The organism is Alcaligenes sp. EGD-AK7, assembly GCF_000465875.3.
GTDB classification, from domain to species: Bacteria; Pseudomonadota; Gammaproteobacteria; order Burkholderiales; family Burkholderiaceae_B; genus Alcaligenes; species Alcaligenes phenolicus.
This window is the reverse complement of the sequence record NZ_AVOG02000056.1, coordinates 229,080-270,145: the sequence shown is the minus strand read 5'-3', so window position 1 is coordinate 270,145 and position 41,066 is coordinate 229,080. Positions and strand designations below refer to the sequence as shown.

Below are 41,066 nucleotides of genomic sequence, written 5' to 3'. Positions count from 1 at the left end.
AAACGACGAAAACAGTCGTCGTCCCCGAGGTAATCATGTCCTGACCAATCCGAACGCTGATTCCTGTCCCACGACGAATCCCCCTTCTGCTTTTTGCTGCCGCAGTCAGGGTAATCGTGAGAATGGGCCAATGCCAATGGCATCACCGCCGTCAAAACGGCGGCCAAACTCATCAGCAAGGCGGATTGTTTAATGGACGTCATAAGAATCGGTACGTGCAGAAAAATAGAGGGATCAAACGATCACTCCCCCTTATATAGCAAGCTGCGGATGAACATAACATGAACAGCAGCTTCAGTTTAGATTCAGAGCCACCTGTCCATAATGGGCACCAGGCTGACAGGACAAACAAACCTTCCCACCTCAAAAGGAAGCTACCCAGGAATCTGACAGCACCACTTTTTGATTACATGAAGGAGCTATACATGAAACGCACTTCCCTCTTTTCTGCCCTGGTATTGAGCGCAAGTCTGTTGGGTGGCACCGCTGCCATTGCACAGGAAGCCACAAGCGCAGCCCAAACACAGAGCACGCAGCAACAAGCCCGTCAGGCCCGCGACCACAAACCGCTGACCGCTGATCAAGTCACCGATATCGGTCCCGCCTACCAGCGCCTGAAAGATGCCGGCTACACCAAAGTGGGCAGCCTGCATCAGCGAGGCGACAACATCATGGCCATGGTGGTCGATAAGGACGGCAAGGTTGTACGTGTCCGTTCCGAAGGTGCCAATGGCGAGTTCACGGTTGTAGAGCGCAAGAACGACGGTCAGCATCGTCGCGGCCACCGCTCCGGTCACGATCAACAACGTGACAGCGCCACGAAAGAGGCCACCAAGTCCTGATCATCACATCACTTTCCCCTAAGCAGTTGATGTTCGCAAGCAGTAGAAGTGACAACACGCAGTTGTTTTAGCAGTAGAAGTCGGTAGCAGGACGAAAAACGGCGCCCCCCCAGCGCCGTTTTTCTTTTCTACTGATTAGCCCGGATAGGGTCATCCCGCTCAAGGCGTTAGGATGGGAGTCTGTTTCACCTTTGGGAAAAGTGCCTCTCATGCTGTCTGCTGATTCGGTTTACTCACAAAGCTACTCGGAATTTCACTGGTCCATCCCCGAGCACTACAACATCGCTCACGACACCTGCGACAAATGGGCTGACGGGTCCGGGCGTCTGGCCCTGATCCAGCAATTGCCCGATGGTCAGATCAAACGCTACACCTTCGATCAGCTCAAAGCCTGGTCCGATTCTTTAGCGGCTGCCTGGCAAGCCCAGGGTATTCAGGCTGGCGACCGTATCGCCATCTTTCTGGCTCAAGGACTGGAAACGGCGCTGGCGCATTTGGCGACCTACAAGATTGGCGCCATTGCCATGCCCTTGTTCACCCTGTTTGGCACGGACGCGCTGCGCTACAGGCTGAATGATTCCGGCGCCAGCACCTTGATTACCGATCAACAAGGCCTGGAGACGGTGTTGCCCTTGCGCGAGCACCTGCCACAGCTCAAACATCTTTACCAAAGTGACAGCCAGCAGGATCAGGGCGATGCACTTTCCTTATGGCAAGCCATTGCCGCCCACCCCGAACCGGCACCGCGCACATTGAATACCCGCGCAGACGACCCTGCCGTGCTGATCTATACCTCCGGCACCACAGGTTCGGCCAAAGGTGCTCTACATGCCCACCGCGTGCTGCTGGGGCATCTGCCGGGCGTAGAGATGTCGCACAACTTCCTGCCCACAGGCGAAGGCCTGATGTGGACACCCGCCGACTGGGCCTGGATTGGCGGCCTGCTGGATGTGCTGCTACCCGCCTGGCATCACGGCATACCCGTGCTGGCCTACCGTTTCCCCAAATTCGATGCCGAGGCCACCTGGAAACTGATGTCCGAGCATGGTGTCACGCATACTTTCCTGCCCCCTACTGCCCTGAAAATGCTGCGTCGCAGCCAATGGTCACGCGAGCAATGGCCTTTGAAGCTGCAATCCATTGCCAGTGGCGGGGAGTCACTAGGCGCACAGTTGCTGGATTGGGCGAAGCAGGAACTGGGCATCACGATCAACGAGTTCTACGGACAAACCGAGTGCAATATGATCGTATCCTCTTGCTCGGCCTGGTTTCCAGGACAGGCGGGCAAGATCGGCAAGGCCGTGCCTGGTCACAAGGTCGCGATTGTGGATGACCAGGGGCAAATTCAGAAACCCGGTATCGAAGGCCATATTGCCGTGCAGTCCCCCGATCCGGTTATGTTCCTGGGTTACTGGCAACGGCCTGAAGCCACTCGCGAGAAATTTGTGGGTGACTGGCTGCTGACTGGCGACAAAGGCATGCAGGACGAGGATGGCTATATCCAGTTCGTAGGCCGCGATGATGATGTCATCACCAGCTCCGGCTACCGCATTGGGCCCGGCCCGATTGAGGATGGCCTGATGGGGCATCCCGCTGTCGCCATGGCGGCAGTGATCGGTGTCCCCGACCCCGAACGCACCGAAGTCGTGAAAGCTTTTGTGGTGCTGAAGGAGGATATCGAACCGTCCCAGGAACTGGTCAAGGAGATTCAGGAGCACATCAAACGCCGGGTGGCTGCACATGAGTACCCACGGCTGATTGAGTTTGTCGATGCCCTGCCCATGACAACCACCGGCAAAGTCATACGTCATGCTTTACGCAAATTGAGCCAGTAAAGGCACTAGCTGCAGGCGGCACCCGCACAACACAAGGCCGTCGCTACTCCCTTTACTGGAGCCAACACCGCATCGCCGCCCCAATGGACAAAAAAACACCCCAACCCTTGGACGTAAATCCAGCGATTGGGGTGGTTGCCACACAGGAACAACTGTCCCGATGTGGGGGTATGGCTTTATTCAAACTCCAGGCAAAGCGCCGCAAGGCCGCTCTGCCCGCATCCGTCTGATTAACCGAAACGACCCGTGATGTAGTCTTCGGTTTCCTTGCGAGCGGGCTTCACGAAGATCTGGTCAGTTTCACCAAATTCCATCAACTCGCCCAGATACATATAGGCAGTGTAATCCGAGCAACGAGCAGCTTGCTGCATGTTGTGGGTCACGATAACCACGGTGTAATCCGCTTTCAGTTCAGCAATCAGCTCTTCAATCTTGGCCGTGGAAATCGGGTCCAGTGCCGAGCAAGGCTCGTCCAGCAGCAGAACTTCGGGTTTGATCGCCACACCACGGGCAATACACAGACGCTGTTGCTGACCACCGGACAGGCCGTTACCGCTTTGGTGCAGCTTGTCTTTCACTTCGTTCCACAGCGCAGCTTTGGACAAGGCCCATTCCACACGCTCGTCCATTTCGCCTTTGCTCAGGCGCTCGAACAAACGCACGCCAAAGGCCACGTTGTCGTAAATGCTCATGGGAAATGGTGTCGGCTTCTGGAACACCATGCCCACTTTGGCGCGGATCAGGGAAATATCCTGCTTGGACGTCAGCAGGTTTTCATTGTCCAGCAGGATTTCACCTTCAGCGCGCTGGCCGGGGTACAGCTCGTACATGCGGTTCAGCGTGCGCAGCAAGGTGGATTTACCGCAACCGGATGGTCCGATAAAGGCCGTGACCTTCTTTTCCTTGATAGACATGTTCACATTGCGCAGGGCATGGAATTTGCCATAGAAGAAATTCAGGTTGCGGATTTCAATCTTGGTCGATTCGTCGGAGGTAATAATTTGACTCATAGCGTTGGCCGACTAGGGCGCTCCGTGAAAACGTTATTTTTGGCGGAAAAGGCTGCGAGCCAGGATATTGATACCCAAGACCAGCAAGGTAATCAGCACCGCACCTGCCCAGGCCAGACGGTTCCAGTCCTCAAAGGGGCTGGCAGCATATTGGAAAATCACCACCGGCAAGTTGGCCAGCGGTGCGTTCATGTTCAGGGACATGAACTGGTTGTTCAAGGCGGTGAACAACAAGGGAGCCGTTTCACCCGCAATACGAGCCACAGCCAGCAGAACGCCCGTCACAATACCGGGCAAGGCAGCACGGTAGGAGATGGACATCACAATCTTCCACTTGGGGCAGCCCAGAGCCGCCGCGGCTTCGCGCAGACCGTTGGGAACCAGCATCAACATATTGTCTGTGGAACGTACCACCACGGGGATCACCAAAATAGCCAAAGCCAAGGAACCGGCCCAACCCGAGTAGTGCCCCACCTGTGCCACGTATACGGCATAGATGAACAGACCAATAATGATGGACGGTGCCGACAACAGCACGTCGTTCAAAAAGCGGGTGGCCGGAGCCAGCCAGCCGCGCTGACCGTATTCGGCCAGATAGGTGCCGGCCAGAATGCCGATAGGTGTGCCTATCAGAGTACCGACGCCAGCCATCATGACACTGCCGACAATGGCGTTCAGCAAACCACCCTCACCACCAGGAGGCGGGGTGCTTTCAAACAACAGGGACCAGGCCATGGCACTGCTGCCCTTTTCAATCAGGGTCCAGATGATCCAGAACAGCCAGAACAGGCCGAAGATCAAGGCAGTAAAAGACACACCCAGCATCAGGCGGTTAAACACCTGCCTGCGTTTGTAAATCGGGTTGCTCAGACTAATTGCGGATTTTTTATCAAACATGGTAGGTGATCCTTAGCGCGACGTGCCTTCGTTCTTGGCCAGACGCAACAAGAGCAACTTGGAGATCGCCAATACAACCGTGGTGATCAGGAACAGGATCAGACCCAGCTCCAGCAAGGCGGATTTCTGCATGCCACCGGCTTCGTTAAACTCGTTGGCCAGTGCAGACGCAATCGAGTTCGAGGGCGAAAACAGCGAGCTTGGCAAGTTAAAGGAGTTACCAATCACAAAGGTGACAGCCATGGTTTCACCCAGCGCGCGTCCCAGACCCAACATGATCCCGCCAATCACCCCGTTCTTGGTGAAAGGCAGCACCACACGCCACATCACTTCCCAGGTCGTGCTACCCAGACCATAAGCGGACTCCTTGAGCATGGGAGGCACCAACTCGAACACGTCGCGCATCACGGCGGTAATGAAGGGGATCACCATAATGGACAGAATCAGACCGGCGGTAAAGACACCAATCCCGAAGGGGGGGCCCGCAAAGATCTGACCCAGCACTGGCACCCCGTCAAAAAAGGAGATCAGGCCAGGCTGTACATAGCGCTGGAACAGGGGCACAAAGACAAACAGGCCCCACATACCGTAAATAATGGAGGGAATCGCAGCCAGCATTTCAATGGCCGTACCCAGAGGGCGACGCAACCAGGCTGGCGAGAGCTCTGTCAGGAACATCGCAATGCCAAACGAGACCGGCACGGCAATACAGAGTGCGATGAAAGAAGTCAGCAAGGTACCGGCAATGGGCACCAATGCGCCATATTCGTTATTGACCGGATCCCAGTTATTCGTCCAGAGAAAAGAGAAACCGTATTCGGCAATGGATTCCCGGCTTCCATAGATCAGGGAAATAGAGATGGCAGCCAGCAATATGAACACGAGAAACGCAAACGAGCGTGTCATGTTCTTGAAAATGCCGTCCATAAAGGCGTTCTGATTTGATTTCATGTAGACAGATGAAGGGACAGGCCGGAATAGGACGAACGCACTGCAACCGATTCACAGATTCTGTAACAGCCAAGGCTGCTCCAGCCCAACAAACCGGATAACGCTACGCGCTGTGCGTTCAAGACAAAACCGTAATTTTTACATAATAAAGACGGCACCACCTAGAGGTGGGCCGTCTCGCAGGATCAATTTACAACTGACCTGTATTTGAACACGAATCTTACTTCCAGACCGCAGCGCCGTCTTTGGTCTTGATCTCCGATGCCCAGGCCGCCTTGATCTGGTCGGTTACGTCCTTAGGCAACGCAACGTAATCCAGCTCTTCAGCAGATTTGGCACCGTTCTCGAAGGCCCAGTTAAAGAAGTTCAGCACCTCTTTACCGTTCTCGGGCTTGTCCTGCACCTTGTGCATCAGGATGAAGGTAGCCGAAGTGATAGGCCAGGATTTTGCGCCAGGCTCTTCGGTCAGAATCACACCCATGCCAGGCGTACCGGCCCAGTCTGCATTGGCAGCGGCGGCTGCAAAGCTTTCCTGACCAGGCTGGACAAATTGGCCGTCCTTGTTCTGCAACTGGGTCCAGGACAGTTTGTTTTGCTTGGCGTAAGCGTATTCAACGTAGCCGATCGAGTTCTGCAGCTGGCGTACGTAAGCAGCCACGCCTTCGTTACCCTTACCACCTTGACCGGTAGGCCACTTCACAGCCTTGCCTTCACCAACCTGGGACTTCCAGTCCGGGGACACTTTGGACAGGTAGTTGGTCCAACCGAAAGTGGTGCCCGAACCGTCGGAGCGGTGAACCACCACGATGTCCTTGTTAGGCAAGGTCAAATCGGGATTCAGTTCCTTGATGGCTGCATCGTCCCACTTGGTGATCTTGGCCAGGTAGATGTCGCCCAGTACTTTACCGGACAGTTTCAGCTTGCCAGGCTCAATGCCTTCGACGTTGATCACAGGCACCACACCACCGATCACGGCGGGGAACTGCAACAGGTTTTCTTTTTCCAGTGTTTCGACCTTCATTGGGTCGTCCGAAGCACCGAAATCCACGGTCTTGGCAATAATCTGCTGCTGACCACCACCCGAACCAATCGACTGGTAGTTGACGCGGTTATTCGTTTGTTTGGCGTATTCAGCCGCCCATTTGGCATAGATTGGGTAAGGGAACGACGCACCAGCACCGGTTACGTCTGCAGCTGTGGCAGTAGCCGCAAAAGCGCTGAACGCCAGAGCAATACTTACCTTGTTGAATACACGTTTTAACATCGAGAAATCCTCTTGATGATAGTCAGATCACAGGCCCACCCTGTATGTGTCGTCATAGTAAACAGACTATATGACACGTTCATGACAGTCTGTATTTCACACACCGCCCAAGCGCTGCATCATGCTCAGATGCAGATTGAACGGGGCACCGCGACTGCGGATGCGGTTATAAGTGCCATCCGGATTGGCCTTCCAGGACAACTGGTTGTCACGCAAGGCATAAGTGAAGGCTTCGGCAATAACCCGCTTTTTCAGGCTGCGGTCCAGCACTGGCACACCCAGCTCCACGCGGCGGAAGAAGTTGCGGTCCATCCAGTCGGCCGAGGAAATAAAGACCTCTTCCTGACCGCCATTGTAGAAATAGAAAACACGCGAGTGCTCCAGAAAGCGTCCGATGATTGAACGCACCTGGATGTTCTCCGACAAACCCTTGACCCCCGGACGCAAGGCGCAAGCACCACGCACGATCAGGTCTACCCTGACTCCGGCCTGGCTGGCATCGTAAAGCGCCTGAATGATCTTGGGCTCCAGCAGGGAGTTCATCTTGGCCATGATGCGGGCTTTCTTGCCTGCCAGTGCGCGCTCGGTTTCCGCCTGGATGCGATCCATCATGCTGTCATGCAAGGTGAACGGCGACTGCAGCAAGCGCTTCAGGGGCCGCCAAGCACCCAGCCCGGTCAGCATGGAAAACACCTTGTCCATGTCCTCGCAAATTTCCTGATTAGCGGTAATCAGGCCAAAGTCCGTGTACAGGCGAGCAGTGCGCGGGTGATAGTTACCCGTACCCAAATGGCCATAACGCCGGATCGAACCCCCTTCACGACGCAGCACCAGGGCCATCTTGGCGTGGGTCTTGTGCCCCACCACCCCGTAACTGACGTGTGCTCCCACCTCTTCCAGCTTGGCGGCCCAATTGATATTGGTCTGCTCATCAAAACGAGCCATCAGCTCCACCACCACCGTTACCTCTTTGCCAGCACGCGCCGCCGACAGGAGGATATTCATCAACTCCGAATCTTCACCAGTACGGTAAATCGTCTGCTTGATACCGACGACGGCCGGGTCCGCCGCTGCGGCACGCAAGAAGCTCAAGACGGGCTGGAAGGACTGATACGGATGGTGCAGCAGTTGGTCTTTGCGGGAAATCGCCTCAAAAAACTGTGCGGGGGATTCAAATGAAGAATCAAACGGCGCCGGAATAGGCGCACGGTAATCCGGGAACAGAAGATCCGGACGGTCAGGCACATTACACAGCTGCATCAGGCGCGTCAGATTGACCGGGCCGCTGACGCGATAAGTATCTGGCACATCCAGCGAAAACTCGCTTTGCAAAAAGCGCTCCAGGCGCTCGGGCATGGAACGGTCAATTTCCAGGCGTACGGCCGCACCAAAGTTACGTTGCGACAGCTCGCCCTGCAAGGCGGCGCGCAAGTTGGTGACTTCTTCCTCGTCCACAAACAGATCACTGTTGCGGGTAACGCGCCACTGATAGCAGCCCTTTACGTCCATGCCGGGAAAAAGCTCGCCCACAAAAACGCTGATCAGGGAAGTCAGCAGCATATAGCCCTGGGGAATGCCGGCGATATCGTCTGGCACACGAATCACGCGTGGCAAGGCACGGGGTGCCTGCACAATGGCAATCGTGCCGGTGCGGGCGAAGGCATCTTCACCGCTCAACTCCACAATGTAGTTCAGGCTTTTGTTGTAGACGCGCGGAAAGGGATGCGCCGGGTCCAGACCAATAGGCGTGAGCAAAGGCATAACGTCACGCAAAAAGGTTTGATACGCCCACTCACGCTGAGCAGGTGTCCATAGCGCGGTCAGCAGCAACCCTATGCCTTCATCCATCAAGGTCGGCAAGACCTCGTCCATCAGCAAGTCGTTTTGTTTCTCGACCAACTGGTGAGCCGCAGCCTGCACCTTGTCAAACGCTTGTTGAGGCAAAAACCCGTCATCCCCCACTTGATGAGGATTTTGCAAGATCTGTTCTTTCAGACTGGAAATACGAATTTCAAAGAATTCATCCAGGTTAGAACTCACGATACAGATGTAGCGCAAGCGCTCCAGCAAAGGCGTGGTCGAATTTTCGGCCATGGCCAGCACTCGCTCATTGAACTTGAGCAAGGACAACTCACGGTTTAGCAAGGTTGAATCTGGAGAAGGCAGCATGGTGAGGTCGTTAAAAAGCCAAAGAAAATGGGATCGTGAGACTTTTACTACATGAATGTTACAGCTCTATGACCCGTAGCAATTCAAGTCTAAAACAGCTCTGCCTGGCAGGAGCGCAAATATCCCGTAGCCGTTCCCAAGATGCTTTCGTCTAACTTTTCTTAATTTTCCGGTTTATGTAACAAAACCCATGATTAATGTCCTTATAATCGCACAGTAATCATCCCGAGCGATGCCTCATGGAACAACTTCTTGCCGCTGTGGACCTGGGCTCCAACAGCTTTCGTTTATCCATTGGACGAGTGGTTCAGCACAACGGTCATGCCCAGATCTACACCATTGACCGCCTGAATGAATCCGTCCGACTCGCCGCTGGCATGGGTCCCGACAAATACATCAGTCCCGATGCCATTGAACGCGCCGTAGTCATTCTGAAACGCTTCAACGAACGTCTGGCCGGTTTTCACCCCAATCGCGTTCGCGCTGTAGCCACCAATACCTTTCGGGTGGCACGCAATTTAAGCGAGGTTCTGCCGGCTGCCGAGGCAGCCTTTGGCTTTCCTATCGAGGTCATCTCCGGCCACGAGGAAGCCCGCCTGATTTTCTCCGGAATCAGCAACGAGCTGCCCCCCTCCCCCAATCGCCGTCTGATGATCGACATCGGCGGCGGTTCGACCGAAGTCATTATTGGCAAGGGCCTCAAACCTCTGCTGCTGTCCTCGCTCTACATGGGCTGTGTCAGCTATACCGACAAATTCTTCTCCGATGGCGTGATCACCGAAGAGCGCATGAGCAATGCGATCCTGACGGCTCGTCGCGAACTGGAAGGAATTACGCGCCAATACCGCAAAACGGGCTGGCAGGAAGCGTATGGCTCCTCCGGAACCGCCAAGGGCCTGATCGCCATCCTGCAAGAGAACGGCATGTCCAAAAAGGGGATTACCCTGGAAGGCATGGAGTTGCTGCGCAAACGCCTGGTGCACGATGGCAAGGTGGACACACGCAATCTGAGCGGCATCAAACCACACCGCGCGCCCGTGCTGGCGGCAGGTCTGGCCATTATGATGGCCGCCTTCCAGGAGCTGAAGATTCGCCAGATGCTGCCTGGTGAAGGCGCACTGCGTGTGGGTGTGCTCTACGACATGCTGGGGCGCGAATCGGAACACGATCAGCGTGACCAGACCGTTCAGCAAATGATGAAGCGCTATCAGGTCGACACACGCCAGGCCCATCGTGTGCACGAGGCGGCGATGAAGTTCTTCGCACAACTGAAGCTGCCCGACACCCCTGAAGTGCAGGAACTGCAGCGTCAATTGGGCTGGGCTGCCGATCTTCATGAAGTGGGCCTGAGCATTGCACACGCGGATTACCACAAGCACACGGCCTACGTGCTGGAACATGCCGATATGCCCGGCTTTTCCAACGACGACCAAGCCTTGTTGAGCTTCCTGAGCCTGGGTCACCAGGGCAAGCTGGGTAAACTCAAGCGCTTTGAGTCCAATAACGCCTGGTGGCTGACATTGCTGAGCCTGCGTCTGGCCGTCATGCTGATGCGCCGTCGCGAGGACAGGGAAACCCTTCCGCTGAGCCTGCAAGCGCGTGGCAAGACCGTCATGATTCATCTGGATCACGAATGGATGGCCAGCCATCCCCTGTCCCAGGCCTCCTTGCTGGCTGAAGTACAGGCTTGGCAAAGCGATATCAATGATCTGAGCCTGGAGCTGGTCTGACGAGGCCTGCTGGACCTGTAGCGGCTAGGTGGTGGGCCAAGCCAAGCAGATAATCAGAACCTAAAAAACCCCCGAAAGTTGGATTGCCATCCAACTTTCGGGGGTTCTTTTTATTCGCAGGCCCTATTCAGGCCCGACTTGTTCAGGCCTGAGCAGTACGCAATCAGACCAGGCCAAAGTGACGTTTATAGCGCTCGTCCATGGCTTCCAGATCCAGCAGGACAGGAAAGTCTGCCGTATTGAAGTCCGGATCCCAGGCAGGCTCCCCACAAATCGTGGCCCCCAGCTTCAGGTAGCCTTTGATCAGCGGTGGAATGCGCGCTGGCAAATCGCTGTTCAGTCGTTCAACCGGATAGCGATTCAAGGGCTGCACATGCGGAATGTGCTTGTTGTCCTGCATGGATTTTTGGGCCACACGCCAGACTTCGGCGGCGGTGACGCCATCATCACGCAAACTGACACTGGCACAACCCAGAAGGTAACGGTAACCACCTACACGCGTCAGGGCAGCAATACCACCCCACAGCATCATGATGGCCGAGCCATTACGGTAGTCGGGATGGATGCAGGAGCGCCCAACCTCAACCAGGCTGGGGCGCAGCGCATCCAGGGCACTGATATCGAATTCGGACTCTGAATAATAGCCGCCCGCTTTATTGGCATTTTCAGGGGTCAGCAAGCGGTAGGTTCCTACAACCCGGTTTTCTTCGGGTTCGGTAACCATGAAATGCTCGCACCAGGGGTCGAAGCGGTCTATATCCAGACCATTGTGCTGGTCTGGAAAGACGGCGTTCATTTCCTGGGTGAAAACCTGAAAACGCAAGCGCTGAAGACATTCAAGCTCAGCCTGGGTACGAGCCAGGCGCAAGGCCAGGCCTCCAACGGTATGACCTGCCCAAGTATTCGCCCAATCCACTTCAGTACGTTCGCGCTCAAGATTTAGCATCGTGATGACTCCAAACACTTTCGTGCATCATGCACAAACAATGTTTCAGGTATTTGATAGCCACATTACTATTTCATTAAATCCACTGCAAGCAAGGTATCGATGCCTGCTTGAGCCAGATCGGCTTGTTCTGCTTCCACCATCAAGCGCAGCTTGGGTTCTGTACCTGATGCACGAATAAGCACTCGCCCACGGTCACCCAACATTTGCTCCACTTCACGGGTTGCCTGTTGCAAACCCGCATGGTTTTTCCAGTCCTGGCCCGCTTGCAATGGCACGTTAACCATAATTTGCGGGTACATCTTCAGGCCTTCCATCAGTTCTGGCAGGCTCTTGCCGCTATGGCACAGGGCGGTCAGCACTTGCAGGGCGGCAATAATACCATCGCCTGTGGTGTGCCAGTCCAGGCACAGTAGGTGACCGGAGCTTTCGCCACCGAACACCCAGCCGTTTTGCTGCATCAATTCCAGCACGTAGCGGTCGCCCACTTTGGCTCGAGCAAACTCCACGCCCAATTCCTGCATTTTCTTCTCGAAACCCAGGTTGGTCATCAGCGTGCCAACCACGCCTTTTACAGGCTGGGTCTGCAGATGATCAGCAACAATTAGATACAATAGTTCGTCGCCATTGTAGATGCGTCCCTGGGAATCGACCATTTGCAGACGGTCTGCGTCACCATCCAACGCAATACCCAAATCTGCGCCGTGCTTGCGTACTTCTTCGGCCAGCTTCTCGGGATAAGTCGCGCCCACTTCCTGATTGATGTTGAACCCATCAGGTTGAACACCCACGGCAACCACTTCGGCACCCAACTCGCGGAACACGTGCGGAGCGATGTTGTAAGCCGCGCCATGAGCGGCATCCACAACAATCTTGAGCCCGTTCAGGTTCAAGTCGTTCGGGAAGGCACTCTTGCAAAATTCAATATAACGGCCAGCCGAGTCAGCCAGACGACGGGCGCGGCCCAGGGACTCGGACTTCACCCAGTGCATGGGCTGGTCAATGGCTTGCTCGATTTTCAGCTCGATCTCGTCAGGCAGCTTGGTGCCCTGTGCGGAAAAGAACTTGATACCGTTGTCGTAATACGGGTTGTGCGAGGCAGAGATCACGATACCGGCCGTCAGGCGCAGCGTACGCGTCAAATAGGCCACAGCGGGCGTAGGCACAGGGCCAGCCAGCAATACATCGATCCCGGCGGCCGACAAACCGGCTTCCAGCGCCGATTCCAGCATGTAGCCAGAAATTCGGGTGTCCTTGCCAATCACCACGGTGGGGCGGCCTGTACCTTCATACTGGGCAGCCAGAACCTGCCCGGCAGCGTAACCCAGGCGCAAAGCGAACTCGGGGTTAATCGTTGGGCCACCTACTTCACCGCGGACACCATCGGTGCCGAAATACTTACGATCGCTCATTCAGAGACTCCACATTCAACCGCGTTCCACACATCCAGCGCTTCGCGCGTGGCGGCTACATCATGGACACGGACAATTTTTGCGCCCCGTGCCACGCAGGCAAGGGCTGCCGATAGACTACCAATCAAACGCTCACTGGCGGGTTTCCCCGTGACATGGCCAATCATGGATTTGCGCGACAAGCCGATCAACCAGGGGTAACCAGGCACTGCCGCCTGCTGCAAATCCCGTAGCAACTGATAATTATGTGCCGCTGTTTTACCGAAGCCAAAGCCGGGATCCAGCATGATACGCTCGGATTGAATGCCTGCGCTCACTATGGCGTCACATCGTTGTTGCAAAAAATGACGCACATCAACGACCACATCATCGTAGTGAACCTGCTCTTGCATGGTCCTGGGCTCACCTTGCATGTGCATGATGCACAGTCCGCAATTGGAGTCCTTGACGGCCTCGATGGCACCGGGCATGCGCAAGGCATAGATGTCATTGATCATGTCTGCACCGGCCGCCAGGCTGGCGCGCATGACCTCAGGCTTGAACGTATCCACCGACAAGGCCACACCGCTGTCGCGCAAGCCCTCGATCAGGGGAATGACACGCTCAAGCTCTTGTTCCAGGGAAACGGGTTCGGCACCGGGACGAGTCGACTCGCCACCAATATCCAGAATGTCTGCGCCTTCGGCGATTAATTGACGGGCGTGGTCCAGCGCCCGAGGCAAATCATTGTGTGCATTGCCGTCATAAAAGGAGTCTGGGGTGACATTCACAATCCCCATAACCAAAGGGCGCTCCAGCCCAAACTGGAAGCGCCCACAAGACCACTCAGGGTAATTCATGAAATAGGCATGGCCTATGTTGTAAGTTAAGCAACCGGCGTTGTCGCCGCGGCACCCTTGTCATCAGCTGGGCGAGGACCAGCGGCTGGTGGCGTGGAGCCATCGGAGGGTGTGTTGTCATTGCTGTTGGGCACGTGTGGAGCCCGTGGTGGCAAACCTTTCATGATGTCGTCGATCTGGTCGGCATCAATGGTTTCCCACTCCAGCAAGGCCTTGGCCATGGCATGCATCTTGTCCATATTGTCTTCGATCAGCTTGCGGGCAACCGCGTACTGCTCGTCGATAATCTTGCGGATTTCGAAGTCCACTTTCTGCATGGTGGCTTCGGACACATGCGTGGTTTTGGTGACGCTGCGACCCAGGAACACTTCGCCTTCGTTCTCGGCGTACACAACAGGCCCCAGGGAGTCTGTCATGCCGTAGCGAGTCACGATGTCACGCGCAATTTGCGTGGCACGTTCAAAGTCGTTCGATGCACCCGTGGTCATTTGATTCATGAACACTTCTTCAGCGATACGACCACCGAACAGCACGGCGATCATGTTCAACAGGCGCTCTTTGTCCATGCTGTAGCGATCGCCTTCCGGCAACTGCATGGTGACACCCAACGCACGACCACGAGGAATGATGGTGACTTTGTGAACCGGGTCCGTCTTGGGCAGCATGCAAGCTACCAAGGCGTGACCGGCTTCGTGGTAAGCGGTGTTGCGACGCTCTTCCTCGGGCATGATCATGGTGCGACGTTCTGCACCCATGATGATCTTGTCCTTGGCGCGCTCGAAGTCCTGCATATCCACGGTGCGACCATTACGGCGCGCAGCGAACAAAGCGGCTTCGTTGACCAGGTTGGCCAGATCAGCACCGGAGAAACCGGGAGTACCACGAGCCAGCACCACAGCGTCCACGTTGGGAGCCAAAGGCACTTTGCGCATGTGCACTTTCAGAATCTGCTCACGACCACGGATGTCAGGCAGGCCAACAACCACTTGACGGTCAAAACGGCCAGGACGCAGCAAAGCGGGGTCCAGTACGTCAGGACGGTTGGTTGCAGCAATGACCAGTACGCCTTGGCCGGTTTCAAAACCGTCCATCTCGACCAGCAACTGGTTCAGTGTCTGTTCACGTTCGTCGTTACCACCGCCAAGGCCTGCGCCACGCTGGCGGCCCACGGCGTCGATTTCGTCGATAAAGATGATGCAAGGCGATTGCTTCTTGGCGGTCTCGAACATGTCGCGAACGCGGGAAGCACCCACACCCACAAACATTTCGACGAAGTCGGAACCGGAAATGCTGAAGAAAGGCACTTTGGCTTCGCCAGCAATGGCACGAGCCAACAGGGTCTTACCTGTACCCGGCGAGCCAACCATCAGGATACCGCGTGGAATGCGGCCACCCAGACGCTGGAAGCGGCTTGGGTCGCGCAGAAAGTCCACCAGTTCCTGTACGTCTTCCTTGGCTTCGTCGCAACCGGCCACGTCCGCAAAGGTAACAGGGTTGGAGTTCTCGTCCAGCAAACGTGCACGGGATTTACCGAAGCTGAATGCCCCGCCCTTGCCGCCACCTTGCATCTGACGCATGAAGAACACCCACACGCCAATCAGGAGCAACATGGGGAACCAGGAGATGAACAGGCTGGTCAGGAAGGAAGGCTCTTCACGGGCTTTACCCGATACCTGCACACCGGATTTCACCAGTTCAGGCACCATCCACAGGTCACCGGGGGACGTCAGCGAGTAGCTGCGGCCAGAATCCGGCGTGACATGCAGGGTATCGCCCTGAATATCCACCTTGCTGATGCGGCCGGAGCGGGCATCATTCATGAATTGTGTGTAAGTGACGCCATCAGTGGCTGGTGGCCGGCCGTCAAACTGCTTGAAAACAGTAAACAGCACCAGCGCAATAACCATCCAGATCGCGACTTTGGAAAACGAGTTGTTCAAAGCCAATCTCCTGCGATTGCGATAACTTGCTCCATATGCTTACACATACCTGAACAAGCGCCATACATAGTTCATTCTACCCGATTCAAAGCCCGGCAAGTCATAAATTACCTGCGCTTCAAGCCACGGGCAACGAGAAAGGTTTCGGAGGATTTATCACGCGAAGCCTTGGGTTTACGCTCGACGACTCTGACAAAATTCTGCTTGAAAGACTCCACGATCTGGGAAAACCCGCTGCCGTGGAAGGCTTTGACGATCAGTACCCCTTCATCGGTCAGATGCTGCAGGGCAAATTCCTGTGCCAGCTCGCATAAATGCTGGATGCGGGCGGAATCGGCCGATGCCACACCAGACAAGTTGGGGGCCATATCCGAAATCACAAGGTCTACCGCCGCACCTTTTAAGGAATCTTGCAATTGCTCCAGTACAGAGTCCTCGCGAAAGTCGCCTTGCATGAACTCTACCCCGGCAATTGGTTCCATTTCCAATATATCCAGTGCGATAATGCGACCATTTAGCACACCGCCAGGGCCGACCATGCGTTCCCGTATCAATTGCGACCAGCTGCCCGGCGTAGACCCCAGGTCCACCACCACCTTGCCCTGAACCTGAATCTTCTCCAGATCCAATATTTCACTGAGCTTGAAGGCCGCACGCGCGCGATACCCTTTTTGTTGCGCCAATTTGACGTAGGGGTCATTTATATGCTGCTGAACCCACTCTTTAGAGAATTTTTTCTTGGCCATTCCCGTACAATCTCTTTATGCCAAAACTCAACCTTACACCTCATGAGCGCAGCGAACTTCGTGCTGCTGCTCACGCTCTGCGCCCAGTTGTCCTGATTGGAGACAATGGCCTGACCGACGCCGTGATCAAGGAAATCACCGTCCACCTGCAGGCTCACCAGCTCATCAAGATCCGTGTGGCCGGTGATGACCGTCAGGCTCGTCTGACCATGTTAGAACAAATCTGCGATGCGCTCGATGCTGCCCCTATTCATCATCTGGGCAAAATCCTGACCATCTACAGACCCAATATCGAACGCCCCCCTGTTTTGGGAGCGCCTGTTGAAAAACCTACCCGTGCGGTGCGCAAGCCTTCGGAGCCTTACACGCCCAAAAAGCTGGCCGCTTCCGGTGTTCAGCGTACGCGCAAGACGGAACGTGCTCGCCGTGCTGAAATGCAAGCTGAACGCAGCAGCACCCAAGCGAAAAAAGCCTCGGCCGCACCACGCAGCGTTCAAAAGTTCTCGGCAGTCAAACCTGCTGCCGCGCCCCGTAGCAATACCAACCGTCCTGGCAGTGCCATGTCCTTGCGGGCAGGTGCTCGTCGCGGACTGGGCGGTTCGGGCAAACGCTAAACTGCCGTAAATTATAAGGCCCCCGCACAATGTGCAGGGGCCTTTCTTTTGCGTGCTCGAATCAACAGCAGGGCAAGCCTGCTGTCAGAAGCAAGGTCAAACGTAACTGATCGACAGGATTTCGTATTCACGAATACCGGCGGGCGCCTTGACCTCGACCACATCACCTTCGCTCTTGCCGATCAGGGCACGAGCCACAGGGCTGGAGATGGAGATCTTGTTGGCACGGATATCGGCCTCGACGTCACCCACAATCTGGTAAGTCACGGTGTTGCCGGACTCCAGGTCCTCGATTTCAACCGTAGCACCAAATACGATGCGGCCATCCGCCTGCAGCGCGGCCGGTTCGATAATCTGGGCATTGGACAAAGTGCCTTCCAATTCGGCAATCCGACCCTCGATAAAGCCTTGGCGCTCGCGCGCGGCATCATACTCGGCGTTCTCGGACAAATCGCCTTGTGCTCGCGCTTCGGCGATGGCGTTAATTACATCCGGGCGTTCCACCGTCTTGAGGCGGTGTAATTCGACTTGCAAACGTTGTGCGCCCTGCGCAGTCAATGGGATCGCAGACATAGTATTCCTGCTCAACAAGTAAAAGACGCTCCGTAGCAGGAGCGCCTGGAAGATAGGGGGATAACGATGATGGGGCAAACAATCAAACAGGTTGAATCGGCCGACTTGAAAGTCCTGCTGACCCTACAGCGTACATTCAAACACACTGCTCAAGCCAAACCTGCCGGCTGCCCCAATATGGCTTTTCCGACACAGAGAAATTCTGCGGCAGAAAAAAACCCCGCGAAGAACCGGGGTGTGAGATCTATTGTCGGCAAACTGCCTGAAAATAGCAAGCCCCTGAAACCCCTGTGTAAAAAAACAGAAGCTCAAGGGCCACGGGTTTAGAGCAGGCTATGTCAAGACTGGCGACAGGCTGAGGGCCAAACTAGTCAGAGCCAGGCCAGTCTTGATCCGCCTTGGGCCGACTACACCATACTCTGGCGACGGCCTCGCAACAAAGCGTGCAGCAAAATGGCACCAAAGGTGGCGCAGCCAATGCCGTCCAGACGAATCACGCCAAACTGCAAGGAGAAGTTACCAGCCCCCAGAATCAGGGTGACGGCTGCCACCAGCAAATTGCGGTTATCGCTGAAATCCACCTGGTTCACCACCCAGATACGGGCGCCGGCAATAGCGATCAAACCAAACACCACGATGGACATGCCACCGAGCACAGGGCCAGGAATCGACTGGATCACGGCACCGAACTTGGGCGAAAAGCCCAGGAAAATCGCGATCACGGCAGCAAAGGCAAACACCAGCGTCGAGTAGATACGGGTAGCGGCCATCACGCCGATATTCTCAGCGTAAGTCGTCACACCAGTGCCGCCTACGGAGCCGGACAGCATGGTCGCCACGCCATCACCCACGAAAGCACGCCCCAGATAACCGTCCAGATCCTGACCGGTCATGGCGCTAACCGCCTTGATGTGACCCAGATTCTCGGCCACCAGAATAATGGCCACCGGCACAATCACGGTCATGGCATGAGCCTGGAACACAGGCGCAGAAAAGCTGGGCAGACCCAGCCAGGCGGCTTCAGCAACCGGCGCAAAGTTGATTGGGGTGCCGTAGCCCATCACATTGGTGAAAACCCAGTACAACACGCAAGCCAGAGCCAAACCCACCAGAATCAGCAAGCGTTGAGCCACCCCACGGGTGTAGACCGCAATACCACCCACGCACAATACGGTCATCAAGGCCATCATGGAATCGAAGGTGCCGCTACCCATCGCGCCCTTGGCCGCAATAGGAGCCAGGTTCAGGCCAATCACCGCCACAATCGAGCCGGTAACAACCGGAGGCATCCAATGGTTGATCAAACGCGCTGCCCCACCCTGGGTACGGGCATTGAACACCCAGACCAGAACACCGATCAGCGTATAGACCAGACCACAGATAATAATGGCCCCCAAGGCCACGCCAATATTGGGATTCGGGCCGCTGCCGGCATAGCCGGTAACCGCAATCACACCGCCAATAAATGCAAAACTGGAACCCAGGTAGCTGGGAACCCGGCCACCGACAAACACAAAGAAAATCAGCGTACCAATACCGGACATCAAGATGGCCAGATTGGGATCAAAGCCCATCAACAAGGGAGCCAGAATGGTGGAGCCGAACATGGCCACCACGTGCTGCGCACCCATGGCAATGTTTTGCGGCGTGGCCAGACATTCGTCGGGCTGCACAACCGCACCGGGTTCGCTGCCGGACACTCGGCGCCAACGCGGGAAGTAAGACTGAGACATAAAGGGTTCCAGAAAAGGAATAAAGAAATACAGCGCAATTGGTCAGACGGTCGCGCAGTGCTCCCTGAGGCACTGGCTGATTCGTTGAGGCATGATTTTAAACGTGAAAGACTCAACAAGGCACCTGAAAATAAGGCAGTACGCGGTAAACCCCAACATGGATCCAGCCAATACAGGTTTCAAACTGCCTTTTGGCGTCGATGCTCGCGCTATATGCGGTATATACCCCCTCTATCTGCCTGTGCTTGACTGGCCCATTACAATAGACAATCAGCCTGCCTTTGGCAGTCCGATTCCCTAGCAGAGTGATTACGCCAGCATGAGTACGTCTATTTGTCTGATCCGCCATGGTGAAACCGCCTGGAACGCCGTACGCCGTTTACAGGGCTGGCAGGATATAGAGCTGAACGAGACCGGCCGCGAACAGGCCCGTGCCCTGCAAAGTTACCTGAGCTCCCCGGCGTTTCACATGCCTGTGGATGCCGTCATCAGCAGCGATCTGCAACGCGCCTCAGAAACAGCGGCAATTGCCTGTCAGCATTGGGATATTGAAATCCAGCAAGTCCAGGGACTGCGCGAACGCGGCTTTGGCAAGCTGGAAGGCCAGGCCTGGGATGCGGCAGGCCGCCATGGGCCGGATCAGCCCGACGATACCGTCGATATCGATTACGCCGTAGAGGGCGGCGAATCACTGCGTCAGTTTCAAACACGGGTTCTGAGCTGCTTTGAGGCGCTGGCGCAGGACAATACGGGCAAGAACTTGCTGGTCTTTGCCCATGGTGGTGTCATTGATATGGTTTGGCGCAAGCTGAACCAGCAGGCGCTGAATGCCAAGCGCACTCATGCCATTTTGAATACCAGTTTGAATTTCTTCAGTATCGATAAAGACTTGAACTGGACCTGTACGCAGTGGGGGCAGTTGCCACATCTGAATACGGCACTGGACGAGCAAGTCTAAGCCATACATAGCCATGATCAGGCAGGTACCCGCAGATCGGATTAGCTGTAGCGTTCGGTAAACCAGCCTGAGACTTGTGCGGAGTCCTGTCCGCCTGACTCACCTCATCAGTTCCTGACAGTGTCTCCAGCGCCACACCCGCAACCTTCATCCTTGCGATAGCGACGGCCCTATACCAGGAAGAGCCACAGGCACTATTGCGGTTGCGGTTGCGGTTGCGGTTGCGGTTGCGGTTGCGGTTGCGGCCATAAGCATAGCCCCCCTTCCAACCACGATGAGGCCAACAAGGGCCTCAAAAATCAGCGACAGGGGCAATGATCAGCTTTTTTTGTTCAGTCGTGGCTTGCGCGGCGCCTGACGAGCCAGACGGTCATACAGCCAATTAGGGAAAAGACGCATCAGGCGCGAGACAACTCCCATCTGCCACGGAATGACTCGATAGGACACGCCCTGCTCGATAGTCTTGCGAGCTTTGCGGGCAAAGTCCTCAGCAGGCATCAGAAACGGCATGGAGTAAGGATTCTGCGCCGTCATGGCCGTGCGAATATAACCGGGCGTAATGGTGACAACAGAAACACCGTATAGCGACAGCTCCAGCCGCAAGCTTTCGCAGTAGGCAATGACAGCCGCCTTGGAGCTGCTATAAGCCCCCGCACCGGGCAAACCACGAATACCCGCCACGCTGGCAATACCCACCAAGGCTCCCTTCCCCGCCGCTTTCATGGTGCCGATAAAAGGCTCGAAGGTCGCCACCATGGCCAGAAGGTTTGTATCCACAATGGCTTTGAAGACGGCAAAATCCTCGGTTTCTTCCGTCAAGGTGCCAGCGCTGATCCCCGCACTGGCAATGACCACATCAATTTTTTGCCCTGTGAACTGCAAAAAGTCCTGGGCCGCTTGATGCAAGGCGTCTCTGTCACGTACATCCGCCACATAGATACGGTGCACACCGGGCAAGCTCTCAGCCAGCGCCTGGAGTTCTTCCTGACGCCGGCCCAGCAAACCCAGGCAAGCACCTTGAGCGGCGTACTCCTGGGCCAGCGCTTTGCCCAGACCGCTGCTGGCACCCGTGATAAAGACGGTTTGCATCTTTGCCTGCTTTTTACAGGAAGATCAGGGCAGCAATGCCCAGCACCAGCAACCACTTAAGGATGTAGTACAGGGTTTCGTTCTTTTTCTTGATCGCCTTGCCGAAACGACGCACTGCATAAACCGTACCGAAAATACGGTTGATACCACCGGTGCGGTCGCCTTCCTGGTTAGGAGCGGCAGCGGCGCGCAGCAAGAAACCACCCACTGCGTGATTGATCGCCTGTGCCCAACGGTAACGCATGGGGCGCTCTACGTCCGCAAACAAGATAATGCGGTTCTGATCCGTTTTGTTCTCGGCGTAGTGAATAAAGGTTTCATCAAACACCACGGCCTCGCCATCACGCCAGTGATAACGCTGGCCGTCCACTTCGATATAGCAATCCGGACTATTAGGCGTCATCAGCCCCATGTGAAAGCGCAGCGAACCCGCATAAGGGTCGCGGTGACGCGGTAAACGGGCACCGGGTGGCAAAGAGGTGAACATGGCCGCCTTGATCGAAGGAATGTCCTTGAGCAGATTGGTCGTCACCGGGCACAGTTCGCGTGCTGACGGATGATCCGCGTCATACCACTTCAGGTAAAAACGCGTCCAGCCGGTTTTAAAGAAGGAGTTGAAACCCGCATCGTTGTACTTGTCCGAGGCCTTGATATGGCCTTCGCCAAATAGCTGCTCGGCCTCGGCACGGATTTCATCGCAGTGCTCCAGCAGCTTGTTCAGCTCGGGAAAGTGTTTCAAATCCAGATACGGCTCGTTCGGTACTGCCGAAAAGCCGTACATAAAGACGTTCAAAGGAGCCGTGAAGGTGGAATGATCCAGCAACTGGCGAGAAAACCGGTGCCTGACTCTACCCCTGAAGTGCACAACAATCGTGCACACGATGAACAAGGCAAGAATGAACCATTTCACGACATGATCTCCAAAGAAGAAAACTTCTGCACTGTGCAGGCAGTGGCCTGCGTGCTGCCCCAATACGACGGCTTGGTCTTGTCTGATGCAAGAACAAAAAAAGGCGCACCACTAAGGTGCGCCTTTCCAGCCGGGTAAGACTTAGTGTTTCGCGAGCAGAGCGTGCAGCTCTTGAAGCGCGTAAACTTTCAAGCCCTCACCTTGGCTCAGATACTGCAAGCCTTGAACCGCCGCCACAGCACCGGCAATGGTGGTGTAGTAGGCCAGGTTGGCAGCCAGCGCATGTGTACGGATTGTACGCGAATCAACGATGGCGTTGCGACGCTCTTCAACCGTATTGATGACCAAGGAAACTTCACCATTCTTGATCATGTCCACAATGTGCGGACGGCCTTCGGTAACCTTGTTCACCACTTGAACAGCCAGACCAGCCTGTTCGATGGCGCTGGCGGTACCGCGAGTAGCCACAACCTTGAAGCCCAGCGAAATCAGGCCACGAGCCACTTCAACCGCTTGTGGTTTATCCTGAGCACGCACGCTGATGAAGGCCTGGCCGCCCTTGGGCAGGTTCACACTGGCAGCCATCTGCGACTTCACGAAGGCTTCGGCAAACGAGGTGCCCACACCCATGACTTCGCCGGTGGACTTCATTTCAGGTCCCAGAATGGTATCCACACCAGGGAACTTCACGAAGGGGAACACGGCTTCTTTCACGCTGTAGTAAGACGGCGTGACTTCTTCAGTAATGCCTTGCTGGGACAGAGTCTGACCAGCCATGGCGCGAGCGGCGATCTTGGCCAGCTGCAAACCGGTAGCCTTGGACACGAACGGCACGGTACGCGAAGCACGTGGGTTCACTTCCAGCACGTACACATCGCCATCCTGAATGGCGAACTGCACGTTCATCAAGCCCTTCACGTTCAAGGCCTTGGCCATAAGTGCGGTCTGGCGCTTGATTTCAGCCACGGTTTCGTCGCTGAGCGAGTAAGGAGGCAAGCTGCAAGCGGAGTCACCGGAGTGAACACCAGCTTGTTCAATGTGTTGCATCACACCGCCCACAAACACGCGCTCGCCATCGGCCAGGCAGTCCACGTCCACTTCGGTGGCGTTATTCAGGAAGTGATCCAGCAGCACGGGCGAGTCATTGCTGACCTTGACCGCTTCGCGCATATAGCGCTCCAGGTCTTGCTGCTCGTGCACAATTTCCATGGCGCGGCCACCCAGCACATAGCTTGGGCGCACCACCAGGGGGTATCCAATTTCAGCAGCCAGAGCAATGGCTTCGCCTTCGGTACGAGCTGTACGGTTTGGCGGCTGACGCAGACCCAGCTTGGTCAGCAGCTTCTGGAAGCGCTCACGGTCTTCAGCCACGTCAATGGATTCAGGGCTGGTACCGATGATAGGTACACCGTTGGCTTCCAGAGCACGTGCCAATTTCAGCGGAGTCTGGCCACCGTACTGAACGATGGTGCCCACGGGTTTTTCGATATGAACGATTTCCAGCACGTCTTCCAGAGTCAGAGGCTCGAAGTACAGACGGTCGGAGGTGTCGTAGTCGGTAGAAACGGTTTCGGGGTTGCAGTTGACCATGATGGTTTCGTAACCATCTTCGCGCAATGCCAAAGCAGCGTGCACGCAGCAGTAGTCAAACTCGATACCCTGACCAATACGGTTAGGACCACCACCCAGAACAATGATCTTCTTCTTGTCCGTAGGATGGGATTCGCACTCTTCCTCGTAGGTCGAGTACATATAGGCCGTATCGGTGGAGAATTCGGCCGCGCAGGTGTCCACACGCTTGTAGACAGGACGCACGTTCAACTGGTGACGCAGTTTGCGCACTTCCGATTCCACGGTGTCCAGCAGGAAGGCCAGACGGCGGTCGGAGAAACCACGACGTTTCAGACCGAACAAGGTGTCGCGGTCCAGATCGGCCAGCGTCTTTTGCTCCAGAGCCAGTTCAATGTCCACGATCTCTTTGATCTGGGCCAGGAACCAGGGGTCGATCTTGGTCAGGTTGTGAACTTCGTCCAGGGTCAGGCCTTGAGCGAAAGCATCGCCCACGTACCAGATACGCTCTGGGCCGGGTTCGCCCAGCTCGACCTGCAGTTTTTCGCGGTCGGTGGTTTTCTGGTTCAGACCATCCACACCCACTTCCAGGCCACGCAGGGCTTTCTGGAAGGATTCCTGGAAAGTGCGGCCAATAGCCATCACTTCACCTACGGACTTCATCTGGGTGGTCAGGCGCGAGTCGGCCTGAGGGAATTTTTCGAAAGCGAAACGTGGCACCTTGGTAACCACGTAGTCGATGGTGGGCTCGAACGAAGCGGGAGTCGCACCGCCGGTAATTTCGTTCAGCAGCTCGTCCAGGGTGTAACCCACGGCCAGGCGCGCAGCGATCTTGGCAATAGGGAAGCCCGTGGCTTTGGAAGCCAGAGCCGAGGAACGGGACACGCGCGGGTTCATTTCGATAACGATCATGCGGCCGTTATCGGGGTTCACCGCGAACTGTACGTTCGAACCACCGGTATCCACACCGATTTCGCGCAATACGGCGATCGATGCATTACGCATGATCTGGTATTCGCGGTCGGTCAGGGTTTGGGCAGGAGCCACGGTGATGGAGTCACCGGTGTGCACACCCATGGGGTCCAGGTTTTCAATGGAGCACACAATAATGCAGTTGTCGGCGCGGTCACGCACGACTTCCATTTCAAACTCTTTCCAGCCCAGCAGGGATTCTTCAATCAGCAGTTCGTTGGTTGGCGATGCTTCCAGACCACGACGGCAGATGGTTTCGAATTCTTCAGGGTTGTAGGCAATACCGCCGCCCGTACCGCCCAGCGTGAAGCTGGGGCGAATCACGACGGGGAAACCGGCGGTGCCGATTTCTTCAGCGATACGCTTTTGAACCGCCCAGGCTTCGTCCATGCTGTGAGCCACGCCGGACTTGGCGGACTCCAGACCGATGGAGGTCATGGCGTCCTTGAATTTCAGGCGGTCTTCGGCTTTTTCGATAGCAGCGGCGTTGGCACCGATCAGCTCGACACCGAATTTTTCCAGCACGCCATGCTTGGCCAGATCCAGGGCGCAGTTCAGCGCGGTTTGGCCGCCCATGGTGGGCAAGAGCGCATCGGGACGCTCTTTTTCAATGATTTTCTCGACAGCTTGCCAGGTGATGGGCTCGATGTAGGTGACGTCGGCCGTATCCGGGTCCGTCATGATGGTGGCCGGGTTGCTGTTGACCAGCACAGTCCGATAACCCTCGGCCTTCAGGGCCTTACATGCCTGGGCTCCCGAGTAGTCGAATTCACAAGCCTGACCAATGATGATCGGGCCTGCGCCAATGATAAGAATGCTTTTTAAGTCTGAACGCTTTGGCATAGTGCGATTTATTTATTGGCCTGGTGGGCAGCCATCAGGCTGATGAATTTGTCGAACAGCGAGGCAATATCGCGCGGGCCGGGAGTGGCTTCGGGGTGACCCTGGAAGCAAAACGCGGGGCGATCTGTCAACTCGAAGCCTTGCAGGCTCTGGTCGAACAAAGAAATGTGCGTGACCTTGGCATTGGCTGGCAAGGTTGTGGCATCCACCGCAAAGCCGTGATTCTGGCTGGTGATGAACACGCGGCCGCTGGCCAGTTCCTGCACAGGGTGGTTGGCACCGTGGTGGCCATTTTTCATCTTCAAGGTCTGAGCACCTACGGCCAGACCCAGGATCTGATGACCCAGGCAAATACCAAACACAGGCAACTTGCGCTCCAGCAAGCCCTTGCAAGCTTCGATTGCGTAATCGCAAGGCTCCGGATCACCAGGGCCATTGGACAGGAACACGCCATCAGGTTCGTAAGCCAGCACATCGGCCAATGGAGTTTGCGCAGGCACGACGGTGACCTTACAGCCACGGTCCGCCATCAGGCGCAGGATGTTGGCCTTGACGCCAAAGTCGTAAGCCACCACGTGGAAGCGGTCGCCTTCGGGCTTGGAGAAACCTTGGCCCAGTTCCCACGAACCTTCGGTCCAGTTGTAGGACTTGTCGGTGGTAACCACCTTGGCCAGGTCCTGACCTTTCAGGCCAGGGAAAGAGCGGGCCAGTTCCAGTGCACGTTCGGCATCATCACCCACCAGGATGCAGGCACCCATGGAGCCTTTCTCGCGCAAAATGCGAGTCAGCTTGCGGGTGTCGATACCGGAGATGGCCACAACGCCCTGAGCTTTCAGGTAGTCGGGCAAAGACTGGGTGGAGCGGAAGTTGGACAGGCGGGCGGGACAATCGCGAATGACAAGCCCGGCAGCGTGGGCTTTGGTGGATTCGGAGTCCTCTGGATTGACACCGGTATTACCGATGTGCGGATAGGTAAGCGTAACAATTTGACCGCTGTAGCTTGGGTCTGTCAGGATTTCCTGATAGCCCGTCATGGCTGTATTGAAAACGATCTCAGCAACACAGTGCCCCTCGGCACCGATTGATACCCCTTTGAATAGGGTTCCATCCGCCAGGGCTAGGACGGCACTAGTGATAGTGCGGGACTCCTCAGGAAATAAAGACGGCAGCACGTTAAAAACCCCGGATTCTGAAATTAATATTAAACCTTCTAATTATATGCTCAAACGGGGTTTTTCCGGTAGTTTATCGGTAATAACACCGAAACCAGGCACGAAAACCTGGAAAATCGACTACAGTAATTGATTGGTTTGATGGCTTTGCGATGGACTAGTAACAGACATGACTACTCAGCTTGACTCCCTGCGCCAGTGCACAACCGTAGTGGCCGACACAGGCGATTTTGAAGCGATGCGTGCGTATCGCCCTACCGATGCAACAACCAATCCTTCCCTGATCTTGAAGGCTGTCCAGCAGGCGGCCTATCGCCCCTTGCTGGACCGTGTCATCGCCGACCACCCTCACGCCAGCCTGGCTGAAACCAGCGATCTGTTGCTGGTTGCCTTTGGCCAACAAATTCTGGACATTGTTCCCGGCCGCGTCTCCACCGAAGTGGATGCCCGCCTGTCCTTTGATACCCTGGCCAGTGTCGAGCGCGCCCGCCATATCATTCAGCATTACGAAAAGGCCGGTGTGCCGCGCGAACGGGTACTGATCAAGCTGGCCAGCACCTGGGAAGGCATTCAGGCCGCCCGTACGCTGCAAGCCGAAGGCATCAACTGCAACCTGACCCTTTTGTTCTGCCTGCCGCAAGCCATCGCCTGCGCCCAGGCCAAAGTCACCCTGATCTCGCCCTTTGTGGGTCGCATCTACGACTGGTTCAAGAAAACCGCTGGCCAGGACTGGGACGAAAGCGCCAACCAGGGCGAGAACGATCCCGGCGTGCGCTCGGTCCGCAGCATTTACGAATACTACAAAACCTATGACATCCCCACGGAGATCATGGGTGCCAGCTTCCGCAATGTCGGCCAGATCAAGGCGCTGGCCGGTTGCGATCTGCTGACCATCAGCCCGGATCTGCTGGGCCAGCTGGATGCAGCCCAGGGTGAAGTCCCTGCCATGCTGGATGTGGCGCGCGCCAAGGCGGTTGCCCCCGAATGGCGTGCCAGCAATGAAATCACTTTCCGCACGGATTTGAACCAGGACGCGATGGCTACTGAAAAGCTGGCCGAAGGCATCCGTCAGTTCACCGCGGATGGCATCAAGCTGGACTCCTTGATTCAGCAAGCGCGTCAGCAGGCTTGATCACTGGCACTGCGATATAAAAAGGCTTTGCATCCTGCAAAGCCCTGAAAGAAGCCCGCTGCTTGATCAACAACTTGAGCAGCAAAAAGAATCAGCCCGGCATTGCGCCGGGCTGATTTGCTTTGAGCCCTATCTGGACTGCAGCCAGATCTTGCTCAGGTCAATACGCACCACACTTTTCTAATCCAGCACACTTTCTTTCAACGTTCGCAAAGCAAGCTGATTTGTGGACAATTCTTCTTGTAGTCTTCCCAAAAGCCTGGCGGATAGGCATCCAAAGCCTGCTGAGTCAATAACGGCATCTGCCAGCGAAAGGACCGAAAACCCGCCTTTGCCAGGGCTGCTTCGTAATGCTCTTTACTCCAGCGGTGATAGGTAAAACGAATCGGCGCCCCCACATTAAAGTGTGCAGTATGCCGAAAGCCCTCTTGGTACGGCTCCTCCGTCAGCACTTTCAAACCGTACTTGGCCACATCCTCCTTTCCCAACTGAAAGTCCGGGTTCACGGTATAGGCCACCAAGCGACCATTCGGTTTCAGATTATCTGCCACGGCCTGGAACATCTGCTCCAACTCCTGCACTGACCGGGAGTAATTGAACAGAAAGGCCGCAATTGCCCGGTCGAACTGCCCGATTACCCCCATCTGCAGCACGTCTCCCACCCGGAACTCAATATCCTCCTTCTGCTGCCTGGAAATGTCTTTAGCCTGATTAACCATGCTCTCCGAAATATCCACCCCCACGACCTTGGCTGCCCCCTGCTCGTAGGCCCGGCGCCCGAAAAAACCATAACCACAGGCCAGATCCAGCACAGACTTGCCCTTCACGTCTCCCAGCAACTGCTCCACAGTAGCGACCTCTGCCAGCCGAGCGGGCGAGGTCCGGTTGAACTCTTCGTAAATCGTGCCGATTGCGTTGTAGTCATGCTGTTTTTCCATGTACGTCTCCATCTGCTTGGTTTGACAACAAACACGTCAAGGTACTAAGACTGCTGGCACACACCGATCACGCGGTGCGGCCTTGATCTATAGCACTTTGGGGCCTGGGCGATAGGAGTGAAAACCACATATCGATCCTGTCATGTTTGTTCTTTTATGTATTTAAGCGCCTAACTGTCTCCTCCCTGTCCCCACTCTCGAAAACAAGCAGGCATAAAAAAACCGACTCCTGAAACGGGAGCCGGTTCTCTCGACATTTGGGCCAGACAGCGGTCAGAGCTTTTCTGTGCCGCCACCTTGCGGCCGCCAGGCCAGCAAGCGATCCTCAAAGACACTGACCAGCCCATCCAGGATCAGCGCAAACACCGTCAGGACAACAATACCGGCGAACACTGTATTCACGTCCAATGTGCCCTCTGCCTGCAAGATCAGATAACCGACCCCACTGGCTGAACCCAGGTATTCACCCACCACAGCACCCACAAAGGCCAGACCGACCGAGGTGTGCAGGCTGGAGAACACCCAGCTGGTTGCCGAAGGAATATAGACATGGCGCAGCAACTGGCGACGGCTGGCACCCAGCATGCGGGCGTTGTCCAGCAAGGTGGAGCTGACTTCACGCACACCCTGGTATACGTTGAAGAACACGATAAAGAACACCAGAGTCACGGCCAGAGCCACTTTGGACCAGATACCCAGACCAAACCACATGCCGAAGATAGGCGCCAGAATCACGCGTGGCATGGAGTTGGCCGCCGTCAGATACGGGTCCAGCAAGGCCGCCGCACGGGGCGAGAGCCCCAGCCACAGACCGCAAGCCAGACCGGCAATCGTACCGATGGCAAAGGCCAGCAGGGTTTCGCTCAAGGTCACGCCCAAGTGCAGGTAAATATCACCATTGGTGACGAACCAGGCCCAGATCACCTTGACCACTTCCAGTGGCTGGCCAAAGAAGAAGGCTACTTTGGGGTCCAGCGTAAAAAAGTGCCAGGCAGCCAGAATGACGATGAGCAGCGAAATTTGCCAGCCGCGCAGGGCCAGCTTGGATTGAGTAATAGATTTAGACATATCAGGCACGCTTTTGCTGGGCATAACCCTTCAGAACTTCATCACGCAAGACGGCCCAGATTGCCGCGTGCAATTCGACAAAGCGGGGGTCGTTGCGTACTTCGGCCACGTCACGAGGGCGTGGAAGATCGACATGAAATTCGCCGATGGGATGAGTGCCCGGCCCGGCCGACAGGACCACCACCCGGTCGCTCATGGCAATGGCTTCATCCAGGTCGTGAGTGATGAACAGCACGGCTTTACGCTGCGCCATCCAGATCTCCAGCACCTCGTTTTCCATCAATTGACGGGTCTGAATGTCCAGCGCCGAGAACGGCTCATCCATCAGAATGATGTCGGGATCACGAATCAGGGTCTGGGCCAGCATGACACGTTTGCGCATACCGCCAGACATCTGATGCGGGTAACGATCCCCGAAACCACCCAGGCCGACTCGCTTGAGCCACTCCTGGGCACGGGCGCGGGCCTCGTCCTGCGGGACACCGGCAAACTCCAGACCGGCCATCACGTTGGATTCGGCACTGCGCCAGGGCATCAGCGCTTCGCCCTGGAACATGTAGCCAGCGCGCTCGTTCACCCCTTCCAGGGGTTTACCGAACACACGCACTTCGCCCGACGAAGGGCTCAGCAAACCCGCCCCTACGTTCAGGAGCGTGGATTTGCCGCAGCCCGTTGGGCCTACAACCGACACAAATTCGCCTGGAGCAATGCTCAGGCTGGCGTCACGGACCGCTGTGTACGTACCTTTGCCATCGCGGGATGCAAAAACACAGCTGATGTTATCTAAAGAAAGTGCTGCCTCAGACATTGGGATACTTCTTGTTGGCTTTTTCAGCAAACTCGTTGGTGAAGATCTTGCTGGTATCAATCTTGGATGCGTCCAGATTCGGCACAAAAGCGGCCAGCGCATTCAAGGCGGTAGCGGGGCCATCAGCATCGACCAGACCATCTGGCGAGAGTGCTTCTTTATTGGCGTCCAGACATTGCTTGTACAGCTCTACATCACCCAGCAGGTAGGTGGCAGGCACGGTTTTGGCAATGGTTTCAGCGTCGTTGGCCTGAATCCATTTATCGGCGCGTACGATGGCGTTGGCCAGGGCCTGAGCGGTGTTCGGATTCTTGATGAGGAAGTCTTCAGAAGCGTACAAGCAGGCCGAAGGCATATTGCCGCCAAAAATGGTCTTGGTGTCGGCAACGGTACGGGTGTCAGCAATGACACGTACTTCGTTCTCCTTGAGCAAGGTGCCGATAACCGGGTCCAGGTTAGCCATGGCATCGATCTGACCCGTACGCATGGCAGTAACCGCACCCGCGCCAGCGCCTACACCGATAAAGGCCACGTCCGAGGGTTTCAGACCATTCTGCTCCAGATAGAAGTTGACCATCATATTGGTCGAGGAACCCGGTGCGGTCACACCGATTTTCTTGCCCTTCAAATCCGCAGGCGACTTATAGTCAGCCATCGTCTTGTTGGACACGGCCAAAACGATGGCCGGTGCGCGTCCTTGCTGCACAAAGGCACGGTACATCTGCCCTTTGGCCTGCAAGTTGATGGTGTGCTCAAAAGCGCCCGAGACGACATCGGCACTGCCACCGACAACCGCTTGCAGGGCCTTGGAGCCACCGGCAAAGTCGGCCACTTTGACCTTGAGGCCTTCATCATCAAAATAGCCGTTAATCTCGGCAATGGACAAAGGCAGGTAATAGATCAGCGCTTTGCCACCGACGGCAATCGTGATGCTTTTTTTCTCGATTTCCTGTGCACGGGCCAATGTTGGCAGCGACAGTGCCAATCCCGATGCTCCAACCAGCTTGAGTGCATGACGACGAGTCAGTTTCATGGCAATCCCCTTCTTGTTGTTGGTCATTAATTATTTAGGTCTGATACTTATACTAAAAAACAAAGGGGGGTGTCCCCCCCTTGTCCGCCAAGCGGTCAAACCCGATTAGGTGGCGCGACGCTCCATCAAGGCCCAGGCAATGGTGCTGGGGTCTACGTACTCCAGCTCGCTCCCGGCTGGCACACCGCGTGCCAGTCGAGTTACTTTCAAACCTTGGCTAGTGAGCATTTCCGCCAGATGATGGGCGGTGGTTTCGCCCTCTGCGGTGAAATTGGTCGCTAGAATCACTTCCTGCACTTGGCCATCACCGGCTCGCTCTAGCAAGCGGTCAAATTGCAAGGCATCCGGGCCTATGCCTTCCAGCGGCGTCAAACGCCCCATCAGCACATAGTAAAGGCCTCGATAGCCATGCGTAGCCTCGATCATGTTTTGATCGGCAGGCGTCTCCACCACACACAACAACGCCGGATCACGGCGGGGATTGGCACAGGTCTCACAGATAGGTTGAACAGTGAAACCATTGCAGCGCTGACAGTGCTGCAGTGCCGTCGTGGCATGTTCAAGAGCGCGGCTCAATTGGTCGGCACCTACCAGGTCGTGTTGCAACAAGTGGTAGGCCATGCGGCGAGCGCTACGCTCGCCCACACCGGGTAGCCGACGCAGAGCCTGGATCAGAGCCCGAAGCGGTTCGGGCTCTGCGATCTGCGGTTCGTTCATTAGAACGGGAACTTCATACCGGGTGGCAGTGGCAGGCCAGCGGTAACACCCGCCATTTTTTCCTGCGACGTTGCCTCGGCTTTGCGCTGTGCATCGTTAAAGGCAGCAGCAATCAAATCTTCCAGCATCTCTTTTTCGTCTTCCAGCAGGCTGGGGTCGATAGAGACACGGCGCACATCGTGGCGGCAGTTCATGATGACCTTGACCAGACCACCACCGGAAACGCCCTCGACCTCGATATCGGCCAAGGCTTCCTGGGCCTTTTTCATGTTTTCCTGCATTTGCTGCGCCTGGCGCATCAAGCCGGCAATCTGACCTTTCATCATGGTTTGGTTTTCCTGATTGATATAAATTGACAAGGGGCCATTCAGGCGGCCCGAACCAAAGGAGTGGCCTTGATCGACCCGGCTTTGACGCTGCCGTCAAAGTCCTGGATCAGGCTCAAGACAAAGGGATCCTGGGCAACCTGCTCTTCGGCCTGCCGCTGGCGCTCGGCCAGCTTGGCCTGCTCCACGGCATGCGCGGTGGCATCGCCCGTATCCCCGTATTCGATCACCAACTGAATGGACTGGGCAAAGTATTCCGACAAAACGGTGCGCAAGCGCGCTTTGCCCTGGCTGCCTTCAGTAGCCTTGATTTTGGCACGCAGGTGGATTTCCTGGCCTTTCACGCCCAGCCATTCGCTCTGGCGGGCCAATTCAGCGGCCCAGCCACTTAAGGGCAGGCTGGTTGCCACTTCAGGCCAGGTTTCCGGTTTCATGCCGCCCAGACGGACGGTACGCGGGCTGTCCGAACCGCTTTGCGGTACAGGCAGGCCCAGTTCAGTGTCGGGCATGAAGCGATCAGACAGGGACACAGACGGTACATCGCCGTCTTCTTCGGCACGAGCCGCGTCCATATCCAGAGGTTGGTAATTCTCGAACTCTTCGTCCATGCCCTCGGACAGCCAGGCGGGCTCTTCCGGGCCGTCCTGGGTGGAGACGGCTGGCGGCGCTTCTTCTGCCACCGGGTCTACTCGGGCAGCGGCCTGGGCCTGAGACGACATCAGGGGCTGAGCACTGTTCTTGCCCTGGGCTTTGGAGGATTCCGCTACAGGGTCGGCAGAGGAATCAGCCTGGGATGCGGAGGTGGGCTCTGCGGCTGGCTGGGCTGACGGGGCGGATGGAGTCGATGCCGCTTGGACGGCTTCAACAGCGCTGCTGCCAGCAACTGCAGTCGCAGCTTCTTGAGGCTGACTGGTCGCGGAACGGGCGTCAAAGTTTGCATCCGCTGGGGCAGACTCTGAAGAGTCATAGCTGGCCCCTGCACCGGCAGGCTCGGGAGCATCTTCCCAGGCCGGGACAAAATCGTCGTCAGCAGGGATGGATTCTGCGACTGGCGCTGCTTGGGCTGCATGTGCACGGGCAACATCAGCGACCGGGGCGGCTGCAGGGACAGAAGCCTGTGCCTGCTGAGACGCGGCCTGTGGGCTAACCGCAGGCTGAGTGGTTTGCGCGGCTTGTACTGCTTGTGCGGTTTGCGTGCTCGGCTCTGTTTGCGCACCCTGCGCAGCTTGCTGTAGAGGCGCGGCAGAGGCGGCGGCATCAACAGAGGCAGCGGGGGCTGCCGCAGGAGCGGGAGCAGCCTGAGCCGCGCCAGCACCAGCACCAGCACCAGCAGTATCAGACCCCGAAGGCCCTGCTGGCGGTGGCACATACGCCGAGACGGGCTCGGGCAGCAAGGCCAGCATACGCAAGCACGCCATCACAAAACCGGCGTACTCATCCGGAGCCAAAGACAGCTCCTGACGGCTATGCACCGCTACCGAATAAAACAACTGCACATGATCGGGCGAGAGCATGGGCGCTAGTTGCCGCACCGCCTCTGCCAGAGGATCATCATCAGAAATCGTGCCGGGAATGCGCTGCTCGATGGCGATACGGGACAACAAGGTTGCCAGATCAGCCAGAGCGCCCGAATAAGACAGGCCGCGCAAGGCCAGATCATCGGCCACACCCATAATGGCCTGTGCATCGTAAGTGACCAGCGCTTGCAGCAATTGCGCCAGGTGGCGTTGATCAATGGTGCCCAGCATGGCTTGCACAGCCTGGGCGCTAAGATCGCCCGCGCTATAGGCAATAGCCTGGTCGCTCAGCGACAAGGCATCGCGCATGGAGCCATCAGCTGCCTGTGCCAGCAAACGCAAGGCAGGCAGCTCGAACTGCATTTCTTCCTGAGTCAGAATGTCTTGCAGATGGCCCACAATCGCGGGCACTGTCATCTGCTTCAAATTGAATTGCAGACAGCGCGACAAGACCGTGACCGGAATCTTTTGCGGATCGGTCGTGGCCAGAATGAATTTGACGTGCGCTGGCGGCTCTTCCAGCGTCTTGAGCATGGCGTTAAAGGCGTGCCCGGTCAGCATGTGAACTTCGTCAATCATGTAGACCTTGTAACGGCCCGAGCTGGGTGCGTAGACCGCCTGCTCCAGCAGCTGGGTCATCTCTTCCACACCACGGTTGGAAGCGGCGTCCAGCTCTACATAATCAATAAAGCGGCCAGCATCAATCTCGGTACAAGCGCGGCAAACGCCACAGGGCTTGGAAGTGATGCCAGTTTCGCAGTTCAGCGACTTGGCCAGAATACGCGACAAGGTGGTCTTGCCCACGCCGCGTGTGCCCGTAAACAGCCAGGCATGGTGCAGGCGCTGGGTATCCAGGGCGTGCGTCAGAGCGCGCACCACGTGGTCCTGACCAACCAAGGTGTCAAAGGAACGGGGGCGCCACTTGCGGGCCAGAACGAGATAGGTCATGCGAATTCCGGACGGCGTGAACCATCAATACAAATAAGCGAAAGGAAAAGTGTACCGGATTCGGTGCTGAAGGGAAGCAGATAGACCGGGCGCGCATAACCCGATAAGCAAATGAAGTGGCGAGCCTGACTCCGGCACTGATTCTGCACGGCTGTGGCTGCTTCGTTCCCGACCTGACCAGATTCACCGCCGAACCATGCGGAGGGGCCCGCCGACCAATAGTGTAGCATCAATACGGCAGCCAAAGATCGGCTCTCGGGAAATAAAGCGCAGCCTGCGCGGGCCGGCCATCCAGAGCCTGCACCTGCTCACAATACCGCTGCAATTGCGGCGCATAACGCTCCAGCATCCGGGCCTTGAAATCGTCCAGACTTTCATGCTCGGCAGGTCGTCCGGTCTTGTAATCCACCACCAGCCAGTGATCTTCCTGGGAAATGGCCAGGTCAATAATCGACACCCGGCCACTGACGTCCAGCAAGGACCATTCCCGGTAAGCTCGGCTGACGCCCAGCAGCCAGCGGCCCCGTTCCGTCTGTACGGTCGCAGTAATCGCTTCAAACAGGGATTGGGCGGCTTCATCCAGATAGGTCGCTGGCACACCAGCACGCAACAGTTGACGACGCATCACGGCGCGGCCTTGCTGCAAGCGTTCTACCGGCCATTGCTCCAGCCCTTCACGGCCCAGCTTTTCCAGCCAGTCGTGGGCAACCGTACCAATGGCTTTTTCATGAGTCGTGTCCAGGGACCACTGCCAGCTTTGATACTGCGGGCTGTCGGCCTGCAACTGCTCGGGCGGCGCGGCCGGCAAGCTCACCACACGCTGCAACAATGCTGCGGAACCTTGCCCTGCTTCCTCTTGCTGTCCGCCCTGCTCGGCTTGCCAAACAGGAGCCTGTGGCTGCTCCAGGACCGGCCAGACACGGCTCAGCAAGGAGCGGCCATCCGGCTCGCGCAGGCCCTTGTCCTGGGTAATGCTCAATTCCGCAAACAGATGCAGTTCCTGGCGAGCGCGCGTCAGGGCCACATATAACAAGCGGTGGCTTTCCTGCTCGGCCCGGATACGCTCCCGCGCCGCCAGAAACTGCGACACCGGATCGCGCTGCTCGCTGCCCTTGTGACTGATCGGCCCCAGAATCAAGCGCTCGGCGCTGTGCTCCAGACGAATCAACGGCTCGGAGTCGGCTGCTGACTGCTTGTGCAAGCCAAACAAAATGACAGTTTCAAACTCCAGGCCCTTGGACTTGTGAATCGTCATCACCTCCACGGCCTTGCCCGTACCTTGCGGGGTGGCATACAGCGACTCCACACGGGCCTGCAATTGTTGCTGGTCGGGCGGTCCGTAAGGGCATAACTCCTCCAGCAGACGCAAGACTTGTTCTGCATCCGCCTGATCAGCCAGGCTTGGATAGACTTGCGGCCCGCCCAAGCGCGTCCAGCATTCCTGCACCCAGGCAGCAAAAGGCATCAAGCCACTACGATTGCCTTTGTCCAGCAAGATCTGGCAAGCAAAGAGCAGACGAGAACGCTCGTTGGCATCCCAGTCTTCAAAATCCTGATTGTGTGTAAGCTCGGCCAAGGTCTGTGTTGGATGCAAGGCGCACAGGCGGTGCAGGCTCTCCAAACGCAGGCCGATCAATGGCGAGCGCAACACGGACAGCCAAGCCAGTCGATCAGCCGGGTGCGCCAAGGCACGGACCAACTGCACCAGATCAGCCACCACAGGACGCTGTTGCAAGGGTTCCAGTTCTACGGCTCGACACGGTATGCCCTGCTCGCCCAGCTTGCGCACCAGACCATGCAAGTGCGAACGTGCTCGCACCAGAATCGCCACCGGATGTTCGCTGTCCTGATAACGTTCCAGAGCTTGGGCCGCACACTGAACCGCCTCCTGCACTGCACGCTCTTGAGCCGCTTGCTGCGACGGCACAGCGTCCTCTCCCCTAGCCACTCGGAAATGCCAGGACGGATGAAAATGCACCGCCCAATCGGGGATATCGGGCTTGAAGGCGGTCGAGTGTTCGTAGGTGACCATGCCCAGATCCGGGTCAGGTCGAGCCGGAAACAATTGCGCCCCCACTTTGTTCACCCATTCCACCAAGCGCGGATGTGAACGGAAGTTATTACTGAGATTCAGCGGCTCCAGCTCTACTTCGCCCAAGCGTCGAGCTTGCCAGACTTGCAGAAACAAACCCACTTCCGCCTTGCGGAAACGGTAAATGGACTGCATGGGGTCGCCCACCAAAAACAGACTGCGTCCATCGCCAGGCTCCCAGCCGCTGGTCAGGCGTTCCAGCAACTGCACCTGGGATTGGCTGGTGTCCTGGAACTCGTCTACCAGCAAATGGCGTATGGACCTGTCCATGCGCAAGAGCAGCTCGCCCGGCTCGTCGGCATCACCCAAGGCTTGCAAGGCACGTTGGGCAATCTCGGTGAAATCGACCTCGGCTTTCTCGGCAAAGCGCAGTTTCAATTGCGCCGCAGCCAGCCACAAGACCTGAATCAGATTGGACAGGACTTCTTGCTGCTGGGGGGAGTATTGCTCGGGCAAAAGGCGTGCACTGGCCAGGCGAGCAATCCAGGGCTCTGCACCCAGACAATTGCTCAACCACTCGGTCAGCATTTCTTTTTGTGCCGTTTTCGGGGGAAAGCCATTACGCACCGTCAGGCTTTTGCGCAGATCGCCTTTATCCGTCAGCAACAAGGCTGCCAGACCACGCCAGCGCGGCAAATCGTCCATGACCGGGGCCAGGTTATCGCCTTGCCAATCCGCCAAGGCCAGCACATCGCCGCTTTCCAGATTCGAGGCCGCAAAGCAGGCCAGGGGGGCCAAGGTTCGCGCCCAACCGGGTGGCAGTGAATCGCTTAGCTGCTGCAGTTGCTGCTCCACCACCTCACGCAAACTGTCTTGTAAAAAGGCTACATCACCGCCCTGCCCCACCGCTGGCAACCACTGATCGCGGCTGGCCAACATACCGGCCAACAGAGCTTGCGCCTGCAGCAAGTTCACATCCATGTGCTCCAGAAAACGCGCCACGCTGGGCACGCTTTCCGCCATCTCCAGCGTGGCCCAAGCCGCCGCTTCGTAATGCTCCTGGGCCTTATCGGTAATGGCCGGAACCCCGCCCAGCCCCGTAATCCAGGGCATGGCGCGTACCAGGTGGGCACACAAGGAGTCGATGGTCCGGATGCTTAAACGGGCCGGGTAAGCCAGCAAATCCCACTGCTGCTCCTGATTGCGCTGCATGGCGGCACGCGCCAGTTCCCAGCTGCGTACCCGGTAGGGCTCGGCAGGCCGTTCCTGATTGGCAGCGGCCAACTTCTCCAGTACACGCGCATGCATTTCAGCCGCAGCTTTACGGGTGAAGGTAATGGCCACTATTTCTTCTGGCCGCTGCACGCGAGCCAGCAAGGCCAGAATCCGATCGGTCAGCAGCTCTGTCTTGCCGGAACCGGCTGGGGCCTGGACCAGAAAGGAGGACTCGGGGTCCAGTGCCCGTGCACGGGCGGGGCTATCGCTAGGGACTGTCACCATTACACCTCTCCTCCATTATCTTGGAGGTCTTCCTGGAACAAACGTAAAAAGGGCAAAACATCGCAATACAGCAAATCGTTGCGGTTCCAGATCTGGTTGGCGGCCTGCCCTTGCAGGAACTCATCTGCCAAGCTTTCCACCGCCTGTTTCCACTGCGCGATTTGGGCGGTCCACTGCTGGGCGCTCTCCAATTCGGTCAGACCCTCAATATCCATGCCGGGCGCGGCCAAACCGCTTAAACCGACCTGTCGGGCATGCAAGCGTACAAAGGCCAAACCACTGACGGTGCGGCCCTCATCCTGCAAGGCGGCGGCATAAAACGGCAATTGCAGATTCACGGGTCTGGGCCGCAGCCAGTCTTTATCGGGCCGCAGCTCGCCTATGCCGGTTTTGTAATCCAACAGTAATTGCTCGCCATCAGCCAGATCATCCAAGCGGTCCAGACGCAGGTTCAGACGTAACAAGCCACGGTTCCAACTCAACTCATGCTCCGTCGCCCCCAGGGCGAACGGTGGGCGCTGGGCTTCCTGATGAGCGTACTCATTCAAGACGGCCAGACCCCGCTCCATTTCCAGGCTGCGCAGCACTGGACCGTAATCGGCCAGCTCTTCTTGCGCCGCTTGATCGATGCACGTTTGCACCACATCCAGCAGTGAGCCCTCACCAATCAGCTCATGCAGGCTGTCCTGATCCTTCACACGCAGCCAGAACAATTCGACGGCGCGGTGCAGGAACATCCCGCGTGTATTCATATCGCCCACACGGGCGTAGTCGGGCAAGGCCTGACCATGTAGCCGAAACTTCACAAAAGCCCACAAGGGATTGCGAGCCTGGGTATCCAGCACACTGATCCCGCCACGTATGCGCTCTTCCAGCTTCAGACTGGGGCCTTGCTCGTCCAGCAAGGCTTCCTGTGCAACGGCCTGCTCTGCCTGCACCGCCCAAGGCATTTCCAGCACGGGCCAGTGGGCAATCAAGGGGCTGGGCCTCAGCTCCTGTTCGCCCTGATGCAAAGGCGCACTTAGCAAAACCTGATTCCCACAGCGTAGCAAGGCACTCAGCATCCAGCGCGCCCATTCCAGCTCCCGCTCTGGCGTACTGCGAGGTGCCGAGACTCGACGCAACACCTGGGCAGGAATCAAAGGATTGGGTTTGACCGCAGCAGGCAAAATATCATCGGTCAGGCCCAGCACCCATACGGCATCCCAGCGCCCGCCTTCCGCTTCCAGAAAACCCAGCACGTCCAGCCGGGAACGTGGGTCTCGTTGTGGCTGGAACAAATTTTCACGGGCCATGCGGGCCAAAGCGCTTTGTGCCTTCAAGGCACTGATGCGACCCAAGACCGGCGCTTGCTGCGCCAATTGCAGCAGCAAGGCTTCCAAAGCCTCCAGAGTTTGAAACTGGGCACTATCCAGACGGTTAGTGCCCGGAAAGCCCAAAGCCTCCAGGCATTGGCGCATGACCGACGCCCAGGTATCCACTCCTTGAGCGCCGGCCGATACGGACTCGAAGCGTTCCACCGCCTTGCCCCAGGCCAGAGCCAGTTCGGGTGTGTGGAAGCTGAGCATGTCGGCAAATTCTTTACGGCTAACTTGTGTAATGCGGTTGTCGCGCCAGGCCTTGTCAATGCGGGCACGGCCACCTGCTTCAGACTGTTCTGCCTGACACGCTCCCAAACGCAAGGCTTCGCCCAGCATGGCGGGCTCGGCCTGCCCCTTGGTCGCCAGCGTAAACAAGGCCTTCAACCAGGCCATGGCCGCTTCAACCACTGGCCACTCAGCCAAGGATCGGGCTGCCGCCACGTTATAGGGCAAAGCACCTTGATCCGTGTGCATGGCCTGTCGCAAAAGACGATGCACCAACGGCAATTGCGTTTCCAGCTGCGCGGCCACAATGGCTACTGTGCGATCCGGGTACTCGTCCAATTGACGACGCGCCCACTGCACCGCCAGGCGCCATTCCGTATCCGCATCCTGCGCCTGCACCCGATACACCTCTGTCGCCGGAGCCTCTTCGTGCTGCAGCTGGAGAAT

General features: G+C 56.8%; 32 protein-coding genes and 1 other RNA gene (1 of these 33 only partly in view). 6 read left to right on the top strand and 27 right to left on the bottom strand.

What is annotated here, in order from left to right; all coding sequences use genetic code 11:
• Positions 1-203 (bottom strand): hypothetical protein (locus N879_RS20820; RefSeq protein ID WP_235484331.1); only part of this gene is annotated, 203 nt, incomplete at its 3' end.
• 222 nt (positions 204-425) lie between these two features.
• Between N879_RS20820 and N879_RS16900 the strand changes: the two genes are divergently transcribed.
• Positions 426-842, top strand: coding sequence for a hypothetical protein (locus N879_RS16900; protein ID WP_009463842.1), 417 nt, complete (start codon positions 426-428; stop codon positions 840-842).
• Positions 843-1,051: 209 nt separating this feature from the next.
• Positions 1,052-2,677 carry an acyl-CoA synthetase gene (locus tag N879_RS16895; protein WP_009463841.1) on the top strand — a complete coding sequence of 542 codons (1,626 nt, stop codon included), beginning with the start codon at positions 1,052-1,054 and terminating at the stop codon, positions 2,675-2,677.
• 230 nt (positions 2,678-2,907) lie between these two features.
• On the opposite strand, the gene pstB is transcribed toward N879_RS16895, so the two are convergent.
• The 5 genes from pstB to ppk1 all read right to left on the bottom strand — a co-directional run bounded on the left by pstB (position 2,908) and on the right by ppk1 (position 8,968).
• Positions 2,908-3,687, bottom strand: a complete 780-nt coding sequence (gene pstB, locus N879_RS16890; RefSeq protein WP_009463840.1) for a phosphate ABC transporter ATP-binding protein PstB — start codon at positions 3,685-3,687, stop codon at positions 2,908-2,910.
• A gap of 33 nt (positions 3,688-3,720) precedes the next feature.
• Positions 3,721-4,584 (bottom strand): phosphate ABC transporter permease PstA, encoded by an 864-nt coding sequence (gene pstA / locus N879_RS16885; RefSeq protein WP_022983498.1) that lies wholly within the window; start codon positions 4,582-4,584, stop codon positions 3,721-3,723.
• 12 nt (positions 4,585-4,596) lie between these two features.
• On the bottom strand, positions 4,597-5,535 hold the full coding sequence (gene pstC / locus N879_RS16880; RefSeq protein ID WP_026485253.1) for a phosphate ABC transporter permease subunit PstC: 939 nt from the start codon (positions 5,533-5,535) through the stop codon (positions 4,597-4,599).
• A 220-nt stretch (positions 5,536-5,755) separates the two neighbouring features.
• Entirely contained in the window at positions 5,756-6,799 is a 1,044-nt protein-coding gene (gene pstS / locus N879_RS16875) for a phosphate ABC transporter substrate-binding protein PstS (protein ID WP_022983497.1), read from the bottom strand.
• A gap of 96 nt (positions 6,800-6,895) precedes the next feature.
• On the bottom strand, positions 6,896-8,968 hold the full coding sequence (gene ppk1 / locus N879_RS16870; RefSeq protein WP_009463101.1) for a polyphosphate kinase 1: 2,073 nt from the start codon (positions 8,966-8,968) through the stop codon (positions 6,896-6,898).
• 239 nt (positions 8,969-9,207) lie between these two features.
• Here ppk1 and N879_RS16865 point away from each other — a divergent pair, with 239 nt between their 5' ends.
• Complete coding sequence (locus N879_RS16865; protein ID WP_009463099.1) at positions 9,208-10,698, top strand: Ppx/GppA phosphatase family protein; 1,491 nt, start codon at positions 9,208-9,210, stop codon at positions 10,696-10,698.
• Between the two features lie 163 nt (positions 10,699-10,861).
• Here the strand turns inward: N879_RS16865 and N879_RS16860 are convergent, their stop codons facing one another.
• The 5 genes from N879_RS16860 to N879_RS16840 all read right to left on the bottom strand — a co-directional run bounded on the left by N879_RS16860 (position 10,862) and on the right by N879_RS16840 (position 16,581).
• Entirely contained in the window at positions 10,862-11,644 is a 783-nt protein-coding gene (locus N879_RS16860; RefSeq protein WP_009463097.1) for a GNAT family N-acetyltransferase, read from the bottom strand.
• 68 nt (positions 11,645-11,712) lie between these two features.
• The gene (gene glmM, locus N879_RS16855; RefSeq protein WP_009463095.1) at positions 11,713-13,056 is read right to left on the bottom strand and encodes a phosphoglucosamine mutase; all 1,344 of its coding nucleotides are present in this window, start codon (positions 13,054-13,056) and stop codon (positions 11,713-11,715) included.
• Complete coding sequence (folP, locus tag N879_RS16850; protein ID WP_031232995.1) at positions 13,053-13,895, bottom strand: dihydropteroate synthase; 843 nt, start codon at positions 13,893-13,895, stop codon at positions 13,053-13,055. Before folP ends, glmM begins: the two co-directional genes overlap by 4 nt.
• Before the next feature lie 26 nt (positions 13,896-13,921).
• Positions 13,922-15,835 carry an ATP-dependent zinc metalloprotease FtsH gene (gene ftsH / locus N879_RS16845; RefSeq protein ID WP_009463092.1) on the bottom strand — a complete coding sequence of 638 codons (1,914 nt, stop codon included), beginning with the start codon at positions 15,833-15,835 and terminating at the stop codon, positions 13,922-13,924.
• A 107-nt stretch (positions 15,836-15,942) separates the two neighbouring features.
• On the bottom strand, positions 15,943-16,581 hold the full coding sequence (locus N879_RS16840; protein WP_009463090.1) for an RlmE family RNA methyltransferase: 639 nt from the start codon (positions 16,579-16,581) through the stop codon (positions 15,943-15,945).
• A gap of 17 nt (positions 16,582-16,598) precedes the next feature.
• Between N879_RS16840 and N879_RS16835 the strand changes: the two genes are divergently transcribed.
• Complete coding sequence (locus tag N879_RS16835; RefSeq protein ID WP_009463087.1) at positions 16,599-17,195, top strand: YhbY family RNA-binding protein; 597 nt, start codon at positions 16,599-16,601, stop codon at positions 17,193-17,195.
• 96 nt (positions 17,196-17,291) lie between these two features.
• Here N879_RS16835 and greA read toward each other — a convergent pair whose 3' ends face one another.
• Positions 17,292-17,768: a transcription elongation factor GreA gene (gene greA / locus N879_RS16830; RefSeq protein WP_022983494.1), complete on the bottom strand. Its 477-nt coding sequence runs from the start codon at positions 17,766-17,768 to the stop codon at positions 17,292-17,294.
• Between the two features lie 407 nt (positions 17,769-18,175).
• The gene (locus N879_RS16820) at positions 18,176-19,501 is read right to left on the bottom strand and encodes a solute carrier family 23 protein (RefSeq protein WP_009463081.1); all 1,326 of its coding nucleotides are present in this window, start codon (positions 19,499-19,501) and stop codon (positions 18,176-18,178) included.
• Between the two features lie 319 nt (positions 19,502-19,820).
• On the opposite strand from N879_RS16820, the gene N879_RS16815 reads away from it, so the two are divergent.
• The gene (locus N879_RS16815; RefSeq protein ID WP_009463079.1) at positions 19,821-20,459 is read left to right on the top strand and encodes a histidine phosphatase family protein; all 639 of its coding nucleotides are present in this window, start codon (positions 19,821-19,823) and stop codon (positions 20,457-20,459) included.
• A gap of 318 nt (positions 20,460-20,777) precedes the next feature.
• Here N879_RS16815 and N879_RS16810 read toward each other — a convergent pair whose 3' ends face one another.
• The 4 genes from N879_RS16810 to carA form a co-directional block, all read right to left on the bottom strand.
• On the bottom strand, positions 20,778-21,548 hold the full coding sequence (locus tag N879_RS16810; protein ID WP_022983493.1) for an SDR family oxidoreductase: 771 nt from the start codon (positions 21,546-21,548) through the stop codon (positions 20,778-20,780).
• 13 nt (positions 21,549-21,561) lie between these two features.
• Positions 21,562-22,458 (bottom strand): lipid A hydroxylase LpxO, encoded by an 897-nt coding sequence (lpxO, locus tag N879_RS16805; RefSeq protein WP_026485242.1) that lies wholly within the window; start codon positions 22,456-22,458, stop codon positions 21,562-21,564.
• Between the two features lie 141 nt (positions 22,459-22,599).
• A complete protein-coding gene (carB, locus tag N879_RS16800) occupies positions 22,600-25,842 on the bottom strand; it encodes a carbamoyl-phosphate synthase large subunit (RefSeq protein WP_022983490.1) in 3,243 nt (1,080 codons plus the stop codon).
• Positions 25,843-25,850: 8 nt separating this feature from the next.
• Entirely contained in the window at positions 25,851-27,014 is a 1,164-nt protein-coding gene (gene carA / locus N879_RS16795; RefSeq protein WP_035270978.1) for a glutamine-hydrolyzing carbamoyl-phosphate synthase small subunit, read from the bottom strand.
• Positions 27,015-27,183: 169 nt separating this feature from the next.
• On the opposite strand from carA, the gene tal reads away from it, so the two are divergent.
• Entirely contained in the window at positions 27,184-28,146 is a 963-nt protein-coding gene (gene tal, locus N879_RS16790; RefSeq protein WP_009463071.1) for a transaldolase, read from the top strand.
• 200 nt (positions 28,147-28,346) lie between these two features.
• Here the strand turns inward: tal and N879_RS16785 are convergent, their stop codons facing one another.
• From N879_RS16785 to N879_RS16745, 10 genes are all read right to left on the bottom strand, one after another.
• Positions 28,347-29,084, bottom strand: a complete 738-nt coding sequence (locus N879_RS16785) for a class I SAM-dependent methyltransferase (protein WP_009463069.1) — start codon at positions 29,082-29,084, stop codon at positions 28,347-28,349.
• A 273-nt stretch (positions 29,085-29,357) separates the two neighbouring features.
• Positions 29,358-30,152, bottom strand: a complete 795-nt coding sequence (locus tag N879_RS16780; RefSeq protein ID WP_009463067.1) for an ABC transporter permease — start codon at positions 30,150-30,152, stop codon at positions 29,358-29,360.
• A 1-nt stretch (position 30,153) separates the two neighbouring features.
• Entirely contained in the window at positions 30,154-30,960 is an 807-nt protein-coding gene (locus N879_RS16775; RefSeq protein ID WP_009463065.1) for an ABC transporter ATP-binding protein, read from the bottom strand.
• Entirely contained in the window at positions 30,953-31,993 is a 1,041-nt protein-coding gene (locus N879_RS16770) for an ABC transporter substrate-binding protein (protein ID WP_031232993.1), read from the bottom strand. Before N879_RS16770 ends, N879_RS16775 begins: the two co-directional genes overlap by 8 nt.
• A 105-nt stretch (positions 31,994-32,098) precedes the next feature.
• Entirely contained in the window at positions 32,099-32,710 is a 612-nt protein-coding gene (gene recR, locus N879_RS16765; RefSeq protein ID WP_003803396.1) for a recombination mediator RecR, read from the bottom strand.
• Complete coding sequence (locus tag N879_RS16760; RefSeq protein WP_009463063.1) at positions 32,710-33,036, bottom strand: YbaB/EbfC family nucleoid-associated protein; 327 nt, start codon at positions 33,034-33,036, stop codon at positions 32,710-32,712. The genes recR and N879_RS16760 overlap by 1 nt, the downstream gene beginning before the upstream one ends.
• Positions 33,037-33,077: 41 nt before the next feature.
• Complete coding sequence (gene dnaX, locus N879_RS16755; protein WP_009463061.1) at positions 33,078-35,501, bottom strand: DNA polymerase III subunit gamma/tau; 2,424 nt, start codon at positions 35,499-35,501, stop codon at positions 33,078-33,080.
• 115 nt (positions 35,502-35,616) lie between these two features.
• An RNA gene (gene ffs / locus N879_RS20190) (signal recognition particle sRNA small type) lies at positions 35,617-35,714 on the bottom strand.
• Between the two features lie 16 nt (positions 35,715-35,730).
• Entirely contained in the window at positions 35,731-39,033 is a 3,303-nt protein-coding gene (locus N879_RS16750; protein ID WP_009463059.1) for a UvrD-helicase domain-containing protein, read from the bottom strand.
• On the bottom strand, positions 39,033-41,066 hold the 3' portion of the coding sequence (locus N879_RS16745; RefSeq protein ID WP_022983487.1) for a hypothetical protein. It continues 615 nt past the right edge of the window; 2,034 of the gene's 2,649 nt are visible here — the last part of the coding sequence; its start codon lies beyond the right edge, outside the window; its stop codon occupies positions 39,033-39,035. The genes N879_RS16750 and N879_RS16745 overlap by 1 nt, the downstream gene beginning before the upstream one ends.

Bases quoted from the DNA above. Each gene is read 5' to 3' on its own strand.
- N879_RS16775 (WP_009463065.1), bottom strand. From the start codon at position 30,960: ATGTCTGAGGCAGCACTTTCTTTAGATAACATCAGCTGTGTTTTTGCA.
- N879_RS16750 (WP_009463059.1), bottom strand. From the start codon at position 39,033: ATGGTGACAGTCCCTAGCGATAGCCCCGCCCGTGCACGGGCACTGGAC.
- recR (WP_003803396.1), bottom strand. From the start codon at position 32,710: ATGAACGAACCGCAGATCGCAGAGCCCGAACCGCTTCGGGCTCTGATC.
- N879_RS16785 (WP_009463069.1), bottom strand. From the start codon at position 29,084: ATGGAAAAACAGCATGACTACAACGCAATCGGCACGATTTACGAAGAG.
- pstC (WP_026485253.1), bottom strand. From the start codon at position 5,535: ATGAAATCAAATCAGAACGCCTTTATGGACGGCATTTTCAAGAACATG.
- N879_RS16770 (WP_031232993.1), bottom strand. From the start codon at position 31,993: ATGAAACTGACTCGTCGTCATGCACTCAAGCTGGTTGGAGCATCGGGA.
- N879_RS16760 (WP_009463063.1), bottom strand. From the start codon at position 33,036: ATGATGAAAGGTCAGATTGCCGGCTTGATGCGCCAGGCGCAGCAAATG.
- ppk1 (WP_009463101.1), bottom strand. From the start codon at position 8,968: ATGCTGCCTTCTCCAGATTCAACCTTGCTAAACCGTGAGTTGTCCTTG.
- folP (WP_031232995.1), bottom strand. From the start codon at position 13,895: ATGAATTACCCTGAGTGGTCTTGTGGGCGCTTCCAGTTTGGGCTGGAG.
- carB (WP_022983490.1), bottom strand. From the start codon at position 25,842: ATGCCAAAGCGTTCAGACTTAAAAAGCATTCTTATCATTGGCGCAGGC.
- N879_RS16900 (WP_009463842.1), top strand. From the start codon at position 426: ATGAAACGCACTTCCCTCTTTTCTGCCCTGGTATTGAGCGCAAGTCTG.
- N879_RS16835 (WP_009463087.1), top strand. From the start codon at position 16,599: ATGCCAAAACTCAACCTTACACCTCATGAGCGCAGCGAACTTCGTGCT.
- pstS (WP_022983497.1), bottom strand. From the start codon at position 6,799: ATGTTAAAACGTGTATTCAACAAGGTAAGTATTGCTCTGGCGTTCAGC.
- N879_RS16840 (WP_009463090.1), bottom strand. From the start codon at position 16,581: ATGGCCAAGAAAAAATTCTCTAAAGAGTGGGTTCAGCAGCATATAAAT.
- N879_RS16780 (WP_009463067.1), bottom strand. From the start codon at position 30,152: ATGTCTAAATCTATTACTCAATCCAAGCTGGCCCTGCGCGGCTGGCAA.
- N879_RS16820 (WP_009463081.1), bottom strand. From the start codon at position 19,501: ATGTCTCAGTCTTACTTCCCGCGTTGGCGCCGAGTGTCCGGCAGCGAA.
- pstA (WP_022983498.1), bottom strand. From the start codon at position 4,584: ATGTTTGATAAAAAATCCGCAATTAGTCTGAGCAACCCGATTTACAAA.
- greA (WP_022983494.1), bottom strand. From the start codon at position 17,768: ATGTCTGCGATCCCATTGACTGCGCAGGGCGCACAACGTTTGCAAGTC.
- dnaX (WP_009463061.1), bottom strand. From the start codon at position 35,501: ATGACCTATCTCGTTCTGGCCCGCAAGTGGCGCCCCCGTTCCTTTGAC.
- N879_RS16810 (WP_022983493.1), bottom strand. From the start codon at position 21,548: ATGCAAACCGTCTTTATCACGGGTGCCAGCAGCGGTCTGGGCAAAGCG.
- tal (WP_009463071.1), top strand. From the start codon at position 27,184: ATGACTACTCAGCTTGACTCCCTGCGCCAGTGCACAACCGTAGTGGCC.
- glmM (WP_009463095.1), bottom strand. From the start codon at position 13,056: ATGAGCGATCGTAAGTATTTCGGCACCGATGGTGTCCGCGGTGAAGTA.
- N879_RS16865 (WP_009463099.1), top strand. From the start codon at position 9,208: ATGGAACAACTTCTTGCCGCTGTGGACCTGGGCTCCAACAGCTTTCGT.
- N879_RS16895 (WP_009463841.1), top strand. From the start codon at position 1,052: ATGCTGTCTGCTGATTCGGTTTACTCACAAAGCTACTCGGAATTTCAC.
- pstB (WP_009463840.1), bottom strand. From the start codon at position 3,687: ATGAGTCAAATTATTACCTCCGACGAATCGACCAAGATTGAAATCCGC.
- N879_RS16815 (WP_009463079.1), top strand. From the start codon at position 19,821: ATGAGTACGTCTATTTGTCTGATCCGCCATGGTGAAACCGCCTGGAAC.
- N879_RS16860 (WP_009463097.1), bottom strand. From the start codon at position 11,644: ATGCTAAATCTTGAGCGCGAACGTACTGAAGTGGATTGGGCGAATACT.